The following is a 56,652-nucleotide window of genomic DNA, read 5'->3' as shown; positions in this document are numbered from 1 at the left end:
TTGGCCGAAGAGTTCAAAGCTGAGGAGAGCATGAATCTTCGCGACGACAAAATGGCGTTGCAGCGTTTAAAAGATGCTGCCGAAAAAGCGAAGATCGAATTGTCGAGCTCGTCACAAACGGAGATCAACTTGCCATACGTAACGGCCACAGCTAGCGGACCAAAACACTTGGTACGTACTTTGAGCCGAAGCAAGTTTGAGCAGTTAGCCGATAAGCTGATCCAACGAAGCCTTGAACCTTGTAAGATCGCATTGAAAGATGCCGGATTGTCTACTTCTGAGATCGACGAAGTGATCTTGGTGGGTGGATCGACCCGTATCCCGGCTATTCAGGAAGTAGTTGAGAACTTCTTCGGTAAAAAGCCATCGAAAGGAGTTAATCCCGACGAAGTGGTGGCGATCGGTGCCGGAATTCAAGGTGGTGTGTTGACCGGAGACGTGCAAGACGTGCTTCTGATCGACGTAACCCCACTTTCTTTGGGTATCGAAACCATGGGGGGTGTAATGACCCGCTTGATCGAATCGAATACCACGATTCCGACCAAGAAGTCAGAAACCTTCTCTACGGCAAGCGACAATCAGCCAAGCGTGGAGATCCACGTATTGCAAGGAGAGCGCACGATGGCCGGAGACAACAAATCGATCGGTCGATTCCACCTCGATGGAATTCCACCCGCGCCTCGCGGGGTGCCTCAAATCGAAGTAACCTTCGATATCGATGCGAACGGTATCTTGAACGTATCGGCTAAAGACAAAGCGACCGGTAAAGAGCAAAGCATCCGCATCGAGGCATCGAGCGGACTTAGCGACGACGAGATCGAACGCATGAAGAAGGAGGCAGAAGCGAATGCCGATGCCGATAAGCAAGCCAAGGAAACCGCAGAGAAAGTGAATGGCGCTGATGCCATGATCTTCCAAACGGAAAAGCAGCTTAAGGAATTTGGTGAAAAGCTATCAGACGACAAGAAAGCGCCTATCGAGGGTGCTCTTGAGGAGTTGAAGAAAGCACACGAATCAAAAGACCTCGCTGCGATCGACGCCGCTATGGAAAAGATCAACGAGGCATGGAAGAATGCTTCTGAAGAGATGTACAAAGCACAGCAAGAAGCCGGCGGTGACGCTGGAGCGAATGCAGGTGCCGGTGCAGATGCAGGTGGTGAATCTACCGCTGACGATGTTACCGATGTCGAATTCGAAGAAGTAGACGACGAGAAAAAGTAATTCCCTCGTATACCAATAAGAAAAAACCACTCCATTGTAGAGTGGCTTTTTTTGTTACTACCCTTAACGGGGTAGAACTCGCGCTATGTAGTATCAAAGGTAAATAAAGAGCTTCCGGAAAAATCTCTTTTAGTATGACTTTTTGTTTATCCAGTTTGCTTGAAAGTAAAATAAACTTTACATTAGGTAAAGTAAACTTATCAAGAATGAAATCTAACTATTTATTCCCCAACAGCTTTAAGAAAGTAGGTTGGGTACTATTGATCCCAAGTATGGTAGCCGGTCTGGTGTGCTTGATCAAGGGTGAGATCGACGCACCGGAGCTTCCGGTATTCGCTATTTGGGCCGACGAACTCTTTGGAAAGCAATTGTTCTTTACCGTAGTTGAAAATGTAATTGCAGATGAGCTAATAGCTATAGGTCTTCTGCTCGGAACGGTATTCGTGGTGCTCTCGAAAGAGCGGAGCGAAGATGAGTTCATCATGTGCTTACGGCTCGAGTCGCTCGTATGGGCCTTGTATTGGAACTACGGAATCTTATTGGCGGCCATCGTATTCGTCTACGGCATGCCGTTCTTTTGGGTGATGACCGTGAATATGTTCAGTTTGCTACTCTTGTTCGTGGTGCGTTTCAAGTGGAGGTTAAAAAAGGCGGATCATGAAGAATAATGCACGACTTGAACGGGCGCGCTTAAAAATGACCCAGGCCGAATTGGCGGATCGAATAGGTGTGAGCCGGCAATCCATCATTGCCATTGAGTCGGCCAAGTACGTGCCGAGTACTGTTTTGGCACTGAAAATGGCCGAGGTGTTCGACTGTACGGTTGAGGCCTTGTTTGAATTGGAGTCGGACGACTAATCGAAATGCATAAGCCGGGCCGATTTCTGAAGTTCCAGAAGGTGCTTGGGCTCGGGCCGTGATTTTACGAATCCGACCGTTGTATAACTCCTAATAGCGTTCTTGTTGTCGGTAAAAACGTACAAATAGACACGTTGACCGGGATCGTGGCGCTTACAATAATCAATGAGCTCCCGGATCATGCGAGTTCCATGTCCTTTTTTTCTAAGGGCCTTCGGCCCGATGAGTAGCCGTCCCAATCTAGGTTGAAACTCGCCGTTGTACAGCACCTCGCCATATCCAATCACCTGACCATCGTGCCGGTACATGAATCGATCGCGATCGTGAACCGTTTCGGTATACTCAGCCAACCTTTCCTCCGTCCGAGGGTAGGGGTAATCCGGTCCCGAATACTGAAACATGAGCTCAGGGGAATCGACCCACGAGATGATGAAAGCGAAGTGTTCAGGTCCAAATGGAATCAGCATAGTTGCGCATCCTGCCGCAGGCAGAAATTTTTAATAAAATGTTTATAATAATGGAACGCCCGTAACTTGCTCTTAATGAAAGATACCTATTATAGCTGAAAATGACACTCAAATGGCGAAGGCGAAGAAGCAGAAGAAGATCTTTGTGCTAGACACTTCGGTCATCATACACGACCACCGTTCTATACTTAATTTCGAAGAACACGACGTGGCCATTCCGATCACGGTGTTGGAGGAGCTCGACGAATTCAAGCGAGGCAACGATACGAAGAATTACGAAGCACGTCAATTCATTCGTTATATCGACGAGCTGTCGGGCAGCCACAGTTTGCAGGAGTGGACACCAATCAATGGCCCTAAACACGGGCAGTTCAAGGTAATCATGAACAAGCCCGACCTCAAGATCAATGCGGAAGAGGTGTACGTGGGTAAGAAAATGGACCACAAGATCCTGAATGCCGCGCTGAGCATGACCCTCGAAGAGAAAGATAAGAAGGTCATCTTGGTGACGAAGGACGTGAACCTGCGTCTGAAGGCGAAGGCCTTGAACATGCACGCTGAGGATTATGAAACGGGTAAGATCAAGGATGTAGAAAATCTGCACACGGGCAAGGCCATCGTAGATGGTGTGCCGCAGCGATTCATCGATACGCTGTTTAAGTCGCCGACCGTAGATGCCGACAAGGCCGAAAAGCACTTTGAGTTGGTCAACAACCATTACTACATACTCAAGAGCATCAAGAGTTCTGCTCTGACGTATTACAATCCGTTTGAGCACACGATCGAGCGTGTAGAGAAGAAGATGACCTACGGCATTAAGCCGCGAAACGCGGAGCAGACCTTTGCGATGCATGCGATACTGAATCCGGAGATCAAGCTGGTTTCGTTACAAGGCGTGGCCGGTACCGGAAAAACGCTTTTAGCACTTGCCGGAAGCTTGGAGCAGCGCAGGAATTTCAAGCAGGTTTATTTGGCCAGGCCTATTGTTCCGTTGAGCAACAAGGATATCGGCTATTTGCCGGGAGACATCAAATCGAAGATTAACCCGTACATGCAGCCGCTTTGGGACAATTTAAAGTTCATCAAGAACCAGTTCAATGAGCAGGACAAAGAATACAAGCGCATTGACGAAATGGCGAATCAAGAAAAGATCATCGTAACTCCATTGGCCTATATCCGCGGGCGAAGCTTGTCGAACGTGATCTTCATCGTAGATGAATCGCAGAATTTAACGCCACATGAGGTTAAGACGATCATTTCCAGGGCAGGGGAGAACACCAAGATCATCTTTACGGGTGACATTCACCAGATTGATACGCCGTACCTCGACTCACAGTCGAACGGGTTGTCGTACTTGATCGATAAACTCAAAGGGGATAGGTTATTCGCGCACATCACCTTAGAGAAAGGGGAGCGCTCTGAATTGGCCAATTTGGCCAATGAACTACTGTAGTATGAAGAAGCTTTTCGTTGTTCGTCACGCCAAGAGCAGTTGGAAAATGGCCGAGGTTGCCGATGTGGATCGTCCGCTCAAAGGGCGCGGGGTTCGCGATGCCTACAATACCGCAGAGTGGTTGGCAGAACAGGGCGACATGCCGGAGGTCTTGATCTCTAGTCCGGCCACGCGCGCATTGCATACGGCCTTGATCTTTGCCCAACGTATGAATATTCCCTTTTCGGATATCATCATCAAGGAGTCGATCTACGGGGCCGATACCAAGCACCTTCGACAGATCGTGGCTTCGATAAATAATGAATATTCTTCGGTCATGATCTTTGGTCATAATCCGACCATCACGCATTTTGTCAATCACTGCATTGAGCACCACATAGATCATGTGCCTACGACCGGGGTCGCGTGTCTCAAATTCGATGTAACTTCATGGGCTCAAATTGATCAGAACGCAGACCTGATGTTTTTCGATTATCCGAAGAAGCGGGTGCAGAAAAAGGATTGATGGAAAAACCACATTACATTGACCGCGAAAAGAGTTGGCTCCTCTTTAATGGGCGTGTTTTGCAGGAAGCAGCCGATGACACCGTTCCCCTGATCGAGCGAATGAGATTTTTGGGGATATTTTCTAACAACCTCGACGAATTCTTTCGCGTTCGCTATGCGACCATTCGCCGTTTATCGGTGTTGGGTAATCAAGCCGCCGATTTGCTCGCCGGCGTATCTCCCAAGGCATTATTGTCGGAGATCAGTGCTGTGGTAATAGAGCAGCAACATATGTTCGAGGATATTCTGGCCCAAATAAGGACCGATCTGCGATCGGAAGGAATTCACATGGTGGATGAAAAGGGTCTTGACGAACGTCAGATCGAGTTCATCGACGATTATTTTGAAGAGCGGTTGAGTCCGGCACTGGTTCCGATCATGCTCAACTACGTTGATGAGTTTCCGATGTTGCGCGATAAATCGATCTATCACGCCGTAAAGTTGGTCAAAGATAATGGCAATCGCGTGGACTACGCACTAATCGAGATTCCGACCGAGGTATTCCCCCGCTTCGTAGTGTTGCCCAATAGGGGTAACGATAAGTACATTATGTACTTAGACGATGTGATTCGCCATTTCCTTCACCGGATATTCGCGACGTTTGAGTTCGATGAGCTCGAGGCATTTACTATTAAGCTTACCCGGGATGCGGAACTGGACATTGATAACGACATTTCGCGATCGTTCATCGACAAGATATCCAGATCGGTCAAAGCGCGGAAAAAGGCGGAGCCCGTGCGCTTCGTATACGATAAAATGATGCCCCAAGACCTGCTCGACTTTCTGATGCATGGGCTGGAAGCGGATGCCGAAAGCGATAGTTTGATCCCGGGAGGTCGATACCATAACAAAAAGGACTTCATGGACTTTCCCAACGTTGGCGGTCCACAGTTGGAGTACAAATCGCATCAGCCCGCAAAGCGGCCAGAGCTTGACAGCGAGGTGAGTTTTTTACGGATTTTGGACGAACGCGACATTTTGTTGCATTATCCCTATCAAAGCTTTTCGTATCTCATCCGCATGCTGCGCGAGGCGGCCATTGATCCGCAGGTATCCAGTATTAAGGCTACCTTGTACCGAGCCGCCAAGAACTCTCAGTTCTTGAATGCTTTGGTAAATGCGGCAAAGAACGGAAAAAACGTCACGGTCGTGATCGAGCTGCAAGCGCGGTTCGATGAAGAGGCCAATATTAAGTGGACGCAACGCTTGCAGGACGAGGGGGTAAATGTGATCTACGGTGTTCCGGGACTCAAGGTCCACAGCAAACTCGTGTTGATCAATCGAAAGAACGACGATGGCAGTAAAACACGCTACACGTGCGTATCGACAGGAAACTTTAACGAGAAGACCGCTCGCTTGTATTGCGATTACGCACTATATACCTCCGACAAGCGCATCACGAAGGAGGTGAACCAAGTCTTTAAGTTCTTCAGGAACAACTTTAATATTCCGGAATACGATCACTTGATCGTTTCGCCACATTATACGCGAAAGGCGATCTACGACCTTATCGATGAAGAGATCGAGAAGTTCACATCGGGCCGAGAGGCCCTTCTACACTTCAAAATGAACGGTTTGGTCGACGAAGAGATGATCGATAAACTGTACGAGGCCTCGAAAGCCGGGGTTCAGATCAAGCTGAATATTCGCGGTATATGCTCTTTGATTCCCGGAATTCCCGGGCTTTCGGAGAATAGTGAAGCCATTTCCATCGTCGATAAATTTTTGGAGCACGCTCGGGTGTACGTTTTCGGCGCGGGAGCCGCCGCGAAGGTGTATATTTCGTCGGCGGATCTGATGACTCGTAACCTCGATAACAGAGTCGAAGTTACCGTTCCGATTTACGACGACGAGGCGCGTCAGGAGATACTTTCTAACCTAGAGATCGGCTGGATGGACAATGTGAAGTCGCGCTGGCACGACCAGGATTACGACAATAAGTATCGCCGTACCGGAGCCAGTGAGCGGAATCGTTCGCAGGTGATGCTACAAAAGTATTATGCAGATAAAGAAGATCATTCGTGAGTTTGAATTACAAAAGAATAGCGGGAATTGATATCGGATCCAACGCCATTAGGTTATTGATCTGCAATGTGATCGACACGCAGGAAGGGCCCGTTTTCAAGAAAAGCTCACTCATTCGCGTGCCTATTCGACTTGGTGCAGACGTATTTACACAAGGAAAGATTGGAAATCGCAATTCGAAGCGCTTGATCCATGCCATGAAGGCGTTCAAGCATCTAATGCTGGTGAACGATGTGGTCGACTATAAAGCCTGTGCGACCTCGGCTATGCGCGAGGCCGAGAATGGGACTTCGGTCATTGCCAAGCTCGCGAAGGAAAGCGACATTCACATCAACATCATCAGCGGAAAAGAAGAGGCGGATATTATTTATTCTACCCACATAGAGCAACTGCTCGACCCCAAACGTACGTACCTGTACGTCGATGTGGGAGGGGGTAGTACTGAATTGACCTTGTTCAGCGGTCAAGATAAAGTCACATCGAAGTCATTCAACATAGGCACCATTCGAATACTCACAGAAAGGGTGAAACCAAAGCATTGGGATCAAATGAGTAAATGGGTCGAGGAAAAGACCGAAGGTTACAAGAGTGTTGAGATCATTGGTTCCGGAGGAAACATCAACAAGCTCTTTAAAATGTCCGGCCAGCTAATTGGTAAGCCGATCAACCTCAAGTACTTGAATGAAACACTTGAGAGCATTGAAGGACTAACGCTTGAAGAGCGAGTTTTAAAACTCGACTTGAACGTAGACCGGGCCGATGTAATCGTTCCGGCGTCAAAGATTTTTGCAACGGTCATGGAAGCCTGTGATGCAAAGCGGGTTCACGTGCCCAAGATCGGATTGGCCGACGGAATTGTGCGCACCATATACCGCGAGCGATACCTTAACTCTTCTTACGCATAGCCTCGAGCAAGTCCCACATTTCTTGTGGAACCAAGTCCATTTGATTGAACTGTCCGGCTCCTTTGAGCCATTCGCCTCCGTCGATGGTCACGACCTCGCCGTTCATATATGCTGAGAAATCAGAAACAAGATAAGCTGCTAAGTTGGCCAATTCCTGATGTTCTCCAACTCGACCCAAGGGAATGCGTTGTGCAGGGTCCAGCTTTTCTTTTAAGTCTCCCGGAAGCAATCGATCCCATGCGCCTTTTGTCGGGAATGGACCCGGAGCGATCGCATTGAATCGAATTCCGTACTTCGCCCATTCAACGGCCAAGGAGCGGGTCAAGGCCAACACACCTGCCTTTGCCGTGGCCGATGGTACAACGTATCCGGACCCGGTAAAGGCGTAGGATGTAACGATGTTAAGTACAGTACCTTGTTGCTTCTGTTCGATCCAGTGTTTACCAAAGGCCAAGGAGCAGTAATTGGTCCCTCTGAGGACAATGTCGATAACCGCATCAAAGGCACGATGTGAAAGTCTTTCGGTAGGTGAAATAAAATTACCTGCGGCGTTGTTGAGCAATACATCTACGCCTCCCATGGCTTCAATGGCGGCGTCACGCATGGCTTCAACCTGCTCGTAATCACGCACGTCGCACTGAATTGGGAACACTTCGTTACCCGATTCTGCACTCATTTCTTTGGCGGTTTCCCGAAGCACTTCGATTCTGCGACTCGTGATCGCCACTTTGGCACCGAGTTTCGAAAAATAGGTCGCCATACTGCGCCCCAAGCCGGTACCTCCGCCAGTTAAAACGATTCGTTTTCCCTCGAGCGCATCGTCGCGCAACATTCCTTCCGTATATTTTTCACTCATACTATTTAGTTTTTCTTTTTCCGATTTCGCTGCATGCGCATATTCAAAATTTCCACCGTCAGCGAAAAGAATACAGCGAAATAAACGTAACCCTTGGGCACGTGGTAATGGAAACTATCGGCGATCAGCAGAAATCCGATCAAGATCAAAAAAGACAGGGCGAGCATTTGCAAGGTCGGGTGCTTCTCAATGAAGTTCGCGATGGCCCCACTAAAGATCAACATGATCACCAGAGAAATGATCACAGCCACGATCATAACACTAACGTGTTTCGTCATTCCGACCGCGGTCAAAATGGAATCGAATGAGAACACGATATCGAGCAAGGCAATTTGAACCAATATGCCAACGAAGCCCTTTTTCAGGGCCTCGCGGCCCGATGATTCCCCGTGTTCCTCGCCTTCAATTTTGTGGTGAATTTCATAGGTCGATTTCCCGAGTAAAAAGAGTCCTCCAAAAAACAAGATCAGATCGCGCCCGGTGAACTCATGACCGAGTACCTCGAACAGAGGTTGAGTGAACCCGATGATCCAGGTGATACCCAGCAACATGACAATGCGCGCCACCAAGGCCAAACCAATACCTCCTGCTCGTGCCTTCGGTCTTCGATCTTCTGGGAGCCTGTTCGTTAGTATCGAAATGAATATGATGTTGTCGATTCCGAGTACAATCTCTAGGAAGGAGAGGGTGAGTAGGGCAACGAGGCCTTCGGAGGTCAGGAGTACGCTAAAATCCATAGCTCCGAAATTAACGACAATTTTACAGGTATTCGCTATTTTCGGCTGAAATCAAATACCGTAATGAACCAACGCATTTCTCGCATATCCTTTAGCCTCATCATGGCCGACACCAACGAGGTGATTGCCAAACACAAAGCCTTTTGGCTGGCGGTCTTTGCCCTTTACTATATACCCTTGTCCTTCGTTCAATGGATCACATCTGACTATACGCAGGCTATTTCGGAAGTGCTTATGACCATGGATCTAGAGTCAATGAGTCGAGTTTCTCAGGAATATCGCCTCGATGCTTGGATCAATATTTTCGCGGCTCTGATAGGTCTGGCCTTTTTTGCCGTGAATTCTTGGGCCATCTTTCGCTTTTGGGGCGGTCAGGAGGTGAAAACCGATGAGCTATTTCGCGTAGCAGGTAAAAAATGGCTTCCCTTGTTTGGTACAGCATTTCTAGTGGGAATTCTCCTTATTGTCCCTCTGTTGCTCTTTATCTTACCCGGGTTATTCTTGGCGGTATGCTGGTCAATGTCGTTGTATTTCGTGCTTTTCTTGGACCTTAAATACGTCGATGCGATCACAGCGAGCTACCGCATGATCATCGATAAATGGTGGACCGTTTTCCTATTGTTCTTGTCGGTGTTCTTGATGGCCTTATTTTCCGGAGTGGTAATGGGACTGCTGTTCTTTCGGACTCCGGCCGTTGTCGGCTACGCTGCCGGGAATATAGTAACGCGCTACTTCAACATTTTTCTCGTCGTGGCCTTCTTGCACATTTACAATTACAGTTATCCTCCCGTAGAAGAGGATACTGATCTAAGCAGCACGGAAGAAGGAGCTGATTTTCTTACTTAGCGAACTGAGCGCTCAGTTTGGCGGCTTTGGGCCCTTCGCTGTAATCGTAGAAACCTTCGCCTGATTTCACTCCCATTTTTCCGGCCGTAACCATATTCACCAGTAATGGACAGGTGGCGTACTTTGGGTTTCCAAGGCCTTCGTATAGCACGTTCAGGATAGAAAGGCATACGTCGAGTCCAATGAAATCTGCGAGCTGAAGTGGCCCCATCGGATGTGCCATGCCGAGTTTCATCACCGTATCGATCTCCTCAACTCCGGCAACGCCTTCATGTAATGAAATGATAGCTTCGTTGATCATTGGCATCAAAATGCGATTGGCCACGAAACCAGGGTAGTCATTTACCTCCACAGGCACTTTTCCCAAGTTCCGCGAAAGCTCCATGATACGGTCTGTAACTTCATCACTTGTGGCATATCCTCGAATGACCTCAACCAGTTTCATGATGGGTACCGGGTTCATGAAGTGCATTCCAATGATTTTATCGGCCCGCTTGGTAGCAGCGGCGATTTTAGTGATTGAAATTGAAGAAGTGTTAGAGGCCAATACTGTATTGGGTCCACACAGCTCTTCGAGTTGACTAAAGATCTTCAACTTCAGGTCCACATTTTCTGTGGCAGCTTCAACGACTAGGTCTGCATTCTGGCATCCGCCGGCTAAATCGGTTACGGCATTCAGGTGAGCCAACGTCGCTTCTTTTTCCGATTCGCTGATCTTTTCCTTTGCGATCATTCGGTCCAAGTTCTTGGTAATGGTCGCCACCCCTCGGTTAAGTGCGTCTTGGTTCACATCTACCAAGTGTACGTCGTATCCACTTTGTGCAAAAACATGAGCAATACCATTCCCCATGGTTCCAGCGCCGATGACAGTAATATTCTTCATAGTCTAGTGCTTATTTTCCACGTCCCTGAAGGACTATTAATATAGTGTAGATCAATATTTTAATGTCGATGAACAGCGACATGTTCTCGATGTAAATGATGTCGTACTTCATCCGCTGAACCATTTCATCCACGTTTTCAGCATACCCGTATTTCACCACTCCCCAGCTCGTAATGCCCGGTTTAACTCTATGCAAGTGACGGTAATGCGGGGCTTTTTGTTCAATTTGATCGATGTAGAATTTTCGTTCTGCTCGTGGACCAACGAACGACATGTCACCGATCAAAACATTCCACAGTTGGGGGAGCTCATCGAGGCGAAACTTTCGCATGACCCGTCCCCATTTTGTAATTCTCGGATCGTCCTCGCTCGATAATTGAGGCCCCATCTTCTCAGCATCTTGGTACATCGAACGAAACTTGATGATCTTGAATGGCTTGCGATTTAGTCCAACGCGTTCTTGCCGAAACAAAATCGGACCGGGAGAGCTTAACGCTGTCATTACTGCGGTAAACAGAAACACGGGAGACAGCAAGAACATAAAAACGATCGAAAGTAAAATATCGAGACCTCGTTTAACGGTGAATTGCCACAGGGGCATGAGGTCGTGTTGGATCTCGATCAACGGAGTTCCAAAGATCGACTGCATGCGTACTTTTCCGGAGAGAATGTCGTAGGTGTCGGGAATGATCTTGATCACTACAGGCACCGGCTCCAGGAGGTTGAGAATTTCCTCGATTCGGCTGTGTTCGGTCGATTCGAGGGCTATGATCACTTCTTCTATCTCGTATTTATCAATAACCTCCGGAAGCTCTTGATAAGTTCCAAGGTGGTTAAGTTCATTGGAGGCCAAGAACTCAATATTGTTGTTTACACTTACGAACCCCACGAATTTGTTTCCGCTCGATTTACGGGCACTTTCTAACTCCTGATAGAGTTCAACGGCATTTTCGTTACTTCCGATCAATAGAGTAGGGAAACCGATCTCGCGCCTGTGAACACGCCTGGCCGTATGTGTGGTCAAGAAAAACCTCGGTATGTAGGTAATGCCAAAGTGTAGTCCCAGAAGGGTGAAAAAGGAGCTGTAGTAACTTTTGTAGCTGACGATGGTGTCATCCAGAATTAAGACGAAGAAAATGATGACCGTACTCAGTAGCGAATGGAAAATGGTTTGACCCAATTCCTGAACGCGAGACTTTCTGTAGATATCGCGATAATAGCCCGATGACCAGTACATCGTGATCCAGAAGATCACGATGGCCACGAGACTCCAATAGAACTTCGTATCGTAGTCGAGGGGTACTTTGATTCCAAACTTGGCAGATTCAATGACCGTTTTTCGGTATGCGTAAAACAACGCCCACGCAGCACCGGCTGCTACGATGTCGAATGCAAGGTATTTAAGGACGTGTAGACGTCTATTCATCAATAAACCAGCTTGATGTTGTCGATATATACATATCCCTCGTCCTGAAGATCGGGATTCAGAAGCGAGGCAAAGTAAATCTTGAACGAGGTAGCATCCAAATTACCTGCTGCGCTGACTTGGTTGGTCAACTGAATGTAGAGTTTGTTCCACTCTTCCTTCGGTCTGATCGTCAACGCAATAAAGTCCGTAACGCCGTTAGGGGTATTGCCTAGAAGTCCTATGATCCATTCGTAGTTGCACTTGTAATCCACTTCGAGGAAAACAGGCCGTCCGCCTTTGGGTAAAACGAATTCGTCTACCGTTACCCCAAAGAACAACGGGTTTGCCGTGTCTACGTAATAGGCCAAGGAGGCGTTTCCTTCAAAGGCCTCAGATCCGGTAATACGCAGAAGGGTAGTGTCGGAGCTTTCTGTAGCTTCCATGCTCAGGCCTGGATCTTCGGCATCTTCCATCCAATCGAAGACCACTCCGGGGTAATAGTCCACGACGGGTTCGATCTTGGCGTTACCGTTTGGTGTTAATTTCACCGTATCCAAATACGGTCTGTAGAATGGGTATAATTGTCGGGCCGAGCTCAGCCCCGAAATACGAACTCCTCCCTGAATACGAACTGGGGTATTTCCCTCGCCGATGATCGGAAAGCTCGCGGGCATTTCATAGACTCCTTGGAGCACGAAACCGAGCTCGGGATCCTCTACGTACACCCAACAGTCGCTGATATTGTCGCTGTTACTTCCTTCTCCGGAATTCGTCGTTACTGAAATGTCCTCGATTTGAACGTAGCCCGGGATCTGCTCCGGGGGTTCGGAAAGTCCACATCCGGCCGTTGAGGCCGCCACTAAGAAGATAAAAAAGCGTTTCACTCGCTAATCGGCTTGAGTTGGTCGTTGAATTTAGATATGATGCCCGTTGCCAGTTTCAGGGCCGCGTGTCCATCTTCTAACGTCACAGCGGTTTCGGTGTTGTTCCGAATCGAGTGGGCAAGTGAATTTAGTTCGTCGAGAATGGCGTTGTTGCTCGGTACTTCGGGCTTTTCGAAATAGATCTGCTTTTGATTGCCGTTTTCTAGGTCGAGCACCATGGCGTAATCCTCGAGCTCGCCTTTGACGTTTTTCATGCGAACGATCTCCGTCTCCTTGGTCAGGAAATCAACCGAAATGTAGGCGTCGCGCTGAAAAATTCGGGTTTTCCGCATATTCTTCATCGATATGCGACTGCTAGTGAGGTTAGCTACGCAGCCGTTATCGAACTCGACTCGTGCATTGGCGATATCCGGACTCTCGCTAACCACGCTGACGCCGCTCGCCGAAACGCGCTTAACGGTGCTGTTGACGATGCTCAGAACGATATCGAGATCGTGGATCATAAGGTCCAGCACCACGGGAACATCTGTTCCTCGTGGATTGAACTGCGCCAAACGGTGGGTTTCGATGAACATGGGCTGATTGATGAACGGTCGAGCCGTGGTAAAGGCGGGGTTAAACCGCTCAACGTGTCCAACCTGCGCCTTAACACTCGCTTCTTTTGCGAGGCGGATAAGCTCTTCGGCTTCGGCAACCGTGTTGGTAATGGGCTTTTCGATAAAAACGTGCTTAGACTTTCGCAAGGCCTGAACGGCGCAATCGTAGTGCGAAAGCGTAGGGGTTACAATGTCCACCACGTCTACGGCGTCGATGAGCACTTCAATAGAGTCGTAAGATTGAATTCCATACTCCTCGCTTACCACAGCGCTGTTCTCCGGGTTCGGGTCGTAAAATCCTACCAATTCGTACTCCTCACTTTGGATGAGCAACTTTATGTGAATCTTTCCCAAATGTCCGGCTCCCAAAACACCCGCTTTCAACTTCATATCCGTAGATTTGAGGCCAAAAGTAACCAATTTCGGGGGAATAGAACGGATGCAAGATACTCCGCGACATCAAGGATTACGCGCTAAACTCGTACGTCAGATAGCAGTGAAGGATATTCACGACCAGCGTGTGCTCGACGCAATGCAAAAAGTGCCGCGTCACCTTTTTTTTGATACGGGATTTTTAGAACACGCCTATGAGGACAAAGCTTTTCCGATAGGAGCAGGGCAAACTATTTCCCAGCCGTACACCGTAGCCTTCCAGAGTGAGCTCTTAGGGGTTCAGCCAGGTGAGAAAGTGCTGGAGATCGGCACGGGTTCGGGCTATCAAAGTTGTGTGCTCATCGAAATGGGAGCAAAGCTCTATACGATCGAACGTCAGATCGAACTGTACAACAAAACGCGTGTCCTGTTCCGAAATCTACATTACAACCCGAAAACTTTTTACGGAGACGGCTACAAGGGATTGCCCGTTTACGCGCCTTTCGATAAGATCCTCGTCACCGCCGGTGCTCCCGAGGTTCCCCAAGCCTTGAAACAGCAATTGAAGGTCGGAGGTATGTTGGTGATCCCAGTAGGCTTCGAGAAGCAGGTCATGACCGCCGTCATCAGATCGGGCGAAAACGACTTCGAAACCATCGAGTACGGGAGTTTCAAGTTCGTTCCAATGCTTCGCGATAAAGAATAGGGGGTGTGCCTGCGGCACGATTGGCAACTTTAGCGCTTCATAGCTCTATCCATCTTGCGGTTGTCTTCACGTCGTTTGATGGACTCTCGCTTGTCGAATTTCTTTTTTCCTCGACCTACGGCGATTCCTAACTTGGCTCGCCCATTGTCATCGATGAATAAACGAGTAGGTACAACGGTCAGACCCTTTTCCGCCAATCGCTTTTGGATCTTCTTGAGCTCGTGCCGATTTAAAAGCAGTTTTCGAGGGCGCTTCGGCTCGTGATTGGCATAGGAACCGTACTTGTATTCGGCGATGTGCATGTCGCGAATCCACAACTCATCGAGAATGAACATGCCATAAGCTTCGCCCAACGAAGCTTTTCCATTACGTATACTCTTGATCTCAGTACCCTGGAGCTTGATTCCGGCCGTGTACTCATCGATCAGCTCGTACTCGAAACGCGCTCTTCGGTTAACGATATTGATACCTTCTTTCGACATGAGCGCCAAAGGTAAGGCTTACTTCTGATTCTTCGATTTAAAGCGACCTGCATTGAAAGGCCGAAGTAGGGAATGTTTGGCTTTGTGGCCTTTAACCCTCTTTCGCCACATTTTGAAGGAACTCGTTTTCATCTCGCGTCGCATGAGCTCCCGAACCTCATTCTCTTTGATTCCGAACTGAAATTCGATGGCTTCAAAAGGCGTACGGTCCTCCCGGGCCATCTCCATTATCCGATCGACCTCACGGTCAGTAAACTCCCGTTCCATTTCAGTAAAACATAGGTCTTTTAGTGTTGTTCGCGGGATGACACGAGCTGTGAACTATGAACCACGAACGGTGAACTGTGATCAATTGCCAATTACCATTAACCAATAACCTTTTATCAACCACTCAACTATTTCTAGGAACTAAGAATTAATAAGGCTTAATAATTCCCATTAAGTAACTTTGCAGCTATGTACAAAGCCCTTATACGACCGCTGCTTTTTCGCCTACAGCCCGAGCGTGCTCATCACTTTACTTTTGGACTCATAAAGCTCATTCACCGCATTCCAGGAGTCGGAGCAATAAACAGAGCCCTGTTCCAAGTGAAAAACCCAAAACTGGAGCGCGAGGTATTTGGTATCAAATTTCCTAACCCGGTCGGACTCGCGGCCGGATTCGATAAAGACGCCAAACTGTTCAAAGAACTGGCCAATTACGGTTTCGGGTTCATCGAGATCGGAACCTTGACCCCAGTAGCACAACCCGGGAACCCACAGCCGAGAATGTTCCGATTGCCGGAGGATCAGGCCTTGATCAACCGCATGGGATTTAACAATGGGGGAGTAGTAGAGGCTATTAAACGACTAAAGGTCGATCGGGGAAACTTGATCGTGGGCGGAAACATCGGTAAAAACAAATTTACTCCTAACGAAGAGGCCACGCAGGATTACGAAAAGTGCTTCGAAGCTCTATTTCCGTATGTGGACTATTTCGTGGTCAACGTCAGTTCTCCGAATACGCCCGGATTGCGCGAGTTGCAAGATAAAGAACCCTTGACGGCACTTTTGAACCGCTTACAGGAGTTGAATACTCAAAAGGACTCGCGAAAACCGATACTGCTGAAGATCGCTCCGGATCTGACCAATGCCCAACTCGACGATATCGTAGAAATAGTGCGCGATTCTAAGATCGATGGCGTAATTGCGACCAATACCACTATTGACCGAAGTGGCCTTAAGCGGTCGAAAAAAGAACTTGAGGCTATAGGTGCGGGCGGACTTTCAGGGGTACCCGTTCGTGAACGCTCGACCGAGGTTATTCGTTATTTGAGTCATAAGAGTGGCGGTTCCGTCCCGATCATAGGAGTAGGAGGGGTGTACACGGCAGAGGACGTAAAAGCTAAGCTCAACGCCGGCGCGTCCTTGGTCCAAGTATATACGGGCTTCATTTATGAAGGGCCCGCCATGATCAAGCGAATCAACAAAGAACTGGTGCCATCCCTATGAGCGAACAAATCACGATTATCGACTGTCCCCGCGATGCCATGCAAGGCATCAAAGAGTTTATTCCGACCAACAAAAAGGTTGACTTCATCAACGCGATCCTTAAAGTTGGCTTTCCGATCGTGGATTTTGGCTCTTTCGTGAGCCCGAAAGCCATTCCGCAAATGGCCGATACCGCTGAAGTACTGAATAAACTCGACCTCGATAACACCAACTCCAAACTACTGGCGATCGTAGCTAATGTCCGCGGAGCTAACGACGCTGCAAGCTTTGCCGAGATCGAATACCTGGGCTATCCATTCAGTGTGAGTGAGGAATTTCAGAAACGCAACACCAACAGAACCATTGAAGAGTCTCTTCATATCGTCGAAGAAATTCAGGACATCGCATTTCGACACAAGAAAAGGCTAGTGGTCTATTTGTCCATGGGATTCGGCAATCCATATGGAGAACACTGGTCGCCTGAACTAGTCATCATGTGGTCCGAACGACTCGAACAAATGGGAGTGAGTACCTTGGCGCTTAGCGACACCATTGGCTCAGCGACCCCGGAAGTGATCACGCAACTATTCAGCCATTTGATTCCCGCATTGCCAGAGATCCAGTTTGGAGCCCACTTGCATACGATACCGAACGACTGGCACCCGAAAGTAAAGGCGGCATGGGATGCCGGATGTAGACGTTTCGATGGTGCAATTAAAGGTTTTGGGGGTTGCCCTATGGCCACGGATGACTTGATCGGAAACATGCCTACAGAGAAGCTGCTTTCCTTTGCCACGGAAAATAAACTGCAGCACGGACTAAATTCCCTAGCATTCGAAACGGCGTATAATCAGGCTTTGAAGACCTTTCCACGTTGATTCATTTTGTATATTCCGCAAAACACGGTCATTAAGAAATTAATACTCACTTTTAGCGGAGCCCTTTTGGCCACCTTCCTTTTTGCTCAAAGTCAATCTTCCATTGGAGCTTTTATTTCAATGCCCTTGGGCGATTTTGGTGAGGCCAATGTCGAGAACGGCGGGTACGCCGAGAGCGGTTGGGGTATCGTTTTTGACTCCTACACCCACCCCTTTTAAAAATCAGTCGCATTGGGGGTATCGTTCACACAGTACTTATTCGTGGAATAACATGGACACTGAGACCATGGCGCAGGACTTTACCGAGGACCTTGGGCTTGAAACACGTATTTCCGACAGTCGCTACAGTCCATTATTGACCACGATTGGCCCTGATTTTCGGATCGATGCCAGTAACAAGATCTCCATTAATCTTTATGCGTGGGGGGGGAATCGTCTTCACGGATACACCTGCCTTCACGATCACCGTATTTGATGATATGGGCGATGAAGTCCTTAAAGAGGTTGTGAACTTCGACAACAATGTGGCATTCGGCTATAATTTCGGACTCGATCTCCAATTCAACCTTATCGAGGATTTCGTTTTCCTATCCCTCTACACTGATTATACGGGCATGAACCAAAAATCCACCGTTTCTTTTGATGCGGAAAACTTCGAGGGACTCACAAAAATGCGGTTCTTGAACTATGGCTTCAAGATCACCGTAATACCCCCCAACAAATAAAAATTGCCTACCTTTATCCCGTCTTGGGTTCTCAATTACTTTTTGCATTTGAGATTAATAGGGAATCCGGTGTAACTCCGGAACTGTTCCCGCAGCTGTAAGCTTCGCCAAGCGTTTCGATCCTCGCCACTGCACTGATCGTGTGGGAAGGCCCGAAACTGGGAGTAAGTCAGAAGACCTGCCTAAGTCTTTACTGATTGTTTAACCTTACTTCGGGATAAAGTATGCGCTTTAAATTACTATCTGCCGGGCTTTTGTGCGGCCTGGCCACTTACGTGAACGCACAAGTTACTGAGTTATCTGACCTTCAATTCTTTGCCGGTGCTGGAAGCGATACGGCCGGTCTTGTCATCGACTTTTTGGATGGCTCCGGATCCGTCGCATGGGGTGTGCTTTTCGATGGTTCAATCGATGGGGAAGGATTACTTGAGGCAGTTGCTAATGATTATCCGGGCTTTAGTGTTAGTATTACCACGGGGTTCTTGAATGATGTCGTTTACGGCACCCAACAAGGACTTGGTGGTCAACCCGATTACTGGGGAACTTGGTCTGGAAATCCCACCTCTTGGACCTCGAACCTAGGTATCGGTGCCGACGTACCTGCGGGTACCTGGTTCGGTTGTAGTTACATGGATTTCGATCCGGCTATCGAACCATCGGCTCCGGTAACGGCGGCACCTCCAGTAGCTTCTTTGATGGAGCGCAGCGATCTTCAATTGTCCGTGTACCCCGTTCCGGTGATCGAGAACCTCAACATCAAAGGTGATGAGAGAATTTCACTTGAGGTGTACAACGGGGCCGGACAGGTGATCATCAACCGTGAAGAAGCTATCGACCATCGCGTTCCAACCTCAAGTTGGCCTTCTGGCGCATATTTGATCGTGGCCCAGTCGGAATCCGGAAACCGGACCGTGCGCCGCGTGATCAAGTAATATGCGCCGATTTTACACAGCGATCTTATTCTTTATGTCGATTTTGGCCTACGGCCAGATGGACACCACCATGCTTTCCGATGTGGATCTTTGGGCCGTTCAGGTTCAAGGGTCCGAAGGGGCCTTGAACCTGCAACTCGATTCGTCCATGCAGGTCGGATACTTTAGGCTCTCTGAATCCATTTCAGCGGAGCTTCCGATATATGTAAAATCCTATGGCCCGTCTGCCGTAGCTACGTTTTCGGTGCGAGGTACAGGAGCACAACACACGGAAGTCTTGTGGAATGGAATGTCGGTCAATAGCCCTATGCTCGGACTGTTCGACCTGAACTTGGTAAGCCCCTCAGCATTCGATCAAATTGACTTCATATACGGTGGTGCGTCACTTCCGTCAGGAGTGTCCTCTTTTGGTGGTGCGCTCAACCTCAGTAATGAACCGCGATCCTCCGAGCATTTTCAGCTAAGACTACTACAGGTTTTGGGCAGCTACAAAACCAATCACACTGAATTTGATCTGTCGGCTTCTAATGGAGCCATATTTTGGCGTACAAAACTTCTGTGGGATTATTCTCTGAATGATTTTGAGTACACCAACCCACGACTAACCGATAGCCCAACATTCGTCAACGAACACGCCGAGGTGAATCAAAATCAGTGGATTCAGGAAGCCGGTGTACGTCTGAACTCTAACAATACCGTCATGGCTCGACTGTGGCTGCAGCAGAGCAATAGGCAAATTCCGGGGCTCATGTCGATATATCCGAACACTAGCGCTATGGATCAATCTACCCAAAACGACGTGCAACAACGAGTCCAAGCCGAATGGACATCCTCGGGAGAATCAATGGAATCGCAAGTCAGAGCGGGCTTCTCGAGCTGGGCCATCAATTTCGACGAGGATGAATCGGTAGCTCAAACATGGCAGGGTCAATGGAGAACCCAATTCTCCCTCGATAGTTTGACTGAGGTAGAGACCCTGTTGCAATACATACAGGAACAAGGCGATGTCGAAGCGTACCCAAACGGCGAATCTAAAAGATCTCGCTACGCAGCCGCATTATCGGTGAATAGACGATGGGAGTACCTACGGGGTGAGTTTCACGCTAAACAGGAGCGCATTCAAGGCGATTGGGCACCTTTTCAATACCAGTTGGGTATCAAGGCGACATACGGAGCGAAAAAGCAATGGGGGACTCGATTCCGAACAGCGACTCAAGTAAGATACCCAACCCTGAACGATCTATTCTGGGGAGTCGACGGTCAATTGAATTTGAGCCCGGAGAAAAGCTTTCAAAACGAAATCAGCCAGGAGCTTGAGTTCAACATCGTTGCAGCCACTATGGAAAGTCGAATTACAGGATTTACCAATCATGTCGAAAACTACATCCTTTGGCTGCCTCAATCTGACCTCACTTGGCGCGCCACGAATATCGATCTGGTCGAAATTCTCGGTGCTGAAGTTGACTTATCGGGAACCATGCCAATATTTGCCGGTAAATTGAACGTGGGTACGAGCTATTCCTACACCCAAAGTCGCGATCAGCAGGGCCATCAGTTGATCTTTATCCCACTTCATCAAGCTCGCCTTCACAGCAGTTATTCATTGAGGAAATTCACGTTCTCACTAAACTTCGTTTTCCAAGGATCCGTTTATACCGACCGAGAAAACGAATTCTACATGCCTTGGTACCAAACGGCGGACTTGCGATGTTCGTACAAATGGTACTGGGGCAAGCATCAAGTAGCGGCTTTCGTTCAAAGCGCTAACGTCACCGATGTTCACTATCAAACCATTCCACTGCGCCCGATGCCGGGCCGAACCTTTCAAATCGGAGCCCAATGGCGACTAAACGTACAATAATAAGGGCCATATTCATTGTCCTTGTATTAACGGGATGTCAAAACGAGGAAATAGGCCCCCAGAGCACTATAGAAGAGGGGAGTGGCGTCTTTGCTTTCGATGACGGTGTCCTCATAGGAAATGAAGGAACATTCAATTTTGGAAACGCCTCGCTCAGCTACTACCAACCCTTCGATAAAACTTCGGCTTCCGAAATTTTTGAAACCACGAACGACCTTCCCCTCGGCGATGTGCTTCAATCAGTCTACGAAGATGAAAACGACCTGTACCTCGTAGTCAATAACTCGTCGCGTATTGCCGTCGTTAACCCCGCTACGATGCGCCTGCGGCGCGATTTCCAAAACCTCGGATCGCCGAGATATATGGTGCGTAAAGACGACCGAATCTTCGTTTCACAACTCTTTGATTCCCACCTTTGGGTGATCAATACCGAAACAGGTGAGGTGCTCGATAAATGGGAAACCCCCGGCTGGACCGAGCGTATGGTGCTCGTCGATTCTATCTTATGGGTCGAAGATCAAGTAAATGGCGATCTTTTGGGCTTTGATCTGCGGGGCGATTCCCTGCGCCACCAAATAGATCTACCCGGAGGCGTTAGCGACCTGCTTCTGGCCGCAGGCCGTATGTATGCCCTAACACATGCGAGCATAGGTTCTGATTTGGTCGAGATCAACGCCTCTAACGGGTTTGTCATGCGAACTCACGATTTTGGCCCAAGAGATGCGTCGCACCTGCATTTCGTAACAAATGAAGACGCCTTTTACTTTTGGTCGAATGCCGAGATATACAAGTTCAGGCGGAACGATTGGATCTTTCAACCAAATGCCATGTGCTCAACGGGCGCTGCGAACGTGGGAACCATATATCGCGATCCATTGCTGGGCGATTGGTATTATACCGATGTACTCGATTTTGCTACTCGCGGCCGGCTTCACCACCTCGACCCGTTCTTCGATCCGGTCGATACCGCTCGTGTGGGCTTTATTCCGAAGATTCTTTTGAGACCGGGGCATTGATTTTATAACCAGAGCCTCGCGGCTCGATGGGCAACTTCAGCACCAATAGCGACACCCATCCCGCCCATGCGAACCGCGTACCTAACTCGACCCGATGCGCGACCGATAAGAGGTCGTTTGCCCTCGCCAATTGCCATGATCCCAGCCCATCTATTCTCGATCTCAAAGTTTGCCTCAGGTAAAATTACGACTTTAAGTAAATCCTCTAAATTGCTCTGGATCAATTTAGTAGTGTTCATATCTGTAGTGGTCTCCCCAAGGATATCGAGCTGTCTTCCACCGCCTAGTAAAACGCGACGATCGTCGAGATGTCTGAAGTAGTAGTATCCTTCGTTCATGTGGTAGGTGCCTTTAAACCCGATGGGTTTATCGGTGCGCGCCACCAGAACCTGGGCCCTGGCCGGACGAAGGTCGAGGCCCTTGATCAAAGCATTGGTTAAACCATTGGTGCAAAGCAATAGGCGATCTGTTCTCAACGTCCCGATATTCGTTTCAACTTCAACACCGGATTCGTTATCCGAGAGGTTCTTGACCTCTACACCATTCCAAACGTCTATGTGCAGAGCAGTCGTCTTTCGAAGCAGACCCTGTACCATCGACCAGGGGTTCAACGCCCCTTCCAAACGAAGTTGCGCCGTACCAATAACTCCTTTAAAACTTTGGTTTATAGGTTCCAGTTCCAAAGCATTCTGGGCATTCGTTGCGGTGTAATAGAGGTCGTTGAGTTCAGCTATACGCTCCTTTACTTCGATCCAGGACTCTTGGTCATTCTCGGTAAAAAGTTCAAATCCGCCGCAATTTTCGTACCTAATGAGGTCCTTATCAACCCAGGAGAATAACCTTTGAAGACCCTTAAACCTCATGGCCAAGGTCTCTATCACTTCGGCCCTGGGGCGTGATCGTAGATCTGCGATAAGTTCGGTTGGACACCCTAAACAGGCGAAACCTGCGTTTTTAGTGCTTGCGCCGTTGGGGAATAGCCCTCGTTCAACGATCCTGATTCGCGCACGGGGGTAGAGTTCACGATACGATAATGCAGAGCACAACCCAACTATTCCGGAACCTACGATCAGCAATTCGGAAGGGGATTCTATTTCCCTCTTTTCCCAGTAGGAAAAGGGGTTCATCTGCTTTTTGCAGGAAGAAGTGAGCTGCGGAAGACCCACTCGTACAAACCAAAGAATACACCTGAATAAACCAATGTGCCGAGGAATTCATTCCTGAAGAAAGGAATAGCGGCCTCGTAACAAAGCATGAGTCCCTGGAAGCTCTGAGGATAGCCGGGTGTCGTAGCCATCCAAACTCCAAAATTCGTGATAACGAAAAACAGAACAGATGAAATGAGAGTTCCAGACAATAATCGACATGTTGTCATTTTCGAGAGTACCAATCTACCCACCATGACCGACAAAACCATGGAAATAGCCATGTACATAAAGCCTTCAGTGAAGAAGATGAAGCTATCGTAATAAGCAGCGTATAGAATGTTATTGACCAATAAGTCGCTCAACCACAAGGCGGCGACCGGAATCAAAAAGTCGAGGTATTGTTTGCCAATTTTTGCGCCGGCAAAGAGAGCAATCGCACCAAGGGCAGTGAAGTTCGCGGGGTGAGGGATTAGACGACTCAAGGCGCCAATGAGGATCAATAAAAGTACAAATCGTTGTTTTGACATAGCAAAAGGTCTGTTGGGATCGTAAAATTAAGAATTCTCAACGACCTGGATGACCTATTATGGCTGAAGTGGAGTAAGTCCTCCCTGATAATACCACAGCGCACGTTTCGTGCGAAACTTTTGGCGTAATTCAATCAGCTTTTCCATCCCTTCGAGCCACTTCAGTTCTCTTGAGTTTACTACAAATAAACTGCTTTCACCGCTAAAAAATAGGGTGATCTCAGCATTGAGTAATTGAAGGTACCCTGAAACCGTAGTTTCGTATTGATCGGCCTGTTCCGTTAGGATAAGAAGCTCATTGCGCAGGGCCTTCCAATAATTGCTTGTTTTTACCCATGTTTCTCCCTGTTTAAGGTCAGTTTGCTCAACTTTAAAACGCGCTTGCTGCAGCGCGAAACGCTCGTCACGCAAGAACAGCGGGAGTTCTACTTTTAAGCTCCAGTAGTGGTTGCTGAAATTCCGGTCGGGCCCCTCACTCCCCAAGGATGAGTCGTCTTGTAATAAGTCGTACCGCAAGTTTGCCTTGGGTAGGATCTTTTGCGATTTAAGCCGTTGATCGAACCTCAAGAGATCGAGCTGGCTTTCGAATGCAAGCCACTTTGGATGATCCGACTGCAAGCTATCGATGGATAATGCCAGTTCTTGGGGCGATAAAACGTATTGAAAGTCGGCCAATGGACGAGGTCTGATCGAATCGGCCAGAATCAGGGAGTTCCCCAAACTATCCCAAATGAACGTGCTTGCCTTGAGCTGAGCATGGACGTATTCCTTCAGGGCCTCTTGACGCAAAAGTCTTCGATTTTGCCATTGAATAGATGCCTCAAGGGTGTCGATGGCCGGATAAAAACCTTCTTCAAAACCCTTTACCGTATTCTGATACCGCTGATAAGCGGTTAGTTCGGCATTTTGGCGGGTTCTCCAAACAGCGTAGCTTGCCGACCAATTCCAGTAGGCTTCCTGGGCTCTGTAAAAAAGATCGTTGATTTGATCCCTGATCTCTTGATCGGTTACTTCCTGACCCGCCTCTGCCATTCTTACTGCCGTTCTCTCCTCATCCGTTATCAGGCCTTGCAGTAGCGGTACTTCTATACCGAGGTACCAAAGTCCGGGTTCCGGAAGATCATTCTGTGGATTGAGGAATTCCCCTCGGTTTTGATCATATCCCACCTCGAACTGAGGCCCTAACCGAGTTGGGACGGTCAATTGACCGCCTGCCATGAAGTAGTATTCCTTTTGATCAAAGTCCTTGTTGCGAACTGATCCGCTCAATACAGGATCAAAGAAGCCGCGCATTTGTGGTACCTCTGCTTCTGCGATCATTCTAACTCGGTCGCTTTGGGCAACGAATGGGTGGTATTTACCCACCCATCCCAAATAGGTTTCGGCAGGTAGTATGGTGTCCTGAGCCGAAGAGTTCAGACTCACGACCATCCAGAGTAAGAGCGCGAGTTTTTTCATTTTTTTCCACCATTCATGATCCCTTTGCTCTCTTTGTCCAAAGGTGTTTCGTTCTTGTAGTACTCCGGCGGGAATCCGTTGAGCTGTCGCCAAATTTCGTACCAAACGGGAACGTCGTTGAGCAACAGGATACTGTTGGCTCCGGCCCCGAATCGAAGTGGAGCCGGCCAGGGTTCTTCACTGGAATCGGCTCTAAGTAAAATGCGGTACCGGCCATTTGCCGAAAGACTGTTGTCCACTGCAAATACCTCGGCGGCAAAGGTTCCAAAAGACGTGTTAGGCCAACCACTGAAAACAATCGCAGGCCATCCATCGAATTCTACTCGAGCTTTTTGTCCCGGTCGAATCAATGGCAGGTCTACTGGGCGGATATACATTTCAACTGCAAGTTGATAGTCCAAAGGCATTAACTCCACGATAGGTGTCCCTTCTTTGATGTTCTCTCCAATACCCGTTTTAAGAGCTTTAGTGACGAAAGCGTCTTGAGGAGCTCGAACGAAATAGAAGGAACGCCGAATCCGGTAATTCTCTAGTTGATTTCTCAGTTTGGCGATTTGCGACTCGACCTCCTGAAGCCCGCTTTGGGCAGAGAACAACTCACTTCGAGTCTTTGCGATCTTTTCGCCATACTCAGCTCGAGTAGTGGCCAGTTCGGTTTGCTGATTCGCATAATCGTTGTTCGCAGCAAGAGCATAGGAGTTCATCTCTTGCAATTTTTGCCAGCGCTTTTCTCTTTCGAACCTCGATACCAAACCTTGTTCAAAAAGGGTATCGGCCCGACTGTATTGAATTTTGGCGAGGTTTGCCGCAATGTTTGCCGCATCGGCTTTGAGGCTGTCCGATTGGACCTTTAGTCGAAGCTGCTTAAGCTTCAGGTCTCGAGATCGGATAAGTTGATCGATTTGCTCTTCTTGTGCAAGGATCTTTTCTTTATAAGCTTCGGCACTCTGCTCTTTAGCGGTGAGCTGTTCTTGAGTACGCGTGAGCAGTTCCGGATCGAAATAAGCGTCTTTGATCTCACTGATATGCACTAGGGTATCGCCTTTGCGAACGGTGTCGCCTTCCGTTACATACCATTTTTCGAATCGACCATCAATCGTGCTCTGAAGTGTTTGGATCCTCTGTTGCGGATACAAGCTCGTCACCCTTCCCGTACCGCGAACGTTTTGTGTCCAAGGCATGAAAAGCATGATGAAAACGATCCCCATGAAACTTAAAAGCCAATTGGTAAAGACTCGAATGGCCTTTGAGCTACTCGTGATGCGGAACGATAAATACTTATTTTCGTTGACCTTTCCGCGGATTGAATTTGGACTGATGTTTAACATGGCGTATTCGGGAATTCGTCCTTGAACCAGGTTCTTGTTTTCGCTTCTTCCCACGTACAGGTGTCTACGATTCTACCATTTTCCATATACCAAATCACGTCACATAGCTTTACCATTTCAGGATCGCTTGTAGACACGATCATGGTCCATGGACGAGCTTTGTCGGTTAGGAATGAAGGCATGTGATCGACCCATTCTTTGATCTTAAGTCGCCCAAAGTCCTCAAGCAACAGGAGCCGAGGGTCGTGAATGATCGCTCGGGCAAGTAAGATCTTCTGCATTACCGCTCTTGAAAGCAGTTTCCCTAGGGGTTGGAGCTCTGTGTCGTAACCGTTCGAGAGGGATTCGATCCACGAAGTCAGTTTAACGGCTCTTACAGCTTCTTGAACCTTTGGGAATGATATATCACGACCCAAGGTGAGGTTGTCGAGTAGAGAGCCTTGGAAAAGGTCTTCCTGTATGAGGTTGTCGCCGATCATGAACCTCAAGCTTTCGAGGTCCCAATTCTTCAGGGGGATTTCCTCATAACTGATTTGTCCTTCAACCTGATCGAATAATCCGGCCATTGCGGCCATGAGTGTCGACTTACCACTTCCGCTAGGTCCAACGACTGCTACACTTGAACCGGCGGCTACTTCTACGGATATGTCCTTTAAAGCATATCTCTGCTCATTGGGAAATCGATAACTTAAACCCTCGGAACGCAAAGTCATGGGGCCAACACCAGGCAGATCGTCTGCACAAAGCCCATCGTCTTTTTCCAGTGGCAGGTCCGTGACTACGCCGATCTTTTCGAGACCGGTCAATACGTCGTAGATCGTTTCTATGTTATTGATGATCTTTTCTACCGAATTGATAATAAGGATGATAATGATTTCGGCAGCGACGAATTGGCCGATATTTAGTTCGCGATTGATCACCAATAATCCGCCCAGAATAAGCAGTCCGCCTGTAACCAAGAACTTAAAAGCTACTACATTACTGAACTGAAAGAGCACGACTCGAAAGTGCGATTTACGGGCTTTCAAGTACTTCGCGACCAAAGTATCTGCTTTACCATGTGGAAGGGTCGACTGACCTGCCAATTTGAACGTGTTCATTGTTCGGGCCAACTCTTCGAGCCAATGGGCGACTTCGTACTTATAGTTCGATTCTTCTATGCTCGTTCTCAAACCTTTTGGAGACGTGAAATAGAATATCACGAATAGGAGCAGGAGTAGGATGATTCCATATAGAACGAAGAACGGGTGATAGAAGGACAGCAGGATGAGCCCAAAGAGGATTTGGAGTACCGCCGTAACGAAGTCGATAAGGATCTTCGGAAGACCCTTTTGAACGGTAAGCGTATCAAAAAAGCGATTTACCAATTCAGGGGCATGGCGGTACATTACCGACTCCGTTTTAATACGAGGGATTCTGTAGGCGAATTCGAATGCGCTTCTCGAGAATATCCTTTGCTGAATAAGTTCTATGATCTGTACTTGGAGAATTTGAAGTATCCCTGTGGCTAGGATACCGATGAGTACGATCGCGACTAACAAGATCCAACTGTTACTTACCCTACCGGCCATGATAAGCCCAATGATCGCCTGAATTCCGAGAGGAAGGGAAAGGTTGACCACCCCGCTGATTATGGCGAAGGTGTAAACGTAGAACAAATCCTTTCGATCGTTTGCGAGCAAGCGAAAAAATCGGGTCACGGGGAATATGTGTTTTGACACCATAAATCGTTAATTACGGTGCAAAAATAATAGTATTACTATTAATAGGCAATATTATTTCTATTAAAGAGACGTAAAATCCCCTTCAAGGTTCATGATGTTTTGGGCAGAAGGTCATATTTTTTCATTTGAGCATCCATGATGCTAAAATACAGTGGCGGGATCGTCGCGAGGAGTATCATACCGGGATAGCCTGTGGGTAATTGGGGTGAATGATCGTGGTGTCGAAGTATTTGGTACGGGTGCTGCGGTTGGTAATGGTGGTCGCTATGTCGAGATAGTTCAAAGAGGATCAATCGACCCAATGGGTGGTCGGAGTTCCAACTGTGTTCAGGTTTGGCTTTTTCGTAGCGATCAGGAGAAACCATTTTACGACTAAGGCCATAGTGTTCTATGTAGTTGACCGATTCGAGTAGGAGGAAACCAAGCACGGCGGCCCCTAAGTAGGCCAGAGTTGCGAATCTGCCCGCTAGGGCTAAAATCAATAACACCCAAGCGATTTGAATCACTTGGAAGACCACCATTTGCTTAGGGTCAAGTCGCCGCGCCGAGCTTACGGTTTGCGTGGTAGAACGGATCCAGAAAGCGTAAAGAGACTCGCGATATCGAGCCGAAGAGGGGTCTTGCGGTGTGCTAACATGCAGGTGGTGTCCGCGATTGTGCTCGATGAAGAAGTGCATGTAGAGACTTGTCATGAGAAGGGCTTGGGCCATTACTTGATGGTGTTTTTCGCGCCGATGACCGAGTTCGTGTGCGACGTTGATGCCGTTGACTCCACACATGATCCCCAATGCTGTGATCTTGCCCAGCACTTCCCACCAATGTAACGTCGGGTCGTCTATTTGGGTAAGGAAGACCAGCACAGCTCCAAATTGAAGGGGCAGATTTAGGTAGAGCCACAGATCGAAGAGTAGGTCCTTTCGCCTGTTCATCATGGTGGATTCATCCCAGTTGAATGGGTCGGGCGGAAGCAGTAGCTCGATAATGGGCAGCACGCCAAATGCAACGAGTACGCAATAGTAGGTGGCAACTCCGGAGCCGAAAAGGGAAAGGTAGGCCGAAAACGGAATGACCAGAAAAAAGAGGTATTTCGCTTTCGAGGGCACGATCATTTCGTCATTGGGAAGAATTCGAAAAGCTTGTCGATGGCCTCATCGATATTGTCGCGAATTTCTGAAATGCGGGCATCCATCATGTAACACGGTGCGGTTACGAGTTTGAGGTTGTTATCGACGGCGATCTGATGAACGGTTTTCATGACGGGTTTGGCGCCTACTGCAGCTAAACCCTCAGAGATTCCTTTGATATCGTATGGAGACGAGGCTTCTGTAGTTCCGACTGTTAGAGTCGCGTGGTGACCAGTGCCTTGGAGGGCTTTGGCGACAACGGTGGGACCCATACACAAAGCGGCGATTGGCTTTTTTCCATCAACGGCTTCGAGAACGATGCGTTTTACTTCAGGGTCAATCTCCGACTCAGGTCCACTCAGGGCCCAGGTGTTCAAGTTTTTCGCAACTCCGAATCCGCCCGGAATAACCAAGGCATCGAGATCCTTCATGTGAACACCGGAAATATCTTCGATGGCGCCACGTGCAATTCGCGCTGCTTCGGTGAGTACGTTTCGCGATTCGCTCATCTCGTTTCCAGTAAGATGATCGATTACTTGCAGCTGGTCTTTATTAGGTGCGAAAAGCTGATACTGAGCTCCGCGCTCGTCGATAGATAACAAGGTAAAAACAGCTTCATGAATCTCAGAGCCGTCGTACACGCCACTTCCTGAAAGAAGAACACCAATTCTCATAGTCGTATTTTGTATTGCTGTGAAGATAGAAAATAGTGTGATTTGGACTAATTTGTTCGAAAGGAGAATAATGTTGTAATGAAAACTCTTCCGGAACGTCTTAAGGTTTTATGAGCGCGAATACGTTTTATACTGAGGTTTACCCCCTACGCGATAAGATCTATCGGTTTTCCTATTCCTTGCTGAAGGTTTCGGAAGATGCCGAGGACGCCACACAGGAAATCTTATTGAAGTTGTGGAAAAACAAGAAGAAGTTATTCACGTATCGGAATGTTGAAGCGGTCGCAATGACCATGACCAAGAACCATTGTTTGGATCGCTTGAGGTTAAAAGCGAATCAGACCGCAGAGTTGAAGATTGTCGTTGAGGATGACGCGGATCTGCCGGACAAAAAAGCAGAGATCAGGGATGCTGCGAGAAAGGTTTTGGACCTGATGGAGGACTTAACAGAGCAGCAGCGTCAGATCGTAATGCTCAGGGACGTAGAGCAGTATGAATACGAAGAGATTGCGGAAGTAACGGGTCTCGAGATCAACACCATACGGGTCAATCTCTCCAGGGCCCGAAAAAAACTGAGAGAGGGATTGCTAAAGACAAACGCATATGGACTGGAATGATATAGCGAAAAGATTGGAACGGTATTACGCCGGTGATCTTTCGCTTCGCGAGGAGCAGGAGCTTCGGGAGGCTATGAGAAGTCCTGATCTACCCGAAGAATGGTATCCGGAACGGGATTACATCTTGGGGACTAGTGAATTAGCTGCTGAAGTTCAGTTGTCGGATGACTTCGAAAAGGAATTCAACAATTTGATCAGAGCTGATGAACGGATCAGGAATAGGAGAGGGCTTTATTGGATGGGAGGAATTGCCGCTTCATTGACCCTAATGTTGAGCGTGGTAATGTGGCCGGCAACGGAACCCGTGAAGGATCAGCCTTCGGGAATGATGCGCGCCAATGACTGGGAGCCCGCAGAAAAGGCAGTAAAAGAAACTAGAAAGTCCTTGGCTCTTTTAGAAGATCACTTGGAAGGTAGTAGATCAGCATTTAGGTATTTAGAAGCCTTGAGTGCTCCTGAAGAGGTGGATCATCTTAAAAAGATCGACCAGGTAAAGAAAGAATTATCCAAATAATTGATTTAACACGTAACATAAACACTTGAATATAATGAAGAAAGCAATGATTGTGGCGGTGGCTCTATTTATGGCCCCGATGGTATTCGGTCAAACCGCCTCCGACAAACTGTTCGAAAAGTACTCCGGAAAGGATGGCTATACGAGCATTCACATTACCCAGTATATGTTTCAGCTTTTTGCAGATCTAGACACGGATGAGGAAATGAAGGAATTCACTGAAATGGCCTCATCGATCGAAAGGATGAAGATTCTGACCGTGGATTCGGATTCACTACATCCTCGACGCGCTCAGGATTTCTACAAAGATGCGAGCAGCACGTTGCCGATCAAGCAGTACAAAGAACTGATGGTCGTCAAGGACGGGGATCAAACCGTTCTGATGTTGATCCAGGAAGAAGGGAAGATGGTAAGCGAGTTTTTAATGCTCGTGAATGACGATCATGAAACCGTTGTGATCTCCATCACCGGTAATATCGATCTCAATCAGCTTGCTCGAATGTCGAGTAAAATGAACATCGATGGGCTTGAGAACCTACAGGAATTGGAAGATCATGACGATGAAGACTGATCGAATCAATAAGTTTTTTCGCCTAGTGGCCATGGTCGTTGTTTCGACCATGGCCTTTGGCGCTTGTTCTACCAATCCGAGTGTACAACGGTACATTGTCGATCATGAGAATCGAGAAGGCTTCGCAAGCTTCACGGTGCCAGCAGACATCATTCAAATCCAGGAGAATGCCGAGGTTGATCCGGAGAGTGCAGAAGCACTCAATAAGCTGAATAACCTTGTAGTTCTTCGATACGAAAGGTTCGAAGAAGCTCCGGAGTTATTCGAAGAGTACTTGACTGAATTACACACCTGCCTGAGTCCGGAGCGTTACGAAGACATTTTCATGATGAATGACGGTAAAATGCGCTTTAGCCTTAAAGTAAAACAAGGTAATTCGAACCGCCTTAATGAAGTGATCGCACTTATGGAACAAAGCGATTCTTTTATGTTAGCGCGTTTAACAGGAGAAATAGAGCCCGATAAACTCGCTCAACTCATTCGAAAAATCGATTACCGTTCAATGATGGAGAACGAGCAACTAAAAGGATTAATAGGATCATAGTTCTTCACAATTGTGGATAACCGATGTTCAAATCTTGTTAATAAGTACGAACCCTCTCGACATCAAGGGTTTAAGAAAAAACGTATATTTAATCTCGAGAAATGACAGTGGTATGAACTGAAGTTATCTCAAGAGGAACATCAGACGCTACGGTGCTGAAACCTAATGAATAGGAGCTAATCTAGTTTTTTGGATGAGCTCCTATTTTCTTTTATACCCTGTGGGGTGCTGAGGAAAGATTTCTATCTTTGAATAAGGCACTGCTAACTGAAGGAGTATGAAAAAAGCACTATTCTCTCTAGCGGCGATATTCATCGTCGCGATTACTTTTGCGCAAACCCAACCTCCAACTGCATCTCCCCAAACGGTTTGTATTGGAACAAGCGCTACACTCACTGCTGCGAGCCCGCAGGTAGGCGTCACCTTTAGTTGGTGGGATGCACCTACGGCTGGGAATCAACTAAGTACCGGAGCGACATTCGTTACTGCGCCATTGAGCGTAGGAACGGTGTTTTACGTTCAGGCAGAATTGAATGGAATCGCCAGTGCGCGTACTTCCGTTCAGACCACAGTGGCAAACGTACCAACAGTAGGAGCCTCGATGGACACCATTTATGCATGTTCTGGTGATGTAGTGGCCATGAGTGCCACCATCAAGCACAACGTAGGACAGATTACTTGGTACGACGCTGCTTCTGGGGGTAATTTACTCGCTTCAGGGATGACGTATACATTGCCTTCTATTCCCCTTGGGGCGACCAGTTTTTTTGCGCAAACCAGTATTGGAAACTGTGTGAACCCCATCCGAGCGGAAGTGGTCGTGATCAACGTAGATGGTGTCATAACGCCCACGGTGAATACCACGAGCTTTTCGGTTTGTTACAATCAGTCAGTTACTTTAACAGGCTCTAGTAATGTCCCCGGCTTCGAGGTGCAGTGGTGGACCGATTCAGTGGGTGGAACGTTGATCGGTATAGGGTCAAGCGTAACGTTTAACCCTCAAACATCAATGGTGGTGTACGCAGACATCGAATTGAATAGCATAGCCTGTGATGACGAAGGTCGTGTTCCGGTGGATATAACCGTTTATCAACAATTACTGTCTCCCAACAACCATATATGTGCGGACCTTTCACCGAACTCGGTCACCTTTACATGGGACCCGGTTGCAGGTGCAACTGGTTATGAGGTGAGTCTCGATGGGGGAGCAACATGGATTGCGGCCAATACTCCGCCCACAAGCCATATAGTGAGCGGCTTGGCTCAAAACACGCAGCAAATGCTCAGGGTAAGAGCCTTGGACGGAACCAATGGATGTCCTCCCGGAAAGGAATCTGGAGACAAGACATGCGCGACCATCGATTGTGGTCCTTTGAATATTTCTGTGCCCCCTACATATGACGTGTGCTCTGGTGGTCATGTCACGGTTGTTTTGAGTGGATATTTCCCAAGTATCCACCGAGTTATAGTAAACGGACAAGTGATGAACAAGAGCAGTTTTACGTTTACACCTAGCTCTGACAGTACTATTAGTTTTACCATCTTTAATTATCTCTACCCGGAATGCGACAGCACTACCGTCAGCACTACGGTAAATGTCTACGATTTGCCTAGCGCGTCACCAACGGCTACGGCTCAGGATAGTGCATATCCCGGAAGCTCGGTCGATACGTACCTTTTTGAAGCGAACAGCAGTGGAAACGTCGTATCCTGGACCTGGGATTTTGGAGATGGATCGGGCGCTTCAACCGAGAACGCCATGCACACCTACTCAAACGCGGGATTTTATAATGTGACCTTGACAGTGACGACCTCAGACGGATGTACTGCGACCTTCTCCTTATATGCCGTTGTTGAGGTTTTCGAAGTACCCGAAATATTTATGCCAAATAGTTTTACCCCGAACGGTGATAACAACAATGATGTTCTTTATGTCTACGGTGAATATGTTGAGCTACAAGAATTCATCATTTTCAATCAGTATGGTGATGAAGTATTCCGAACCTCCGACATCAGCGAAGGTTGGGATGGAACCTGGAAAGGAGTGCAACAACCCGGCGGGGTATATATATTCCAGGCTTCATTGACCGATGCTCTGGAAAATGTTTATCAGGAGCAAGGAACCGTTACACTGATCCGCTAAAACCGAACCCATGAAAAGATCTTTACTCGTACTTACCATTCTGGGTCTTGCACTGCGGGTATCGGCTCAGGATCCGCATTTTTCTCAGTATTACAATACTCCCTTGATCACTAATCCGGCACTAGCTGGTCAGTTTGCCGGTCGGCTACGAGTCGGTGCTGTCTACCGCGATCAATGGTCTCAAATCCCCGATGCTTACGAAACCTTTGGATTAGGAGTCGATGGCAGATTAGGGAGCAAGTGGGGGCTCAGCGGACATTTGGTGCGGCAAACGGCCGGAGTTGTAGGTTATGAGCGATTAGACGCCATGGCCGGAGTGAGTTATGACATAATCGGAGAGAACGAAGGAGGGCACCACCTGGTTGGTGGAGCCCAAATTGGCATCATGAGCCACCAAATCGACCTAACAGAAGCAACTTTCGGCTCTCAGTATATTCCGGGAACCGGATTCGATCCTGGGAATTCCGCTGGGGAAAATCTCGACGATAATTCCAACACTGTACTGAACATGCACCTAGGTGCACTTTGGTTTATGGGTAAGCCCGGCCAAAAGATCGCGCCATTTGCCGGTGTAGCAGTGCTCAACTACCTACAACCCGACGCTTCCCTCGGTACGGCGGAAGATAGATTGCCCTTGAAGATCTATACCCATTTTGGGGCTCGATTTCAGTTGGGTGAGCGATTTAGCTTGAATCCTCATGTTCAAGTGTTGTACCAAGGTCCGGCCAACAGTAACATGGTCGGTGTAAATGGTCACTTTGCGTTTACTCCTGATTTTGCTTTAGCCGCAGGACTTGCGCACCGTTTGGACGAGTCCATTATTCCATACATCGGATTTGATTGGAAGAGTTTCTCTGTTGGAGCGAGCTACGACTTGGCTGTTGGTGATATCAATGACATCAATAAAAACAAACGATCATTCGAGCTTACGATCACCTACATTCTTCCGGGCTCTGAGATCGATGCTAAACCTGTTTGCCCACGATTATAATCTGTCCTATGAAAAAAGTTATACTCTTTACGATTCTCGTTTTCGCGGTGGGCATGACGTCTATGGGTCAGTCGGCCTATATCGATTACGGAGATGACGCCTTTGAAGACAAAGACTATGATATTGCCGCCCAATTCTATTCTGCAGCGGCTACTGGTGACAAGTCATTATTACCTGTTCGATACCCCTATCAGAATACCATCGCCTTAGGAGGGAAGCTCAGCAAGGTTCAAAAGCTGTACGCGACTAATCAAGCAGCGACATCGTACCGCTTTCATTTCGATTACAATAACGCGGCCGCATATTACGAGATGGCCTTTGAATTGGACGGAGGTGACACTCCTGAGAACAGATTCTGCTACGGCGTATGCCTCAGAGCACAAGAATCACTAGACTCGGCCAAGACGCAGTTCGAAAGGGTGTTGGAGGATTCTTCCTTCTCGAGCTCTGCCGATGCTGAATTTCAATTGGCAAGTGTAGAACTGGCCATCGAAGGAAAAGAACACCCTGAATTCGTCAAGATCAGTAAGGTGAGTGAACCCGGAGTGAACGAAGGCGGATCTTCAAATTACGGTGCCACAATGCTCGATGACGGTCAATTTATGTTCACCACGACTCGAGATTTGAGCAAAAAGTTCAATGTTTACCTCCAAACCATACAAACGACATCAGACTCCGGTGCGGTAGCCGTGTTGAGCGATGAAAAAGAAAAACAGCAATATGCCGGTGTTTCTTATTCCAACGCCAAAAAACGCTACTACTTCAATACGTGGTCTACGCTCGACGACAAAAAGCTATATAAAATAGCCTTCATGAACGTCGATGATGAGGAAATAACCATTCTTGAAGGAATTACAACCGAAGAATCCCGCGATCTATACCCATTCGTAACATCAGATGGAAGCACGTTGTACTTTGCTTCGGATAGAGCGGGCGGAGCTGGTGGAATGGATATATACAAGGTATCGTTGAGCGATGACGGAAGCACTTCAGGAGCACCTCAATCGGTAGGAGGTAGCATCAACACCTCTAAAGACGAAGTGACTCCCTATGTATCCGATGCTAAGCTCTACTTCTCATCAGACGGTCATCCGGGCTATGGAGGTCTCGATATTTTCATTGCAAATCTCCAAGGATCAGATGTTCAAAACCTCGGTTTTCCAATCAACTCAACGGCAGACGACGCCTACTTTACCAAGGGTCACCATGAAGATCATTTCTACCTCTCTACCGATCGTGAGGCGGGATGCTGCCTGGAATTATTCGAGTACGAGCGATTCCATTTATTCGTAGACGGTAAGATGCTGGAAAAGAATACACTCGCTGCTATTGATAGCGCGGAAGTCTTCCTGGTGGACAGTATATCCGGAGATACGCTTCAATCGATGTACACCGACGAAGAAGGGCATTATGAATTCGAAGTTGGATTAAATCAATCCTACCTCGTCTATTCAAGTAAACCATTCTTCAGTGCCGATAGTACGAGTGTTCGATCTGGTGATGTTTCGGATTATGAAGCAACCACGACCTTAACGAACGACGACCTTTTGATCTATCCATGGGCGTTCAAACTAGCCAATGTGTACTTTGACTTCGATAAGGCGACACTTCGTCCAGAGTCGAACATAACACTCGATAGCTTGATCAACATTTTGAATGCCTATCCGGCCATTCGGATCGAGATCGGTGGTCATACCGATGCCATCGGTACCGACGCGTACAACCAAAAGTTGTCACAGCGACGTGCGCAAGCCGTGGTCGATTACCTGATCGCCAATGGCATCAGTCTTGAGCGACTCGAAGCTATGGGATATGGAGAATCCATGCCCGTTGCTCCGAACCGCAAGGAAGATGGCTCTGACAACCCCGATGGTCGCGCTCTAAACCGACGTACGGAGTTCAAGATCGCCGACAAGAATTAAACGTTTAGTACGAAACATATTTTATTGAGTATCGCCCTCGCGGGCGGAATGCTACTTTGTGCGCAATCGAAGGATACGTCACTGACGGATCAACTCGAAAACATGAGCGTCCGGAGTATAGGTCCGCCCGGTATGAGCGGTCGTGTTACGACTATTGATGTCGTTCGTAACGACCCGAGTACGATCTATATAGGAACTGCCTCGGGCGGACTCTGGAAATCGACCAGTGGAGGAGTAGACCGGAATCCGATCTTCGACGATCAAGCATCCTTGAGTATTGGGGCAGTAGCGATAGCGCCCTCGAATCAAGAAGTCGTATGGGTAGGAACCGGTGAAGGAAATCCCAGAAATTCACAAAGCTCCGGCCGAGGACTCTTTAAATCCATGGATGGCGGAAAAAACTGGCAATTCATGGGACTGCCCAATGCGAGGAATATCCACCGGATTATTATTGACCCGCGAAATGAAGATGTGGTATATGTCGGTGTGCAGGGCCGGGCATGGGGTGAGTCGAATGAACGCGGGATATATAAAACCATCGACGGAGGCGAGTCATGGGATCGAATCTTATATGTGAATGATTCAACCGGCGTCGCCGACATGGTCATGGACCCAACGAACCCCAATAAACTAGTCGTCGCATTGTGGCAATTCAAGAGATGGCCGTGGTTCTTCAAATCGGGTGGAGCCGGCAGTGGTCTGCACGTGACCTACGACGGCGGAAAAACTTGGGAGGAACGGACCAATGAAAACGGACTACCGAAAGGTGAGCTTGGTCGTATCGGACTGGCGATCGCTCCCGGAAAGCCACAGGTGGTATACGCCTTGGTCGAGGCAGAAACGAACGGCCTGTACAGGAGCAATGACGGGGGGTTTACCCGGAGGCTGGTCAGCGAAAAGAACATCGGAAATAGGCCCTTCTACTATGCCGACCTGTACGTGGATCCCTCCAACGAGAACAGGATTTTCAATTTGTACAGCGTAGTCACGAAATCGGAAGACAGCGGTAAGAACTTTGATGTGATACTCCCTTACCGGGGAGCAGGTGTACATCCCGATCATCCCGCCTGGTACATTCACCCCGACGACCCGAAATTCATGATCAATGGAAATGATGGAGGTATGGCCATTACACGAGATGGTGGTAACTCATGGCGATTCGTTGAAAATCTTCCTTTGGCCCAATATTATCACATCAACGTCGATAAGGATGTTCCATATAACGTATATGGCGGCATGCAGGATAACGGATCGTGGAAAGGGCCTGCCTATGTCTGGAAATCGGGAGGGATCAGAAATGCTTATTGGCAAGAGCTGTATTTCGGTGATGGATTCGATGTTGTGCCTGAACCAACCGATAACCGGTATGTATACGCCATGAGTCAGGAGGGCTACGTGGGTCATGTCGATACTGAGTCAGGAGAAACACGGAGTATCCGCCCGACGGATGACAACTCCATTCAATTGCGATTTCATTGGAATGCGGCAATAGCCGTTGACCCTTTTGAACCATCAACGGTTTATTTCGGGAGTCAATTCGTTCATAAAAGCACTTCGAAAGGTGCGAATTGGGAAGTCATTTCGCCAGATTTAACCTCCAACGACCCCGAAAAACAGAAGTACGGTGAAAGCGGTGGCTTGACCTACGATGTTACGGGAGCTGAGAACCACACTTGCATCTTGGCCATAGAGCCCAGTACTTTGAAGAAGGATTTGATCTGGGTTTCAACCGATGATGGCAGGGTTCATATTACTCAGGATGGAGGAGAATCTTGGAGGTCAGTTGAAAGCAATATTCCCGGACTAAAAGAAGGAGCCTGGATGCCTCAAATAAAAGCGAGTCGCTACGACCCTGGAACCGCCTACTTGGTGGTTAACGATTATCGTCGGAACGATTGGAAGCCGTACCTGTACGTGACCACGAATTATGGGAAGTCCTGGAAGTCCATGGTCGATCTCGAAGTTAATAAGGCGGGTACGTTATGAGTTTTTATCAAGATCCTGTTGAACCGAAGCTTATGTGGTTGGGGTCCGAAAACGGATTGTATTTCAGTTTGAATAGTGGAAAGAAATGGCACCATTGGACACACGACATTCCAAATGTTCAAGTGGCTGACATTACACTGCAGGAGCGGGAAGGGGACTTGGTACTTGGCACCTTTGGACGTGCAGCGTACGTGGTTGATGACATCCGCCCGTTGAGGGCGTTAGCTTCCTAAGGAGAAGAGTTGTTAGAGACCTCGCTACGGGTATTCGACGCACCGACATTCTACCACGCGGAATTTCTTGAGGCAGCAGGCACGCGATTCGCGGCGGATGCGCATTACATGGGACAGAATCGCTATGAATTAGGGCGGATATCTTACATACTTAACGATACTGTTGATAAACCGGATACGGTGACAGTTAGGATCTTTAATGATAATTCCGAGCAGGTTCGCACTCTGTACTGGACGCCCGGGGAATTCGGGTTCAATAGAGACTATTGGTTCGGGGATCGAAAAGGTGTTCGCTCTTTGAGAAGGCCGAAGCCCACGAAACCCAATGAACCGGGTACCTCGCAGGTATTGCCCGGCGATTACGTGCTCGTTGTTGGTTATGACGACTGGACCGATTCGGCGAGAATTACCGTTGAGGCGGACCCTCGATTGAGTTATTCCATGGAAGACTACACGGTACACGCAGAAGTAGTTGATGAATACCTTGATCTGTTCGGTGTGTTGGTTGAGCTCAACGATCGAATGACTGATGTCGAAAAGCTCATTGGGCACTTTGAAGATGAGATCAGCGCGAATAAAGACACTGCACTCAGCGACGAACTGGATAGTTTGAAAACGAGCTTGAATTCAGCGAAGGACAGTTTAAATTTTATGCAACAATGGGTTCAATACGAAGACGATCGCGAAGAATCTGTGGATCCGCCGGAAGATCTCGAAGATATCATGTACGACGCTTGGGGGCTTATTGAAACCACCCAAGGAAGACCGGATGCTGCGGCTTATAAAGCCATACGGAGAGCTGAGAACCACGTTGGAAAAACGCGGGACGATTTCAATGATTGGTTGAATGCCGAATGGAAACCCGTCTTCGAATGGGCGAGTGGAGTGAACTTCAAGCCCGTGGAAGCCGTTGAACCGGTGAAATGAGGAAGACATTAATTGTTTTGACCAGTATGGCATTTGCCCTATTTGGTTGTGGTTCTTCGGAACCATTGGCCACTGTCGACAAGGTCGATGTTAAGCGATATGCCGGGCTTTGGTACGAAATTGCAAGGTTGCCCAATACGTTTCAAAAGAATTGTACATGCACAACGGCGCAGTACGAAGTTAAAGAAGGCTATATCTCCGTCCTGAACGAATGTTGGAACACCACCAAGAATAAAAAAGTGAATGCGAAAGGTAAGGCGTTCCCCGTTGAAGGATCGAACAACGCGTCGCTCAAGGTTCAGTTCTTTTGGCCTTTCAAGGGAGACTACAATGTAATTGCCCTGGATGAGGGGTACCAGTATGCGATGGTCGGTGCTAAAGATCGAAAGTACCTCTGGATATTGAGTCGTAATCCACAACTTTCCGAGTCGATAGTGTCCGAATTAAAGGCAAAAGCCGAGTCTTTGGGATACGACACCAGCAAGCTATTATTTACTGAACACCCGTGCCCGAAGTAATGCCGAAGAGCATTAATCCATATAACCTGACGATACTTGGCACCTATGAGACGCATTCTAAGGAAGAAGTTCAGGACGCGATGGAAAGAGCAAGTAAGGCCTTTGAACGTTACAGGCTATTGTCGTTTGAAGAACGCGCCAAAGCAATGCTTCGATTGGCTGAACTCCTGGAAGAGCGCAGTAGTGGTTTGGCAGAGTTCATGACAAGAGAAATGGGCAAACCCATTTTACAGTCTGTGGCTGAAGTAAATAAATGTGCGTGGGTATGCCGGTATTACGCTGAAAACGTGAAGGAGTTCTTGGGGGACAGAGAAGTCAAGACCGATGCATCGGAGAGTTTTGTGCGCTACGAACCACTCGGCGTGATCTTAGCGGTAATGCCGTGGAACTTTCCTCTTTGGCAGGTATTTCGATTTGCTGGGCCCACCCTGATGGCCGGAAATACGGCCCTATTGAAGCATGCGAGTAATGTCAGCGGTTGCTCATTTGCCATCCAGGAGCTTTTTGAATCGGCCGGGTTTGAACAGGGCGCATTCACGTCATTGATCATTCCGGGCAGTCGTGTTGATGAGGTATTAAGTGCCCCCAGGTGTAAGGGAGTTTCACTAACCGGTTCTGAAGCAGCCGGATCTGCTGTTGCCGCATTAGCTGGAAAGTACCTGAAACCATCGCTGATGGAGTTGGGAGGGAGTAATCCGTTTATCGTATGTGAAGATGCGAATCTAGACGGTGTTATGGATATTGCGGTGAATGCGCGCATTCTGAACAGCGGACAAAGCTGTATTGGCTAATCGATTTCTGATTCACGAAAACAGGATCGAGGAATTTACTGAACGGCTCAAATCGGCTTTCAAGTCACTCAAATCCGGGGACCCAATGTCCGAATCGTGTCAAATAGAACCTTTGGCGAGGGTCGATCTTGCCGAAGAGCTCGAAGACCAAGTGAGGCGCTCTTTGCACGCCGGGGCCAGTTTAGAGTTGGAGGTGGAAGAAGTCAGGCCTACTTGGAGTCCACGATCGTATCTGGAGTAGAAGAAGGAACGAGTTTGTGGAGCGAAGAGACTTTTGGCCCGGTTGCTGCCATTTCTGTATTTAAGGATGAAGAAGAGATGATTCGTAAAGCCAGACACTGCACTTTTGGACTTGGGATTACTCTCTGCACACAAAACATGGCTTGGGCTGGGTCGATCATCCCTAAGTTAGAAGAAGGAGATGTTTTCATCAATGAAATGGTGAAAAGCGATCCCCGACTACCTTTTGGAGGAGTGAAATCATCGGGTTATGGACGGGAACTATCGAAAGAAGGAATACTAGCCTTCGTCAATACCAAAACCGTGTTCATCAACCACTAAAAAAGATCAGTTGGGGTTTTTCTTACGTAGGTCAGTTGCAAAACGGCGGCCAAAACAAACATGAATACAGCTGCTACACCGAACGCAGTTGATAATCGGCCCGAGAGGGCGATAGGCCTTAACACGATTGGGCTAAAGAACTGCCCCGAAAAGAACGATAATGTGAGGATCCCGATGATGCGTCCTCGGTTAAATGGTTTGCTTTCCGAAATGAGCCACATGTTGGTGTTTGGCATAAGTGTTCCGAAAGCTAATCCTGTGATAGCCATGGCGGCGATCAGAAGGGCGTAAGATTCGGTAATTGCCGCCAAACCATACCCGATGCCCCCAAAAGTGAAGATGAAAACATAGATCTGAGCGAAGGTGAGCCGCTGTAGGATCTTGGAATATCGACTGCTTGTAAAGACACCGAAGAGGGTAGTGGTGGCAATGGCAACGCCCGAAAGTGCGTTTCGTTCGACACCCATTTCGCGTAGAAGAAATGGAATTTGTACAGGAACCATGTAAAAGAGCAGCATTCCGATAAAGGCCAATCCAAAGATCATGTATTGCCTGGCCGTTGGTCGATATTTATTGGTCGGGGCTTCGCGTTCGTTCTTATTGGGTTCGGGTAAGGAGGTCAGGGCCAAGGGAATTACGGTTAGCGCGAGTAGATAGATCAGAAACGGATACCCCAATTCAAGTCTGCCAAAAAGCCACTCGTTCCAACGAAAACGAAGCCTCCCATGGCCATGAAAACCCCTTGAAGTCCGAGAAATTTGCTGCGGATGTCGAGATGAAACAAATCTCCGATGAGCGTGTTTGTAACAGTCATGATAATGGCAACTGCCATTCCGAGTATCGCACGCCCGACGATAATACTGTAAAGGTTCGTTAAAAAGAATGCCGAAACGCCACTGAGACCGTAGGCCGTGAAACCAATGATCAGGAACCGTACCCTTCCAAAACGATCGATCAATCGTCCAATGAACGGGCCTGAAACTGCGATGACAAGTGCTGGTAGGGTGAGGACTAGTTTAGTAAGTATGTCGATGTTAGGTAAGTGGGCGTAGGTCTCCGCGATCAAAGGCAGCGACGGAGCCTCGGTAGCACCAGCCATGACTGTTAGTGTACCGGATATCAGTAGTGTTAGCCTTGCGTTTAATGAAATCTCGTACATGCCCTTTCTTTGGGGCATCAAAGGTCGCTAAAACGGGCGAATCTTGCCATTTAGAGAATTAATCTTATCTTAACAGATTCGTAGCACTCAATACCCAATTCTATATGATCCAAACCATCGAAAACCCAGAAACGGTAAAAGAGTTGCTGGAATCGATCGTAACACATCTCGAAAATCGCGGATACGAGAATATCAAGGCCGATCATCCAGATTACGAGACACCGACAAAATTCATTCAGCAAAACGACGAAAGTGAGCTCATTCCGGATGTTACTGCGCGCCGCAACGGCAGCAAGTACTATTTTGAGATCGCTCAAAAAACCGACAAAAAGGATGAATTGGTAAGTAAGTGGAAGTTGTTGGCCACAATGGCTCACATTAAAAACTCTCAATTCAAGGTGTTCGTGCCGCACGGAAGCATGCAATTCACGCGTCGAATCTTAAAGCAGAACAACATCGATGCGGGTGTAGTGAGCATTTAAAACAAAAGCTCAACATCGTCTTTTTGAATTACTGTCGCCTGGTCGAGTCCGAATTTCGCCACGGCAGATTCAAGTAACTCGTCCCGAACGACTATCAGTAAATGCCCGGCCTTTCCGGGCTTTTTCCATTTGTCGATGACCTCTTCGATCTCGGGGCATAATCCTTTATCACGCAGTTCGAGCTTTCCGAGTTCGTCAATTACATTCCAAAGCGCCGGTTCTTTGGCCATGGATAGCAACTCTCTCTTCATGGAATCAAAGGCCGCTGTGTAAAAATGATACCGCCCAACCGATAGGGTGTCGTTGCCGGGTTCAACGGCTTGCATCGCTACGGGTTCTTTACTGCCTTGCGGCAGGATGTGTACCTCGCGTCCACGGTCTAAGTCAGGAGTTAGGAATCCCCGTACATCGGTCCGTAGGGCCAAAACCTCTCCCAGCTTAGTCGTTTTGCCGCTGATAATCGGTCCCGTCAGCAGAATGATGTTCGATATCATAACTCAAGGCGTATTCGAGCCATACGGTAAAAAAAGTACGCAATTTCCTATTGGGAGCCGCTTTGGCGACCTTTCGCGCTTCGGTAAGCAGCGCGCGCAGTATCGGAATGAATTGACGGATACTCGAAAGGGTATCTCTATAGCGCTCCTGCCAATCCGAACTTCTCCTTCGCGCCGAGAGGCGCAGAATAGGAAGTAAAACGGCGAACCACAAAGCCGTGATGAGTAGTGCTCTGGCCAGACTGCTAAACGCGAGGGCCCAGGAGTTTAAGAAATAGCCCTGCGCTGCCACGATCAACAAAGCAGCCAACGCGAACCACACTATTGGACTTATCCGGATTTTACTCTTCTTGTTGCTAGAGGTGGTATCGGTCAAGGTTTGCGGTGGCCGTCGATAGGTGAAATCGTGTTCTACCAAGGCACTGTTTAGCATCCCGATAAGCAAACCTCCAAGGGCGTAAAAACCAAAGAATAGTCCAATGAGCCACGATGATGCGCTTATTTTGGGTAAGAGACCGCTCATTTGCGCGGTGATCTGTGCTCCGAGAACATCGATCGATTGCCATAGCGTATTTCCGAACAGAAGGGTCAGAATGATCACCTTTTGAATCGCAGAAAGTAAAACGGTTAGTACGGTCAAAACCAGGGTTTTTGGGCCGAGCCACCTCTTGCCAAGGAAGAATAGGGCACCCAGTAGGATTTGGATTCCGACCGCGAAATACGCCGTGGGAGGGCTCTGTGGCGATAATACTTCTTTTAGAACGAGTACCAGAGCGCCTGATGTTAGTATGGTCTTAGCCGGTTTAACGGTAAAGCGGGCGATCAACGCCATCCAGAGAATGGCCAATCCTCCTACGAATAATCCCGTAAACGGAAGCCTAAAAGCATGCAAGAATCCACCCAGCCCCGTTTCGGTCAATGCCCAAAACGCCGTCAGTCGATTTACGGCTAATCTTCCGTCGAAATAATTCCTATTTTGCCAATTCACTCGAACTCATTGCCCTATGCCCGCACCCCAAACCCCCGGTGAAATGGAAGCCATCATAATCGAGCAATTGCCCGAAAGGTACGGCAAAACGCTTGAAGATTGGATGGCGATCTGTGCTGCAGCCGGACTCGAAAAGAAGATGGATTTCGTTCGGTTCCTCAAGCAAGAACACGGAGTCAAGCACGGCGAAGCCTTTGTATTGACACAAATCTATTTTAACGATGGTAAATTAGTTTACGGTAATCCCGAGGCCCTTTTACAGGAGCAGTATAAGACCTCGGAAAGCCGTAAGCTCTACGATGATCTTTCCGAAACGATCGTGAATACCATTGATCAGCCCGTGAAACTAGGCGTATGCAAAGGCTACGTCTCGGTGCTGGGAGCCAAACAATTCGCGGTGATCTTGCCGAAACGCGGTTCCATATGGATCGGTTTGGCTTTGGGTGATGAGCCGACGACCGAAGTCCTCAAAACCGCCAAGAACATCGGTGGAATTGATAAGATCAATCGATATGTCGAGATAACCAACATGAAGGACTGGTCGGGCCAAATAGCCGAATACATTGTTCAATCGTACCGCTTCAACTCCTAATCCGACACTATGAAGATCAAATATTTACTCTTAGCATTGATTTGTGCCTGCGGCACGAAGGCCACGTACGCTCAAATTCCTAATCCTCCCGAGCACAATGACTTCCCGGAACTCGAGTGGAGAAATATCGGGCCATTTCGCGGTGGTCGAAGTGCCGCAGTTGTTGGGCATCCCAGTGATCCCAATCGATTCTACTTTGGAAGTACAGGTGGTGGAGTATGGCAGTCCGACGATGCCGGTCAAACCTGGTTCAATATCTCCGACGGATATTTTGGTGGATCCATAGGATCCATTGCGGTATCCGATTGGGACCCCAATGTCATGTATGTCGGAGGTGGAGAGGTGACCGTTCGTGGAAATGTATCGTACGGTTATGGTGTCTATAAATCAACCGATGCCGGTAAGTCTTGGAAGCACGTTGGACTCCCGAATTCATGCCATATTCCTCGAATTCGGATTCACCCCAAAGATCCAAATCTGGTATATGCGGCGGTGTTGGGCGATCTATTCAAGCGTACCCCGGATAGAGGGGTTTATCGTTCCAAAGACGGTGGAGAGACGTGGGAAAAGGTGCTCTTTGCAAACGAAGATGCCGGAGCTGTTGATCTCTACATGGATCCGACTAATCCAAGAGTGCTTTATGCCAGTACCTGGCATGTTCGGAGAACACCGTATTCTTTGATATCGGGCGGACCCGGAAGTGACCTTTGGAAGAGTACCGATGGGGGAGATTCCTGGCAAAAGCTATCGGACAATCCGGGTTTTGCGAATGGTCCGCTGGGCATTATTGGCGTTGCCGCATCTCCTTCGCGTCCTGAGCGCGTGTACGCTATCGTTGAAGCGCCCGAGGGTGGAGTGCTCAGAAGTGATGATGGTGGGAAATCATGGCGGCGCACCAATTCGGACCGTTCGCTTAGACAGCGTGCATGGTATTATTCACGAATTTATACGCATCCGACCGATGCTGACCAAATCTATATCATGAATGTCAGCTATCATCACTCCAAAGATGGAGGAAAGACCTTCAGGTCTTCCTGCGCACCACATGGTGATCATCACGATTTATGGATCAACCCAAATGATCCGAATCGAATGGTCATTGCTGACGATGGAGGAGCACAGGTAACTCTTGATGCCGGGGATAACTGGAGCACGTATCACAATCAGCCCACCGCGCAATTCTACAGAGTGGTAACCGATGAACATTTTCCTTACAGAGTCTACGGAGCTCAGCAGGACAACAGCACAATTCGGATCTTGAGCAGAAAAGATGGTGGGAATATCGGAGAACGAGATTGGGAGGAATCCGCTGGTGGTGAAAGTGCCCATTTGGCCGCGGATCCACGAAATAATGAAGTCGTTTACGGTGGTAGCTATGGGGGCTTTTTAACGAGGTATAACCATGCCAACGATCAAAGTCGCATAATCAATATATGGCCCGACAACCCGCTTGGGGCTGGAGTTGAATCGATGAAGTATCGGTTCCAATGGAATTTTCCGGTGTTCATTTCTCCTCATGACCCCAACGTACTCTACGCTACGTCGAACCATGTTCACAGGTCTACTGACGGCGGCCAATCCTGGGAGGTAATCAGTCCTGATCTCACTCGGAACGACAGCGCTCGAATGGTCAGTTCAGGCGGGCCGATCACTCAGGACAATACCGGAGTAGAATACTATTGTACCATTTTCGCCGCTACGGAATCGGCCCGAGAGCCCGGACTGATTTGGGCGGGTTCTGACGATGGATTGCTTCACGTGAGCAGAGATAATGGAGTGCAATGGGAAAATGTTACCACGAACAAGCTGCCTGAATGGAGCATGATCAATAGCCTTGAAGTAAGTCCTTGGGAAGATGGTGTAGTGTATGTAGCGGTTACGAGGTACAAGCTAGGCGACTACCGGCCTATGCTTTACAAGGTTAGCAACTACGGAAAACAATGGGCTCTCCTTTCGGAAGATTTGCCTAGCGATGATTTTACTCGAGTGATTCGCTGTGCACCGGCAAAGCCCGGATTGCTATTCGCCGGTACTGAAAGAACAGTATGGTGCTCAACGAATGATGGTGGCGATTGGGACTCGCTAAAGCTCAATTTGCCCATTGTGCCCATTACCGATCTAGCAGTTAAAGAGAACGATCTTATTGCGGCCACTCAAGGCAGGAGCTTCTGGATTCTCGACGATATTTCCCCGTTGTATGATGATTGTAAAGGGGTTGAAGCTCCAATGTTGTTGTCTCCGTCTGATGCCTATAGGTTGTCGGGATACGGCGGGGGTAATAAAACCTCGGGCAAGAACAGACCGGGAGGTGTTTTCGTTGATTATTACGTTCCTGAACTTTCGGAGGAGGACACCCTCACTTTAACCTTTGTCGAGGAAGATGGAGAAGTCATCAAGACTTTCAGTTCACACCCGGAAGAAGATCAGGATAAACTCAGTAAAAACTCGGGCTGGCAGAGGTTCATTTGGAATATGAGGTATCCAGATGTCGAGGAATTCGAAGGTATGTGGATGTGGTTTGCGGGAATGGATGGCCCAATGGCACCTCCGGGTAGTTATAAAGTCGTGATGGACTTGAATGGAGAGCGCTTTGAAGAATGTTTTTCACTCTTGTCGGATCCTCGATCTGAGGTCAGTGATGAGGCTTTGGTGGAGCAATTTGCGTTTTGCTGGCAAATCAACAGGAAAGTGAGCGAGGCGCATGTCGCGATCCGGAATATTAGAACACTCAAAGAGCAAATCGCTGCAGTTGAGGCGAGAACAGGAGAGGAGGACTCCTCTATTTCGGTTCGGTTAAATGAGCTCAAAGAAGGTCTTTCCGAAGTGGAAGAAACACTTTATCAGGTAAAACTATCCAGCAATCAGGACATGTTGAATTACCCGATCAAACTGACGAATAAGTTAGGCCACGTTGGAGCGATCACTCAAATCGGGAATTATCCGCCAACGAATCAAGCGAGAGCCGTGGCAAACGAGTTGACTATGGAGGTAGATAAGTTCTTGACGATTTTCTACGATCTCTTCGAAAACGAAGTTGCCGCTCTTAACAAGGCAATTCTCGATGCGCGGCTTCCGGCCTTGCTTATCAGCGAAAGCGATATGTGGGTAATAGAATAAAAGAAGAAAGGGGTCTTCGCAGCTCGGCTCGTCAGTACGGCGCGGTTTAACTTCCGTAAAGCGAAGCCCCCTTTCTCCGTCCTCATGGAACTCTGCTTCTTACCCGGCCTTTTTCTTCGGACCGGTCATGACCAGTTCGTTAATTACGATTTCTGTGGCGTAGCGTTGCTCACCCTCTTCGGTCTCATAGCTTCGGGTCTGGATCTTGCCATCAACGGCGACCTCACTGCCTTTTTTGAGGTACTCTTCGGCAATTTCGGCTGTCCGCCCCCAGGCGATCAAGCGATGCCATTGAGTTTCAGTGACTAGATCCCCGGCTTGATTCCGATAGATCTCATTCGTGGCGACTGAGAATTTGGCCATTTTACGACCGCTTTCCATTTCTTTGATTTCAGGGTCAGCACCTAGATTTCCAATGAGCTGCACCCGGTTTCGAATACTTGACATGCTGTTCTATTTTAGTTCGAAAGGCAAGGTGCAGCAAAGAATCTGTTCTATTCGGTTGAGAAACGTTTATAAACGTTTAATAAACAGCTAATGGGAATATACTCTTATAAGCATCTCAAATTCAGGACATAAGGAGATTTTGTTATCTTCATGCATCGCTAAACCCCGAACCTATGAAACTGCTCAAAAAACTACTTATCGGAATCGTCGTGGTTCTAGTACTCGTGATCATTGGAGGTTATACCTTTCTCAGAACTTCCTTTCCAAGGGTATCAGATGCACCGGACATCACTGTTGAGATCACCTATGAACGCCTTGAACGAGGTGAGTACCTAGCACATCATGTCTCACTGTGTATGGATTGTCATGGAACACGCGACTGGAACTTAATGACCGGTCCGCCCGTGCCCGGATCGGAAGGATTAGGAGGAGAACGATTTGGCCCCGAGACGGGGTTTCCCGGAAACTTCTATTCTAGGAATATCACTCCAGCGGGAGTCGGAAACTGGACCTGAAGGCTTCCCTGTTTTTCATACAATTTAAAAATCAACTAATTTTAAATTATGATGAAAAGATGGATAATTGAACAGTTAGGATGGTTTGAAAATGTGGTGGATTCTCTGATGGGGCTTTCTTTAGTGAAAGTGTCGAAATTCTTTGTCTCCCTGATTAAAGTCATTTCGAATGGGTCATTTTGAAGGCCTCCCTGTTTTTCATACAAAGAGAACCGTCGTTTAAAGCAGATGTATGCTGACCTTAGTTTAGATCACAGGATTTTAAAGGATATCGTCGAAAAAAAAGCCCTAGAGCCCTGTGAGCGCAAAGAGCTTGCTCAAGCTGTTGTCAAGGAAGAAGGTCTGAGTGTAACCAGAGCTTGTGAGATAGTGAGTTTGAGTCGGTCTATGTGGTATTACAAGTCGCGTAAAGATGACACAGAGGTCATTGACAAGCTCATTGAGATGAGCGAGATCAAGCCCAATCGTGGTTTTGACTACTATTATCACCGCATACGCAAACAGGGCTTTATATGGAACAGGAAAAGGGTCTTGAGGATATACAGGTTGCTCGGGCTTACAATGCGCAGGAAGAGTCGCAAAAAATAAAGAGTCCCCTGAGGCAGCCCTCTGGGCCAAGGGAAGTCCGGAGTATGGATTTCATGTCCGACAGTCTGATGAGCGGGCGCAGCTTCAGAGTGTTCAATATCATTGATGACTATAACCGTCAGGCGCTTTGCACTACCCCCGACTTCTCCATGCCGGCCATACGTGTCGTCTCCCATTTGAAACAGGCTATAGAGATCTATGGGAGACCATTGGAAGTACGGGTAGATAACGGTCCTGAGTTCCTGTCGAGAATCTTTGTCCGGTTCTGTGAGATCAAGGGCATTGGGATCAACTATATCCAACCGGGCAATCCGTCACAAAATGGATATGTAGAACGACATATCTGTTCAGGAACCTAGAGGAAGTACGAACACAGTCCCAACTATTCAGGGAAGATTACAATGAGAACCATCCCCAAAATCATTGGGCGGGAAGAGCCCCAAGGAAATTTTAAACGATTTTTTCAAAGGGGCTAGCTCTTTTGAAAAGCATTTTGTTAATTTTAACACTGTGTGAAAAAGGGTAAGTCTTCAGACCGATGGTGAATTATACCGTGCTATTACGGCTCGAGTTAGTCGCGATGGATCCCCGCTTTTTCCCATAATGCCTTGGGAACACTATGGTAAAATGGACCAGGAAGACATTTATTCCATCATCGCCTATGTGAGAAGTCTAGAGGCCATCCCTTCTGAAATACCGGCCTCCAAGGCCGATTTTCCCATGAACCTGATTATGCGTACACTTCCACACGATGGTGAACCAACCAGATTACCTTCTACGACCGATGAGCTTACCTACGGCGAATACATGACCAATGCCGCCGGTTGCTACGATTGTCACACGCCATCTATCAAAGGTCAATTCATCGAAGGAATGGGTTTCGTGGGCGGAATGGAGTTTAATTTACCCGCAGGAATCACTCGTTCATCGAATATTACACCAGATGAAACGGGCATCGGAGACTGGACCGTAGACGAGTTCGTTCAGTGCTTCAAGGCTTTCGATAGGCAAGATTTGGAGCGAATCGACTTTTCGAAGGATTTTCAAACACCCATGCCTTGGTCCATGTATGCCGGTATGAGTGAAGATGATCTACGCGCTATTTTCAAATATCTGAAGAGTTTGGACCCCATCGAAAATGAGGTGCAGCGATACACCGCGATGGCGTCAGAGTAATTCTTTTATCTTAGGGAAATGATCCGCTCGGATTTCCCATATATACCTGTCCCTCGATTGTTTTATCCCTTCGAGGAAGAAGCACCATTCGATAAGTGTTCGCGTTGCCATGCCGAATTACTCGAGTCGAATCGTGAGTATATGATTGAAAAGGCTCTGAAACCCGGAGACACTATTTATGAATACACCATCTGCTTTGATTGCATTGAAAAATCGAGAGGCGGAATAAGTAGTGATTCCATGCAGTACATGGAACGCTTCTTTCTGGAACGTGTGCGCCCCGTTGAGCATCGGGCCAAAATGATCCGGAAATTCGATTTGGATTATCGCTTTTGGCTCGATCATTGCGTTGTAAATGGTACACCGGTCGATCAAATGCACGAGTATCAGATCATGGCTCATTGCCAAGGCCCCTATATGGTCTTTTCAGTATTTCCATACTGTTTGGGAGAACATGCAGCCGACGAACTCGTTTCAAATTTATCGGTAGCGACCTTGAAAGAGCTCGACGAGTTCGGCGACGAGTTGATCGATATTCCTCCAGAATTACGCGAACTTTGGAAGCGAAAACCGGTCTTAATATAATCTAGACCACTGTCTATGAAGAAAATAGCGCTATTATTTCTCTTGTTCCTCCTGGCTTTACCCGGAGTGGCCCAGGTGAAAATCCAGCCGCAGGCTGGCCTCACTCTATCCCGACTCACCACTGATGAAATCATCGACAAGAGTGAGGCACGTGTGGGAACGGACCTTGGGGTGTCTTTCCGATTCGGAAATAGGGCCTATTTCTACCCAGGCGTCTATTGGAAGCGCTGGTCGAGCGATCTTGTCGTTCTCGGCTCCGACACACTTGGTCCAGCGAATTTCACCCTCGACGTTCAATCCATCCAAGTGCCCGCGCGCCTGGGTGTGAACCTCGTTCATGGCGATCTCTTCAAATTGCGCATCAATGGTGGACCTGCTTGGACGCGTGTGGTCAAGTTAGAATCGGACCCCATTGACCCGGAAGCCTGGAACATCGAAGACTTCAATAACAATATTTGGTCGTGGCAAGCGGGAATGGGAATCGATCTGTGGTTCCTTACCCTTGATGTCACCTACGATCAAGGAATCAATACCATGTTTGTTGAAGGTGACGCCGAGAACCGAATGTTGTCACTCGAAATAGGGGTCGTGTTTTGAGCCAGTCGATTGATTGGAACGACTTCGAAAAAGTTGATATCCGTGTCGGTACCATCATAGAGGCCGAACCCTTTCCCGAAGCGCGAAAACCCGCCTACAAGCTTAAAATTGATTTTGGACCGCTGGGCATTAAACGCTCCAGTGCGCAGATCACGGATCGCTATGATATTAAGGCCCTCGCGGGCCGAAAAATAGCTGCAGTGGTCAATTTCGCTCCTAAACAAATTGGTCCTGTCCTGAGTGACGTTCTCGTACTTGGGGCTATTACCGACTCAGGCGTAGCATTGCTTAATGTTGATCACTGGGCAGAAAACGGTACGCGCATAGTATAAGGAATAGAGGTTTTTTCCTATTTTCAAGGAATAATCTCTCCATTATGCCAGATACCTCCATTTCAGCAGATTTCTTTCTGAACCACCCACCAGTTCGAGAGCTCATCGAAAAAGCGCGTGCCATCAAAGCCGATCCGAATCGAATCTATTCCTATGTGGTCGACGATGCCGGATACCAATATGCCGATCTAGTTCAAGAGGGGGGGGAGGGGTGCTAGGAATCGCACTTCTGGGCTACACTCATATCATGGAAGAAGCCGGAATACGGTTTTACGACCTGACCGGGACATCGGCCGATGCTATCAATACGCTCATGATGGCCAGTATTGGAAAACTCGAAGATCCCAAGAGTGTAGTGGCCCTTGAAGCGCTTTCGCAACAAAACCTTTTCGACTTCGTCGACGGAAACCCCAAAATAAAAAAGACCATTCAATATCTGATTGAAGGAAAGGACGGCCGAGCTAAACGACGCCTGATCTTTCAAGGTTTAATGATCCTCGGACTGCTGCGCACGAAACTTGGAATGAACCCAGGAGTAGTTTTCAATAAATGGCTCGAGAAAATTCTCGAAAAGCAGAATATCAGGACCACTAAAGACTTGACCGAGAAAAGGGTAAATCCCGCCGGGTTCCGCGAACGCAATTCAGGCCCATTCAATCTAATCCTCGATGGGTCGTTATCGCCTCCGACGTAACCACTAAGACCAAGGTTCAGTTTCCCGCAATGAGCGGACTCTATGTTCACGACCCAGAACGGGAAAGTCCGGCACGCTGGGTTCGGGCGAGTATGTCGGTACCTTTCTTTTTTGAACCGGTTCGGTTTGCTGAAATCCCACAAGGGGTTGCGGCCGAAGAGCTTTGGTGGGAACATGCGCGCTACAAAGGCCCAATTCCTAAACAAGTCGAAATGGTTGATGGCGGTATGCTGAGCAACTTCCCGATAAATGTATTCCACCGAAAAAACTCAGTTCCGCGCCGACCTACCTTTGGGGTGAGGCTTTCCCAGTACCGTCAGGCTTTCGGGAATACTAAGGAGCTATTTCCGTTCTTAGGAGCTATGGTCAGTACCATGAGGCAAATCCACGACCTCGATTTTTTATTGCGAAACGAAGACTATAGCCACCTGATCTGTAGGCTAGACGTAGATCAAAAGTTTCATTGGCTGAACTTCAACATGAGCGACTCTGAAAAGCGAGAGCTATTCCTAGCAGGGGCTCGTGGGGCTATTGCCTTCTTGGAGCAATTTAATTGGGATGCGTATAAAGAAGTTCGCAGGTCTTTGATCACCTAAGCACGTTATTAAGTCACTATCGGACTTATTTATTCATTGTACTCCCATACTGGCCCTTGGCTCTTTTTGTGTCCCTAGGAGGTTTCAAATTGCAGTATGGAACAATTGAATTGTAAAAACTGTAACGAGCCCTTATCGGGCCGTGTGGACAAAAGGTTTTGTGATGATCATTGCCGAAATGCTTACCACAATGATTCACGGCGTGCGCGCAGTGCCCAGAAAAGAACCGTTCAGGTACACCTGAGCCGAAATTACCGAATTCTCTCGGCACTGCGCGCACGCGGTGTTCGCGAGGTGCACGAGGAGTACTTGCGCGGTCAAGGCTTCGACGACCGGTTTTGTACCGAACGTTCTCAAGAAAACACAACCATCGTGTTCGACCTTATGCTAGAGCGTCGCGATAATTTTAGTTTTCGACTGTTGGGCAGGCAGAACTAGGAAAGAATATTTTAATTTGTACCCAACCCTATCTCTATGCGTAAACTACTGTGGTTGATCCTGTCAGTAGCCACTCTTTATTCCTGTACCGACTCATACGACCCTAGCCGCCAATTCACAGGGGATGCGGAAAGTCTCGAATTGGAGTTCTTGATGGCGAAGGATAGTGCGGTGATCGAAATCCCCGCCGGACACTTTCACTTCGATCGCTCCTTAATTCTCGACGGGGTCGATCACGTAACGGTGAGAGGGGCTGGGATAGATCAATCAGTACTGAGTTTCGCAGAACAATCGGAAGGGGCTGAGGGACTTAAGATCGTTAATGGAACCAACATCACCCTCGAGGATTTTACCATTGAAGATGCGGCTGGAGACAATATCAAAGTCATGGATACAGATCAAACCACCTTTCGTCGAGTAAAGGTGGCCTGGACAGGCGCCATCGACGAAAATAACGGCGCATATGGTTTTTATCCGGTCCAGTGCAAGCACGTTCTTATTGAGGAGTGCGAAGCGATGGGTGCCAGTGATGCCGGTATGTATGTAGGGCAGTCCGATTCGGTGATCATTCGCTACAATATCGCGTACCAAAACGTGGCCGGAATCGAGTCAGAGAACTCCCGCTGGGTTAAGATCCACAATAATAAAGCCTACGACAACACGGGCGGAATTCTGATCTTTGATCTGCCTGGACTCACTCAATACGGTAAAGACATCGAAGCATGGGACAACGAAGTCATTAACAACAACCGCAAAAACTTTGCGCCGAAAAGAAATATCGTCGCGGCGGTTCCTCCTGGAACCGGATTTATGTTCTTGGCAACGGAAGATGTTCACGTGCATGATAATACGATCACGGGGAACAAAACCGTCGGTGCGGCGATCATCAGCTATGCGTTGGTTAGTGAGCTTACAGGTGATAACGACAATGAGGATTCAAATGCTGGAAGCGCACAGATGATCAATCGCAAATACGAAGAAGATTCGCGCTACAACCCTTATCCACGGGGGTTCGAATGGTGAATAACGAACTTCGAAACGACCATTTGTTCCCCGCACTCAGTCACGATTTTGGGCGGCTGTTCTTATGGAAATTCGGAGTTGAAACACCCGATATCGTGTACGACGGGGTCCTACCTCCGGGAATTAATGATCGGCAGGCTTTGCAAAATTCCGAATACCGCATTTGCCTCGAAGAAAACATCGAAACCCGATTCGCGGATATGGATGCCGGTAATGGGTTCGAATCGATAAGCCACGATAAATCAGCCTTTGCCTGTCCGTGAATAAGTGGGCCGCCATATCGATCGTATTGTTTCTTTTGGCCTGTGGCCGGAAGGGGGACCCAGATTCCTATGTATAAACCAAGCGAAATCCGATATTTTTTTTCAAATCCCTGCGGGGCTTTTTTCCGATGAAAGAAA

General features: G+C 48.1%; 63 protein-coding genes, 1 pseudogene and 1 riboswitch (1 of these 65 only partly in view). Of the genes and pseudogenes, 43 read left to right on the top strand and 21 right to left on the bottom strand.

The window, feature by feature from the left end; all coding sequences use genetic code 11:
• The 3 genes from dnaK to J4F31_00670 form a co-directional block, all read left to right on the top strand.
• On the top strand, window positions 1–1,221 hold the 3' portion of the coding sequence (gene dnaK, locus J4F31_00680; protein MCE2495096.1) for a molecular chaperone DnaK. 699 nt of this gene lie to the left of the window's left edge; 1,221 of the gene's 1,920 nt are visible here — the last part of the coding sequence; its start codon lies off the left edge, out of view; its stop codon occupies window positions 1,219–1,221.
• A gap of 206 nt (window positions 1,222–1,427) precedes the next feature.
• A complete protein-coding gene (locus J4F31_00675) occupies window positions 1,428–1,889 on the top strand; it encodes a hypothetical protein (GenBank protein MCE2495095.1) in 462 nt (153 codons plus the stop codon).
• Complete coding sequence (locus tag J4F31_00670; GenBank protein MCE2495094.1) at window positions 1,879–2,079, top strand: helix-turn-helix transcriptional regulator; 201 nt, start codon at window positions 1,879–1,881, stop codon at window positions 2,077–2,079. The genes J4F31_00675 and J4F31_00670 overlap by 11 nt, the downstream gene beginning before the upstream one ends.
• On the opposite strand, the gene J4F31_00665 is transcribed toward J4F31_00670, so the two are convergent.
• The gene (locus J4F31_00665) at window positions 2,076–2,546 is read right to left on the bottom strand and encodes a GNAT family N-acetyltransferase (GenBank protein MCE2495093.1); all 471 of its coding nucleotides are present in this window, start codon (window positions 2,544–2,546) and stop codon (window positions 2,076–2,078) included. The two genes, J4F31_00670 and J4F31_00665, sit on opposite strands and share 4 nt — an antisense overlap.
• A 112-nt stretch (window positions 2,547–2,658) precedes the next feature.
• Here J4F31_00665 and J4F31_00660 point away from each other — a divergent pair, with 112 nt between their 5' ends.
• From J4F31_00660 to J4F31_00645, 4 genes are read left to right on the top strand one after another with little or no spacing between them, the layout of a single operon-like run.
• On the top strand, window positions 2,659–3,999 hold the full coding sequence (locus tag J4F31_00660; GenBank protein ID MCE2495092.1) for a PhoH family protein: 1,341 nt from the start codon (window positions 2,659–2,661) through the stop codon (window positions 3,997–3,999).
• A 1-nt stretch (window position 4,000) separates the two neighbouring features.
• Window positions 4,001–4,504: a histidine phosphatase family protein gene (locus J4F31_00655; GenBank protein MCE2495091.1), complete on the top strand. Its 504-nt coding sequence runs from the start codon at window positions 4,001–4,003 to the stop codon at window positions 4,502–4,504.
• Window positions 4,504–6,570, top strand: coding sequence for a polyphosphate kinase 1 (gene ppk1, locus J4F31_00650; protein MCE2495090.1), 2,067 nt, complete (start codon window positions 4,504–4,506; stop codon window positions 6,568–6,570). The genes J4F31_00655 and ppk1 overlap by 1 nt, the downstream gene beginning before the upstream one ends.
• 2 nt (window positions 6,571–6,572) lie before the next feature.
• Window positions 6,573–7,475, top strand: a complete 903-nt coding sequence (locus J4F31_00645) for an exopolyphosphatase (protein MCE2495089.1) — start codon at window positions 6,573–6,575, stop codon at window positions 7,473–7,475.
• Here the strand turns inward: J4F31_00645 and J4F31_00640 are convergent.
• Both J4F31_00640 and J4F31_00635 read right to left on the bottom strand, forming a co-directional pair.
• Window positions 7,456–8,307 carry an SDR family oxidoreductase gene (locus tag J4F31_00640; GenBank protein MCE2495088.1) on the bottom strand — a complete coding sequence of 284 codons (852 nt, stop codon included), beginning with the start codon at window positions 8,305–8,307 and terminating at the stop codon, window positions 7,456–7,458. The genes J4F31_00645 and J4F31_00640 overlap by 20 nt on opposite strands.
• 29 nt (window positions 8,308–8,336) lie before the next feature.
• Complete coding sequence (locus J4F31_00635; GenBank protein ID MCE2495087.1) at window positions 8,337–9,068, bottom strand: TerC family protein; 732 nt, start codon at window positions 9,066–9,068, stop codon at window positions 8,337–8,339.
• A gap of 63 nt (window positions 9,069–9,131) precedes the next feature.
• On the opposite strand from J4F31_00635, the gene J4F31_00630 reads away from it, so the two are divergent.
• Complete coding sequence (locus J4F31_00630; GenBank protein MCE2495086.1) at window positions 9,132–9,914, top strand: hypothetical protein; 783 nt, start codon at window positions 9,132–9,134, stop codon at window positions 9,912–9,914.
• Here the strand turns inward: J4F31_00630 and J4F31_00625 are convergent.
• The 4 genes from J4F31_00625 to J4F31_00610 are packed head-to-tail and all read right to left on the bottom strand — an operon-like array spanning window position 9,907 to window position 14,075.
• The gene (locus J4F31_00625) at window positions 9,907–10,797 is read right to left on the bottom strand and encodes a 3-hydroxybutyryl-CoA dehydrogenase (GenBank protein ID MCE2495085.1); all 891 of its coding nucleotides are present in this window, start codon (window positions 10,795–10,797) and stop codon (window positions 9,907–9,909) included. The two genes, J4F31_00630 and J4F31_00625, sit on opposite strands and share 8 nt — an antisense overlap.
• Window positions 10,798–10,807: 10 nt before the next feature.
• Complete coding sequence (locus J4F31_00620) at window positions 10,808–12,223, bottom strand: sugar transferase (GenBank protein MCE2495084.1); 1,416 nt, start codon at window positions 12,221–12,223, stop codon at window positions 10,808–10,810.
• Window positions 12,223–13,089, bottom strand: coding sequence for a hypothetical protein (locus tag J4F31_00615; GenBank protein MCE2495083.1), 867 nt, complete (start codon window positions 13,087–13,089; stop codon window positions 12,223–12,225). Before J4F31_00615 ends, J4F31_00620 begins: the two co-directional genes overlap by 1 nt.
• A complete protein-coding gene (locus J4F31_00610) occupies window positions 13,086–14,075 on the bottom strand; it encodes a Gfo/Idh/MocA family oxidoreductase (protein ID MCE2495082.1) in 990 nt (329 codons plus the stop codon). The genes J4F31_00615 and J4F31_00610 overlap by 4 nt, the downstream gene beginning before the upstream one ends.
• A gap of 49 nt (window positions 14,076–14,124) precedes the next feature.
• On the opposite strand from J4F31_00610, the gene J4F31_00605 reads away from it, so the two are divergent.
• A complete protein-coding gene (locus J4F31_00605; protein MCE2495081.1) occupies window positions 14,125–14,763 on the top strand; it encodes a protein-L-isoaspartate(D-aspartate) O-methyltransferase in 639 nt (212 codons plus the stop codon).
• A 29-nt stretch (window positions 14,764–14,792) separates the two neighbouring features.
• On the opposite strand, the gene smpB is transcribed toward J4F31_00605, so the two are convergent.
• A complete protein-coding gene (smpB, locus tag J4F31_00600) occupies window positions 14,793–15,245 on the bottom strand; it encodes an SsrA-binding protein SmpB (GenBank protein MCE2495080.1) in 453 nt (150 codons plus the stop codon).
• Window positions 15,246–15,263: 18 nt separating this feature from the next.
• Complete coding sequence (locus J4F31_00595; protein ID MCE2495079.1) at window positions 15,264–15,512, bottom strand: TIGR03643 family protein; 249 nt, start codon at window positions 15,510–15,512, stop codon at window positions 15,264–15,266.
• A 189-nt stretch (window positions 15,513–15,701) separates the two neighbouring features.
• On the opposite strand from J4F31_00595, the gene J4F31_00590 reads away from it, so the two are divergent.
• The 7 genes from J4F31_00590 to J4F31_00560 all read left to right on the top strand — a co-directional run bounded on the left by J4F31_00590 (window position 15,702) and on the right by J4F31_00560 (window position 22,127).
• A complete protein-coding gene (locus J4F31_00590; protein MCE2495078.1) occupies window positions 15,702–16,736 on the top strand; it encodes a quinone-dependent dihydroorotate dehydrogenase in 1,035 nt (344 codons plus the stop codon).
• Window positions 16,733–17,593 (top strand): hydroxymethylglutaryl-CoA lyase, encoded by an 861-nt coding sequence (locus J4F31_00585; protein ID MCE2495077.1) that lies wholly within the window; start codon window positions 16,733–16,735, stop codon window positions 17,591–17,593. Before J4F31_00590 ends, J4F31_00585 begins: the two co-directional genes overlap by 4 nt.
• Before the next feature lie 6 nt (window positions 17,594–17,599).
• Window positions 17,600–17,812 (top strand): hypothetical protein, encoded by a 213-nt coding sequence (locus J4F31_00580; GenBank protein MCE2495076.1) that lies wholly within the window; start codon window positions 17,600–17,602, stop codon window positions 17,810–17,812.
• Between the two features lie 197 nt (window positions 17,813–18,009).
• Window positions 18,010–18,318 carry a hypothetical protein gene (locus J4F31_00575; protein MCE2495075.1) on the top strand — a complete coding sequence of 103 codons (309 nt, stop codon included), beginning with the start codon at window positions 18,010–18,012 and terminating at the stop codon, window positions 18,316–18,318.
• 8 nt (window positions 18,319–18,326) lie between these two features.
• Window positions 18,327–18,519, top strand: a riboswitch (cobalamin riboswitch).
• A 23-nt stretch (window positions 18,520–18,542) separates the two neighbouring features.
• Window positions 18,543–19,250 carry a T9SS type A sorting domain-containing protein gene (locus J4F31_00570; protein MCE2495074.1) on the top strand — a complete coding sequence of 236 codons (708 nt, stop codon included), beginning with the start codon at window positions 18,543–18,545 and terminating at the stop codon, window positions 19,248–19,250.
• 1 nt (window position 19,251) lies between these two features.
• Complete coding sequence (locus J4F31_00565) at window positions 19,252–21,111, top strand: TonB-dependent receptor plug domain-containing protein (GenBank protein ID MCE2495073.1); 1,860 nt, start codon at window positions 19,252–19,254, stop codon at window positions 21,109–21,111.
• The gene (locus J4F31_00560; protein ID MCE2495072.1) at window positions 21,090–22,127 is read left to right on the top strand and encodes a hypothetical protein; all 1,038 of its coding nucleotides are present in this window, start codon (window positions 21,090–21,092) and stop codon (window positions 22,125–22,127) included. The genes J4F31_00565 and J4F31_00560 overlap by 22 nt, the downstream gene beginning before the upstream one ends.
• Before the next feature lie 2 nt (window positions 22,128–22,129).
• Here J4F31_00560 and J4F31_00555 read toward each other — a convergent pair whose 3' ends face one another.
• The 7 genes from J4F31_00555 to elbB form a co-directional block, all read right to left on the bottom strand.
• Complete coding sequence (locus J4F31_00555) at window positions 22,130–23,254, bottom strand: FAD-binding oxidoreductase (GenBank protein MCE2495071.1); 1,125 nt, start codon at window positions 23,252–23,254, stop codon at window positions 22,130–22,132.
• Entirely contained in the window at window positions 23,251–23,802 is a 552-nt protein-coding gene (locus J4F31_00550) for a hypothetical protein (GenBank protein ID MCE2495070.1), read from the bottom strand. Before J4F31_00550 ends, J4F31_00555 begins: the two co-directional genes overlap by 4 nt.
• A gap of 57 nt (window positions 23,803–23,859) precedes the next feature.
• Window positions 23,860–25,260: a TolC family protein gene (locus J4F31_00545; protein MCE2495069.1), complete on the bottom strand. Its 1,401-nt coding sequence runs from the start codon at window positions 25,258–25,260 to the stop codon at window positions 23,860–23,862.
• On the bottom strand, window positions 25,257–26,588 hold the full coding sequence (locus J4F31_00540) for an HlyD family efflux transporter periplasmic adaptor subunit (GenBank protein ID MCE2495068.1): 1,332 nt from the start codon (window positions 26,586–26,588) through the stop codon (window positions 25,257–25,259). The genes J4F31_00545 and J4F31_00540 overlap by 4 nt, the downstream gene beginning before the upstream one ends.
• Window positions 26,582–28,288, bottom strand: coding sequence for an ATP-binding cassette domain-containing protein (locus J4F31_00535; GenBank protein MCE2495067.1), 1,707 nt, complete (start codon window positions 28,286–28,288; stop codon window positions 26,582–26,584). Before J4F31_00535 ends, J4F31_00540 begins: the two co-directional genes overlap by 7 nt.
• 113 nt (window positions 28,289–28,401) lie before the next feature.
• Window positions 28,402–29,421 (bottom strand): alkane 1-monooxygenase, encoded by a 1,020-nt coding sequence (locus J4F31_00530; GenBank protein MCE2495066.1) that lies wholly within the window; start codon window positions 29,419–29,421, stop codon window positions 28,402–28,404.
• Complete coding sequence (gene elbB, locus J4F31_00525) at window positions 29,418–30,110, bottom strand: isoprenoid biosynthesis glyoxalase ElbB (GenBank protein ID MCE2495065.1); 693 nt, start codon at window positions 30,108–30,110, stop codon at window positions 29,418–29,420. Before elbB ends, J4F31_00530 begins: the two co-directional genes overlap by 4 nt.
• A 110-nt stretch (window positions 30,111–30,220) precedes the next feature.
• Here elbB and J4F31_00520 point away from each other — a divergent pair, with 110 nt between their 5' ends.
• The 12 genes and pseudogenes from J4F31_00520 (at window position 30,221) to J4F31_00465 (ending at window position 42,428) form a co-directional block, all read left to right on the top strand.
• Entirely contained in the window at window positions 30,221–30,727 is a 507-nt protein-coding gene (locus J4F31_00520; GenBank protein ID MCE2495064.1) for an RNA polymerase sigma factor, read from the top strand.
• Window positions 30,714–31,241, top strand: a complete 528-nt coding sequence (locus tag J4F31_00515; GenBank protein ID MCE2495063.1) for a hypothetical protein — start codon at window positions 30,714–30,716, stop codon at window positions 31,239–31,241. Before J4F31_00520 ends, J4F31_00515 begins: the two co-directional genes overlap by 14 nt.
• Window positions 31,242–31,275: 34 nt before the next feature.
• The gene (locus tag J4F31_00510; protein ID MCE2495062.1) at window positions 31,276–31,812 is read left to right on the top strand and encodes a DUF4252 domain-containing protein; all 537 of its coding nucleotides are present in this window, start codon (window positions 31,276–31,278) and stop codon (window positions 31,810–31,812) included.
• A complete protein-coding gene (locus J4F31_00505) occupies window positions 31,796–32,356 on the top strand; it encodes a DUF4252 domain-containing protein (GenBank protein ID MCE2495061.1) in 561 nt (186 codons plus the stop codon). Before J4F31_00510 ends, J4F31_00505 begins: the two co-directional genes overlap by 17 nt.
• Before the next feature lie 277 nt (window positions 32,357–32,633).
• Window positions 32,634–34,499 carry a gliding motility-associated C-terminal domain-containing protein gene (locus tag J4F31_00500; protein ID MCE2495060.1) on the top strand — a complete coding sequence of 622 codons (1,866 nt, stop codon included), beginning with the start codon at window positions 32,634–32,636 and terminating at the stop codon, window positions 34,497–34,499.
• Window positions 34,500–34,509: 10 nt separating this feature from the next.
• Window positions 34,510–35,490 (top strand): PorP/SprF family type IX secretion system membrane protein, encoded by a 981-nt coding sequence (locus J4F31_00495; protein MCE2495059.1) that lies wholly within the window; start codon window positions 34,510–34,512, stop codon window positions 35,488–35,490.
• Between the two features lie 8 nt (window positions 35,491–35,498).
• The gene (locus tag J4F31_00490; protein MCE2495058.1) at window positions 35,499–37,412 is read left to right on the top strand and encodes an OmpA family protein; all 1,914 of its coding nucleotides are present in this window, start codon (window positions 35,499–35,501) and stop codon (window positions 37,410–37,412) included.
• Between the two features lie 24 nt (window positions 37,413–37,436).
• Window positions 37,437–39,398: a hypothetical protein gene (locus J4F31_00485; protein ID MCE2495057.1), complete on the top strand. Its 1,962-nt coding sequence runs from the start codon at window positions 37,437–37,439 to the stop codon at window positions 39,396–39,398.
• Window positions 39,395–39,631 (top strand): hypothetical protein, encoded by a 237-nt coding sequence (locus tag J4F31_00480; GenBank protein MCE2495056.1) that lies wholly within the window; start codon window positions 39,395–39,397, stop codon window positions 39,629–39,631. Before J4F31_00485 ends, J4F31_00480 begins: the two co-directional genes overlap by 4 nt.
• Window positions 39,632–39,640: 9 nt before the next feature.
• Entirely contained in the window at window positions 39,641–40,558 is a 918-nt protein-coding gene (locus J4F31_00475; GenBank protein ID MCE2495055.1) for a hypothetical protein, read from the top strand.
• Window positions 40,555–41,076 carry a lipocalin family protein gene (locus J4F31_00470; protein MCE2495054.1) on the top strand — a complete coding sequence of 174 codons (522 nt, stop codon included), beginning with the start codon at window positions 40,555–40,557 and terminating at the stop codon, window positions 41,074–41,076. The genes J4F31_00475 and J4F31_00470 overlap by 4 nt, the downstream gene beginning before the upstream one ends.
• A pseudogene (locus J4F31_00465) lies at window positions 41,076–42,428 on the top strand (NAD-dependent succinate-semialdehyde dehydrogenase). Before J4F31_00470 ends, J4F31_00465 begins: the two are co-directional and overlap by 1 nt.
• Here J4F31_00465 and J4F31_00460 read toward each other — a convergent pair.
• Window positions 42,425–43,057, bottom strand: a complete 633-nt coding sequence (locus tag J4F31_00460; GenBank protein ID MCE2495053.1) for a hypothetical protein — start codon at window positions 43,055–43,057, stop codon at window positions 42,425–42,427. The pseudogene J4F31_00465 and the gene J4F31_00460 overlap by 4 nt on opposite strands.
• Window positions 43,058–43,086: 29 nt before the next feature.
• Window positions 43,087–43,527 (bottom strand): MFS transporter, encoded by a 441-nt coding sequence (locus tag J4F31_00455; protein MCE2495052.1) that lies wholly within the window; start codon window positions 43,525–43,527, stop codon window positions 43,087–43,089.
• 164 nt (window positions 43,528–43,691) lie between these two features.
• On the opposite strand from J4F31_00455, the gene J4F31_00450 reads away from it, so the two are divergent.
• On the top strand, window positions 43,692–44,069 hold the full coding sequence (locus J4F31_00450) for a hypothetical protein (protein MCE2495051.1): 378 nt from the start codon (window positions 43,692–43,694) through the stop codon (window positions 44,067–44,069).
• On the opposite strand, the gene J4F31_00445 is transcribed toward J4F31_00450, so the two are convergent.
• Window positions 44,066–44,563 (bottom strand): hypothetical protein, encoded by a 498-nt coding sequence (locus tag J4F31_00445; GenBank protein ID MCE2495050.1) that lies wholly within the window; start codon window positions 44,561–44,563, stop codon window positions 44,066–44,068. The two genes, J4F31_00450 and J4F31_00445, sit on opposite strands and share 4 nt — an antisense overlap.
• Window positions 44,508–45,551, bottom strand: coding sequence for a hypothetical protein (locus J4F31_00440; GenBank protein ID MCE2495049.1), 1,044 nt, complete (start codon window positions 45,549–45,551; stop codon window positions 44,508–44,510). The genes J4F31_00445 and J4F31_00440 overlap by 56 nt, the downstream gene beginning before the upstream one ends.
• Before the next feature lie 43 nt (window positions 45,552–45,594).
• On the opposite strand from J4F31_00440, the gene J4F31_00435 reads away from it, so the two are divergent.
• Together J4F31_00435 and J4F31_00430 are read left to right on the top strand one after the other, a co-directional pair.
• On the top strand, window positions 45,595–46,143 hold the full coding sequence (locus J4F31_00435; protein MCE2495048.1) for a DUF4287 domain-containing protein: 549 nt from the start codon (window positions 45,595–45,597) through the stop codon (window positions 46,141–46,143).
• Window positions 46,144–46,152: 9 nt separating this feature from the next.
• Window positions 46,153–49,260, top strand: coding sequence for a glycosyl hydrolase (locus J4F31_00430; protein ID MCE2495047.1), 3,108 nt, complete (start codon window positions 46,153–46,155; stop codon window positions 49,258–49,260).
• 99 nt (window positions 49,261–49,359) lie between these two features.
• On the opposite strand, the gene ssb is transcribed toward J4F31_00430, so the two are convergent.
• A complete protein-coding gene (gene ssb / locus J4F31_00425; GenBank protein MCE2495046.1) occupies window positions 49,360–49,707 on the bottom strand; it encodes a single-stranded DNA-binding protein in 348 nt (115 codons plus the stop codon).
• 173 nt (window positions 49,708–49,880) lie between these two features.
• Between ssb and J4F31_00420 the strand changes: the two genes are divergently transcribed.
• The 12 genes from J4F31_00420 (at window position 49,881) to J4F31_00365 (ending at window position 56,514) form a co-directional block, all read left to right on the top strand.
• The gene (locus J4F31_00420) at window positions 49,881–50,222 is read left to right on the top strand and encodes a hypothetical protein (GenBank protein MCE2495045.1); all 342 of its coding nucleotides are present in this window, start codon (window positions 49,881–49,883) and stop codon (window positions 50,220–50,222) included.
• 512 nt (window positions 50,223–50,734) lie between these two features.
• Window positions 50,735–51,169, top strand: coding sequence for a transposase family protein (locus tag J4F31_00415; protein ID MCE2495044.1), 435 nt, complete (start codon window positions 50,735–50,737; stop codon window positions 51,167–51,169).
• A gap of 268 nt (window positions 51,170–51,437) precedes the next feature.
• The gene (locus J4F31_00410) at window positions 51,438–51,986 is read left to right on the top strand and encodes a c-type cytochrome (protein ID MCE2495043.1); all 549 of its coding nucleotides are present in this window, start codon (window positions 51,438–51,440) and stop codon (window positions 51,984–51,986) included.
• A gap of 18 nt (window positions 51,987–52,004) precedes the next feature.
• Entirely contained in the window at window positions 52,005–52,571 is a 567-nt protein-coding gene (locus J4F31_00405; GenBank protein ID MCE2495042.1) for a hypothetical protein, read from the top strand.
• 15 nt (window positions 52,572–52,586) lie between these two features.
• Complete coding sequence (locus J4F31_00400; GenBank protein MCE2495041.1) at window positions 52,587–53,168, top strand: outer membrane beta-barrel protein; 582 nt, start codon at window positions 52,587–52,589, stop codon at window positions 53,166–53,168.
• Complete coding sequence (locus tag J4F31_00395; GenBank protein MCE2495040.1) at window positions 53,165–53,500, top strand: tRNA-binding protein; 336 nt, start codon at window positions 53,165–53,167, stop codon at window positions 53,498–53,500. The genes J4F31_00400 and J4F31_00395 overlap by 4 nt, the downstream gene beginning before the upstream one ends.
• 44 nt (window positions 53,501–53,544) lie before the next feature.
• The gene (locus tag J4F31_00390) at window positions 53,545–53,718 is read left to right on the top strand and encodes a hypothetical protein (protein MCE2495039.1); all 174 of its coding nucleotides are present in this window, start codon (window positions 53,545–53,547) and stop codon (window positions 53,716–53,718) included.
• Window positions 53,712–54,194: a patatin-like phospholipase family protein gene (locus tag J4F31_00385; protein MCE2495038.1), complete on the top strand. Its 483-nt coding sequence runs from the start codon at window positions 53,712–53,714 to the stop codon at window positions 54,192–54,194. Before J4F31_00390 ends, J4F31_00385 begins: the two co-directional genes overlap by 7 nt.
• A 29-nt stretch (window positions 54,195–54,223) precedes the next feature.
• The gene (locus J4F31_00380) at window positions 54,224–54,790 is read left to right on the top strand and encodes a patatin-like phospholipase family protein (protein ID MCE2495037.1); all 567 of its coding nucleotides are present in this window, start codon (window positions 54,224–54,226) and stop codon (window positions 54,788–54,790) included.
• A gap of 96 nt (window positions 54,791–54,886) precedes the next feature.
• The gene (locus tag J4F31_00375) at window positions 54,887–55,228 is read left to right on the top strand and encodes a hypothetical protein (protein MCE2495036.1); all 342 of its coding nucleotides are present in this window, start codon (window positions 54,887–54,889) and stop codon (window positions 55,226–55,228) included.
• Between the two features lie 36 nt (window positions 55,229–55,264).
• Window positions 55,265–56,251, top strand: a complete 987-nt coding sequence (locus tag J4F31_00370; GenBank protein ID MCE2495035.1) for a right-handed parallel beta-helix repeat-containing protein — start codon at window positions 55,265–55,267, stop codon at window positions 56,249–56,251.
• Complete coding sequence (locus J4F31_00365; protein ID MCE2495034.1) at window positions 56,245–56,514, top strand: hypothetical protein; 270 nt, start codon at window positions 56,245–56,247, stop codon at window positions 56,512–56,514. The genes J4F31_00370 and J4F31_00365 overlap by 7 nt, the downstream gene beginning before the upstream one ends.
• Window positions 56,515–56,652: the final 138 nt, after the last annotated feature.

This window comes from Flavobacteriales bacterium, from assembly GCA_021296215.1.
Taxonomy (GTDB): Bacteria; Bacteroidota; Bacteroidia; order Flavobacteriales; family ECT2AJA-044; genus ECT2AJA-044.
Note: the sequence above shows the minus strand (reverse complement) of the source record. Positions and strands in the feature narration are given on the sequence as shown.

Excerpts from the sequence above, each read along its gene's own strand:
- J4F31_00415 (MCE2495044.1), top strand. The coding sequence starts at position 50,735 with ATGGAACAGGAAAAGGGTCTTGAGGATATACAGGTTGCTCGGGCTTAC.
- J4F31_00380 (MCE2495037.1), top strand. The coding sequence starts at position 54,224 with ATGAGCGGACTCTATGTTCACGACCCAGAACGGGAAAGTCCGGCACGC.
- ssb (MCE2495046.1), bottom strand. The coding sequence starts at position 49,707 with ATGTCAAGTATTCGAAACCGGGTGCAGCTCATTGGAAATCTAGGTGCT.
- smpB (MCE2495080.1), bottom strand. The coding sequence starts at position 15,245 with ATGTCGAAAGAAGGTATCAATATCGTTAACCGAAGAGCGCGTTTCGAG.
- J4F31_00675 (MCE2495095.1), top strand. The coding sequence starts at position 1,428 with ATGAAATCTAACTATTTATTCCCCAACAGCTTTAAGAAAGTAGGTTGG.
- J4F31_00420 (MCE2495045.1), top strand. The coding sequence starts at position 49,881 with ATGAAACTGCTCAAAAAACTACTTATCGGAATCGTCGTGGTTCTAGTA.
- J4F31_00400 (MCE2495041.1), top strand. The coding sequence starts at position 52,587 with ATGAAGAAAATAGCGCTATTATTTCTCTTGTTCCTCCTGGCTTTACCC.
- J4F31_00575 (MCE2495075.1), top strand. The coding sequence starts at position 18,010 with ATGCGTGGGGGGGGAATCGTCTTCACGGATACACCTGCCTTCACGATC.
- ppk1 (MCE2495090.1), top strand. The coding sequence starts at position 4,504 with ATGGAAAAACCACATTACATTGACCGCGAAAAGAGTTGGCTCCTCTTT.
- J4F31_00505 (MCE2495061.1), top strand. The coding sequence starts at position 31,796 with ATGACGATGAAGACTGATCGAATCAATAAGTTTTTTCGCCTAGTGGCC.
- J4F31_00590 (MCE2495078.1), top strand. The coding sequence starts at position 15,702 with ATGTACAAAGCCCTTATACGACCGCTGCTTTTTCGCCTACAGCCCGAG.
- J4F31_00630 (MCE2495086.1), top strand. The coding sequence starts at position 9,132 with ATGAACCAACGCATTTCTCGCATATCCTTTAGCCTCATCATGGCCGAC.
- J4F31_00455 (MCE2495052.1), bottom strand. The coding sequence starts at position 43,527 with ATGGCTGGTGCTACCGAGGCTCCGTCGCTGCCTTTGATCGCGGAGACC.
- J4F31_00405 (MCE2495042.1), top strand. The coding sequence starts at position 52,005 with ATGATCCGCTCGGATTTCCCATATATACCTGTCCCTCGATTGTTTTAT.
- J4F31_00435 (MCE2495048.1), top strand. The coding sequence starts at position 45,595 with ATGGAAGCCATCATAATCGAGCAATTGCCCGAAAGGTACGGCAAAACG.
- J4F31_00530 (MCE2495066.1), bottom strand. The coding sequence starts at position 29,421 with ATGATCGTGCCCTCGAAAGCGAAATACCTCTTTTTTCTGGTCATTCCG.
- J4F31_00480 (MCE2495056.1), top strand. The coding sequence starts at position 39,395 with ATGAGTTTTTATCAAGATCCTGTTGAACCGAAGCTTATGTGGTTGGGG.
- J4F31_00370 (MCE2495035.1), top strand. The coding sequence starts at position 55,265 with ATGCGTAAACTACTGTGGTTGATCCTGTCAGTAGCCACTCTTTATTCC.
- J4F31_00560 (MCE2495072.1), top strand. The coding sequence starts at position 21,090 with ATGGCGACTAAACGTACAATAATAAGGGCCATATTCATTGTCCTTGTA.
- J4F31_00470 (MCE2495054.1), top strand. The coding sequence starts at position 40,555 with ATGAGGAAGACATTAATTGTTTTGACCAGTATGGCATTTGCCCTATTT.
- J4F31_00610 (MCE2495082.1), bottom strand. The coding sequence starts at position 14,075 with ATGAAGTTGAAAGCGGGTGTTTTGGGAGCCGGACATTTGGGAAAGATT.
- J4F31_00450 (MCE2495051.1), top strand. The coding sequence starts at position 43,692 with ATGATCCAAACCATCGAAAACCCAGAAACGGTAAAAGAGTTGCTGGAA.
- J4F31_00545 (MCE2495069.1), bottom strand. The coding sequence starts at position 25,260 with ATGAAAAAACTCGCGCTCTTACTCTGGATGGTCGTGAGTCTGAACTCT.
- J4F31_00565 (MCE2495073.1), top strand. The coding sequence starts at position 19,252 with ATGCGCCGATTTTACACAGCGATCTTATTCTTTATGTCGATTTTGGCC.
- J4F31_00410 (MCE2495043.1), top strand. The coding sequence starts at position 51,438 with ATGGACCAGGAAGACATTTATTCCATCATCGCCTATGTGAGAAGTCTA.
- J4F31_00665 (MCE2495093.1), bottom strand. The coding sequence starts at position 2,546 with ATGCTGATTCCATTTGGACCTGAACACTTCGCTTTCATCATCTCGTGG.
- elbB (MCE2495065.1), bottom strand. The coding sequence starts at position 30,110 with ATGAGAATTGGTGTTCTTCTTTCAGGAAGTGGCGTGTACGACGGCTCT.
- J4F31_00605 (MCE2495081.1), top strand. The coding sequence starts at position 14,125 with ATGCAAGATACTCCGCGACATCAAGGATTACGCGCTAAACTCGTACGT.
- J4F31_00390 (MCE2495039.1), top strand. The coding sequence starts at position 53,545 with ATGCCAGATACCTCCATTTCAGCAGATTTCTTTCTGAACCACCCACCA.
- J4F31_00640 (MCE2495088.1), bottom strand. The coding sequence starts at position 8,307 with ATGTTGCGCGACGATGCGCTCGAGGGAAAACGAATCGTTTTAACTGGC.
- J4F31_00555 (MCE2495071.1), bottom strand. The coding sequence starts at position 23,254 with ATGAACCCCTTTTCCTACTGGGAAAAGAGGGAAATAGAATCCCCTTCC.
- J4F31_00655 (MCE2495091.1), top strand. The coding sequence starts at position 4,001 with ATGAAGAAGCTTTTCGTTGTTCGTCACGCCAAGAGCAGTTGGAAAATG.
- J4F31_00635 (MCE2495087.1), bottom strand. The coding sequence starts at position 9,068 with ATGGATTTTAGCGTACTCCTGACCTCCGAAGGCCTCGTTGCCCTACTC.
- J4F31_00585 (MCE2495077.1), top strand. The coding sequence starts at position 16,733 with ATGAGCGAACAAATCACGATTATCGACTGTCCCCGCGATGCCATGCAA.
- J4F31_00670 (MCE2495094.1), top strand. The coding sequence starts at position 1,879 with ATGAAGAATAATGCACGACTTGAACGGGCGCGCTTAAAAATGACCCAG.
- J4F31_00540 (MCE2495068.1), bottom strand. The coding sequence starts at position 26,588 with ATGTTAAACATCAGTCCAAATTCAATCCGCGGAAAGGTCAACGAAAAT.
- J4F31_00445 (MCE2495050.1), bottom strand. The coding sequence starts at position 44,563 with ATGATATCGAACATCATTCTGCTGACGGGACCGATTATCAGCGGCAAA.
- J4F31_00550 (MCE2495070.1), bottom strand. The coding sequence starts at position 23,802 with ATGTCAAAACAACGATTTGTACTTTTATTGATCCTCATTGGCGCCTTG.
- J4F31_00490 (MCE2495058.1), top strand. The coding sequence starts at position 35,499 with ATGAAAAAAGTTATACTCTTTACGATTCTCGTTTTCGCGGTGGGCATG.
- J4F31_00375 (MCE2495036.1), top strand. The coding sequence starts at position 54,887 with ATGGAACAATTGAATTGTAAAAACTGTAACGAGCCCTTATCGGGCCGT.
- J4F31_00570 (MCE2495074.1), top strand. The coding sequence starts at position 18,543 with ATGCGCTTTAAATTACTATCTGCCGGGCTTTTGTGCGGCCTGGCCACT.
- J4F31_00430 (MCE2495047.1), top strand. The coding sequence starts at position 46,153 with ATGAAGATCAAATATTTACTCTTAGCATTGATTTGTGCCTGCGGCACG.
- J4F31_00660 (MCE2495092.1), top strand. The coding sequence starts at position 2,659 with ATGGCGAAGGCGAAGAAGCAGAAGAAGATCTTTGTGCTAGACACTTCG.
- J4F31_00500 (MCE2495060.1), top strand. The coding sequence starts at position 32,634 with ATGAAAAAAGCACTATTCTCTCTAGCGGCGATATTCATCGTCGCGATT.
- J4F31_00365 (MCE2495034.1), top strand. The coding sequence starts at position 56,245 with ATGGTGAATAACGAACTTCGAAACGACCATTTGTTCCCCGCACTCAGT.
- J4F31_00620 (MCE2495084.1), bottom strand. The coding sequence starts at position 12,223 with ATGAATAGACGTCTACACGTCCTTAAATACCTTGCATTCGACATCGTA.
- J4F31_00625 (MCE2495085.1), bottom strand. The coding sequence starts at position 10,797 with ATGAAGAATATTACTGTCATCGGCGCTGGAACCATGGGGAATGGTATT.
- J4F31_00595 (MCE2495079.1), bottom strand. The coding sequence starts at position 15,512 with ATGGAACGGGAGTTTACTGACCGTGAGGTCGATCGGATAATGGAGATG.
- J4F31_00495 (MCE2495059.1), top strand. The coding sequence starts at position 34,510 with ATGAAAAGATCTTTACTCGTACTTACCATTCTGGGTCTTGCACTGCGG.
- J4F31_00515 (MCE2495063.1), top strand. The coding sequence starts at position 30,714 with ATGGACTGGAATGATATAGCGAAAAGATTGGAACGGTATTACGCCGGT.
- J4F31_00520 (MCE2495064.1), top strand. The coding sequence starts at position 30,221 with ATGAGCGCGAATACGTTTTATACTGAGGTTTACCCCCTACGCGATAAG.
- J4F31_00510 (MCE2495062.1), top strand. The coding sequence starts at position 31,276 with ATGAAGAAAGCAATGATTGTGGCGGTGGCTCTATTTATGGCCCCGATG.